Raw genomic sequence first — 56876 nt, 5'->3', positions numbered from 1 at the left:
CGGACGTGGCACTGCCGATCACCGTGAGAGCAGGACCGCTGGTGATGGCGGTCGCATTCAGCGGACCGCAGGTGAACTCGAGCGAGATGTACGAGGAGTCGATCACGAGGGTGCGCGTGATCTTGAAGCTCTTCGAGATCGTCAACGTGACCTCTTGGCGAGCGGCGACGAAATAGTCGATCGCGGCGCGGAGCTTGTCCTCGTCAGTGGTCCCGGCGAATTCGAGGTAGTTGTGGATTCCGTTGACGCGGGTCGCAGGTATAGTCTCGTCCGCGGCTTCCGCGGCGGGTGCGGCGACGACGGCGGCCGCGGCCGCGGCCCCTCCGTAGCGGAGGAACGTGCGGCGGGATCCGGATCCTGTTTCGAGAGTCGTCGTCATCCCCTCATGCTCGGATCATCCCGCCATCGGCTGTCGACGGCCGCACCCCCCGACCGCGGAGGGAAGCAGAAGAGACTCTGTCGTTTTCCGGGAACGACGACGCGGATCCATGGTTCCGCCCCTAGAAGGGGGGCCCAAGGGGCGGATCCTTCTTCACGAGCGGCCGCTCTCACAGGATTGCAGGATCAGCAGCTTGCCGAACGCCAGCACCTGATAGACCACCGCCAGAGTCCACTCGCTCACCCGCCGCGGCTCGTCGACCGAGCCGACCGAGAACGGTGTGCGCAGGCAGCGAGACGCGATCGTGCGGACCCGGGTCACATGCGGAGTGGAGGTCATCAGTGCCACCGAGGTCCAGTCGTACTCCGAGGAGAGCGTGTTCAGCTCGGAGATCTCACCGCCCGTAGTGAACGGGGAGGGAGTGAAGCAGACGACTCTGACCTCCTCGCCGGCATCGCATTCGGCTCGGGCGAACGAACCGTTCTCCAGGCGCGGAGTCGAGAGCACGAGGGTGACATCCCGGTGCTCCTCGAGCAGAGCGAGCGCACGGCCGACCCTGCGATCAGTAGCAGGACCCAGCACCACGAGCGCATCGGCTCCCCCCACGGGATCGAGAACGGGGCGGACGAAGAGGGGCACCGCCACCGCGGCGAGCAGTGCGACGGCGAGGAGGACGGCGAGCCACGTGCGCCAGAGGATCCGCAGTGAGCGTGCGGCGGATCGATTCGGGACGACTCGTCGGAGGATCGTGCCGACCAGCGCCCCGACCGCCGTGCCCGCGAGAACCGAGAGGAGGCCGTACAGCACGCCACCGACCGACGGCGGAGTGACGATCATCTCGACGGTCGACGCCCCCTCGAGCAGCGCGAGCACTCCGAGTGCGGGGACGAAGGGTCGACGGCTGCTCGCCGCCACCAGCGCGGCTGCCGCCGCTGCAGCCGGTGAGGCGAGAGCGCAGACTGCGATCCCTTCTCCACCCAGGGCGTGGACGAGACCAGTCGGATCATGGGAGCGGGCGATCCGGACGAACTGCCGCGAGGAGTCCGATCCGAAGGGATCGGCGCAGACGAGCAGGAGCAGAAAGGCGAGGACCGCCGTGGTCCCGGCGACCCGCAGGCGCCACCGGCTCACCGGAGCCTCCCCGGCCGACCGTGTCACGCCCAGCAGCCCGCCTCCGCGGACGCGAGGCGATCGCGCTCGCGTGCGCGCCTGAGGACGGGAAGGACGGGGAGGTCCGAGAAGAGCGTCACAGGAGCGAACACTACCCAGGGGAAGGGACGAGGAGGACCTGAGCGGTCGGGCTTCCGCCGGATCCTCGCCGGCGGGTGGCACGCCGACAGGAGACGATGCGCAGGACTGCGGGTGGACGGGATCGCGACTCCGCCTCAAGCCCTCCGGGCCGGCCTCCGAGCCCGACGCCCCCGGGACCGCGTCCCCGGCGCCGCCTAGTCGTTGCCGAGGATGACGATGGCGGCAGTGGGGGGAAGCGCGTCCTCGTGATAGCGCTCGATCTCGTCGATGGCGGCGGGATCGGCCTGCTGAAGGAAATGGGTGAGTCGCGCGACCTCCTCCGTCTCGCCGATCGAGTCGGCGGCGCGGCGGAGGGCGTAGAGGGCGAGGAGGAAACCGCGGTTGGGTCCGTGGCGCCACGGGATGGGACCCTGGCCGCGCCAGCCGGCGGATCGCAGGAGGTCCAGACCGCGGTGGTAGCCGACGCGGGCGTAGGCGTAGGAGGGGAGGGCCGCGTCGATGCCCCAGACGCTGTCGGCGAGCAGTGCCCAGGCCAGCGGGGAGCGCGGGTGGGCGGCGGCGAGGGCGGCGAATTCGACGGCTCCCGGGTTCGCGTGCTTCGCGAGGGCCGCGGTGACCGCGGGCTCGTCGGGGAGGAGGGTCGGTTCGGGGCCCAGCAGGTTCTCGCCACTCATGCCTCCCAGGCTATCCCGCTCGCGGCTGTGCGGGTCCGGGGTCCGGCCGTCCGGCGCACGACGGTCGTCCCTCCACAGGGGCGTCAGCGGAGGGAGCCGGGCGGTTCGCCGGTCGTCGCCGTCGTGCGCGGGGGTGCCGCCGATAGCATCGACCCATGGCGACGAACCGCAGTGAAGTCGAGGCCTGGCTCACGGACATGGACGGCGTGCTGGTGCACGAGAACAAGGCGCTCCCCGGCGCGCCCGAGCTGATCCAGGAGTGGACCGATTCGGGCACGCCGTTCCTGGTGCTGACGAACAACTCGATCTTCACGCCGCGGGATCTGGCGGCGCGGCTGCGCGGGTCGGGGCTGCACGTGCCGGAGGAGCGGATCTGGACGAGCGCTCTGGCGACGGCGGACTTCTGCGCGTCGCAGAAGCCGGGCGGGAGCGCGTTCGTGATCGGCGAGGCGGGGATCACCACCGCGCTGCACGAGGCGGGCTTCATCATGACGGAGACGGCGCCGGACTACGTGGTCGTGGGCGAGACCCGCAATTACAGCTTCGAGGCGATCACGAAGGCGATCCGCCTGATCGTCGCGGGTGCGCGCTTCATCGTCACCAATCCCGATGCGACGGGGCCGAGCGCCGAGGGCGTGCTCCCGGCGACGGGAGCTATCGCGGCGCTCATCACGAAGGCGACGGGCAAGGATCCGTACGTCGTCGGCAAGCCGAACCCGATGATGTTCCGCTCGGCGATGAACAAGATCGGCGCGCACAGCGAGAACACCGGGATGATCGGCGACCGGATGGACACCGACATCGTCGCGGGCATCGAGGCGGGCCTGCACACCGTGCTGGTGCTGACGGGGATCAGCGACGAGGCCGAGATCGAGCGCTATCCGTTCCGCCCGGACGAGGTGCTGAGCGGGGTGCACGAGCTCCTGTCGTCGGAGCCGCTGGAGTCGGAGTTCCCGCCGGATTCGGCGGTCTGAGTCCCGGCGGCCCGGCAGCGGGTCGGGCGCCGGTTCCTGACACGGCACCGCGGCTCGCGGGGGTCAGAAGCGGACGTGCTGCAGCACCCAGGCGTGCATCGCGACGGCTGCCGCCGCCGAGGCGTTGATCGACCGGGTCGAGCCGAACTGCGTGATCTCGAGCACGGCCTCCGAGGCGGCGATCGCCTCCTCCGAGAGGCCGGGTCCCTCCTGCCCGAACAGCAGGAGGCAGCGCTCGGGGAGCCGGTAGGTCTCGAGCGGAACGCAGCCGGGGACGTTGTCGACGGCGAGGAGGGGCACGTCCGCCTCCGCGGCCCACTGCACGAGGTCGGCCACCGTCTCGTGGTGCTGGACGTGCTGATAGCGGTCGGTGACCATCGCGCCGCGCTTGTTCCAGCGCCGCCGGCCGACGATGTGGACGCCCTCCGCGCCGAACGCGTTGGCGCTGCGGACGATCGAGCCGATGTTCATGTCGTGCTGCCAGTTCTCGATCGCGACGTGGAACGGGTGCCGCGTGCGGTCGAGCTCCGCGACGATCGCGTCCATCCGCCAGTAGCGGAAGCGGTCGACCACGTTGCGCGCGTCGCCGCGCTCCAGCAGCTCCGGGTCGAGGCGGTCGTCCTCGGGCCGCTCCCCCTGCCAGGGGCCGACGCCGTTCGTGGTGAGCTCCACGGAGGCGGTGGGTCCGGTCGCGGGGGTCGCCTCGTTCTCCTGCACGACGAGCGATCCTACTGGGCGCTCCGCGGCTCGGCCGGGTGCACCGGGCCGGAGCCCAACGGCGTCCTCCGAGGCCCGAGCGACGGCGCGCGTCAGGCCGCGGGAGTGCCGGCGAGGGAGCCGGTCAGCTCGCCGCCGCCCGCCCGGTCGACGAAGCAGTAGTAGCTGCGCTCGCCCGCGTCCCACTGCTCCTGGGTGACGGGGAACGCACCGGCGACCTGCACGTCGCCGTAGGTCTCGGCCGCGGCGACGTCCACGACGCCCTGCGCCTGGCAGAGCGAGGAGACGGTGACGGCCAGGGCGTCCTGGCCGGGGAACACCGCGTCGGTCAGCTCCGCGGTGGAGACGAGCTGGGCGGAGTGGGCCCCCGCGCAGTCCACGACGGTGAACTCCTCCGCCCAGACGGAGTCGAAGGGCTCGACGCACTCGCCGCCGAGGAGCGCGCTCCAGGCCCAGGTGCCGACGGGCAGCGGTCCGACGGTCGGGAGGGTCGCGGTCGGCGTGGGCGAGGGGGTCGGCTCCGCCGTGGGCGTCTCGCTGACGACCGGGACGGCCTGCGGCTCTGCTCGGCCGCCGGCGCTCCCGACGGCGATGCCGATCGCGAAGAGCCCGGCGAGGAGGATCACCGCACCCGCCGCGATCAGGCCGATCAGGAGCCGGCGTCGGCTGAGCGTGCGCCACGCGGGCGCTGCGGCGGGCGCCGAGTCGCGTTCGCGGCTCTCGGGTCGGGACCGGGCGGAGCGGCGCTTCCGCGGCGGAGCGGCGTTGACGTGGGCGGCCGCGGGAGCGGTGCGGAAGGGCGCGGGCTCGGCGCGGTCGGCGGGCTCGGCGGCCGGCTCGAGGTTCCACGAGTAGGCGCCGGCGGTCTCGCGCCACAGCTCCTCGTCGCCGCCGTCCTCGTCGGGCTCGTCCTGCGGAGCGACGACCTGCTCCCACACGGGCGGCTGGTCCCAGTCCCCGCGCGGGTCGGGCCACTCGTAGACGGCGGGCGGAGTCGGCCCGCGCGGAGTCGGCGGGGTCGCGCCGACCGGGCGTCCGTCAGCGGGGTAGAGGGCGCCGGAGCGGTCCGCCGGGTCGACGTCGATCGAAGACCCGGCATCGGGCTCGTCGTCCGGCCGGTGGGCGCTGCGCAGTCCGGCGGGGGCGGTCGGCAGGTCGGCGGGAGGGTCGGTGTGCGGCAGGACCGGGCGCACGGAGTCCGCCCCGCGGCGGTGCACCTCGGTGCGGCCAGCATCGGTGGAGGCGTCGGAGCCGGAGCCGTCGGCGTCGTCGTCGCGGAGGGGGGCGAAGAACGCGTCGAAGGCGTCCTCGTCGGACACGTCCGCGTCGGAGGCACTCGTGTCGCGGGCAGTCGTCCCACCGGCACCCGCCTCGCGGACACCTGTCTCGCGGGCACCCGTCTCGCGGGCACTCGCCTCGCGGGCACCCGCCTCGTGCACTCCCATGGCGCGGGCTCCCGTGTCGGAGACTCCCGTGTCGGGGGCCCCCATGTCGCCGCCCCGAGAGCTCCGTGCCTCGGCGGAGACGCCGTCGCGGTCGGAGGAGCGCTCCGGCTCCCCGACCGTTCCGCGGTCGGCGTCCTGCTCCTCCACCCGAGCGGAGTCGTCCGCGGGTTTCGGGAGGTCGCCGCCGGCCTCCTCGGCGGCGGGCGTCGCGCTCAGCACGGGCTCCCCCGGCCACAGGCCGACCGGAGCGGCAGGGGCACGGCGCGGCGCCGCGTCGGAGTTGCTGTCGCTGTCGCTGTCGCTGTTGCTGTCGCGGTCGCGGTCGCTCGACGACGGTCCGGCCGCATCGGCGGAGGAGGCCGACTCGCTCGCAACCCTCCGCTCCTCCGCTGACGCGTGGGCCTCGTCGGCTGCGGGCTCAGCAGGACCGGACGTCCGCTCCGCGCGCGACTCCTCCACGGGAGGGACGGGGCGGGGCGAGTCGAAGATGCTCTTCAGGCGGCCGCCGCTGAGCTGCTGGAGCAGCCACTCGCTGCTGCCGACGGGTCGCTCCGGCTCGGGTCGCTCCGGCTCGGCACGCTCCGGCTCGGAGGTCTCCGATCCGGCAAGCTCGGGCTCGCGGCCCTCCGGCTCGCGGCCCTCGGACCCGCGGCCCTCCGGCTCCGGGTGGTCGCCGCCTCCCGGGCCCCCGCCGCGTCCCCCCTCGTCGACCATCAGCTCAGGCCGAGGTCGGCCAGACCGATCGCGGCGAAGTACGGGTAGCCGGCGTCCTCGATGATCTCGCGGGCCCCGGTCGCACGGTCGACGACGACGGCGACTCCTGCGATCTCGGCGCCGACCTTCAGCAGGGCCTCGATCGCCTCCAGCGGCGAGCCGCCGGTGGTGGACGTGTCCTCGACGACGACGACGCGCTTGCCCTCGAGGTCGGGGCCCTCGACCTGCCGGCCGCGGCCGTGGTCCTTGGGCTCCTTGCGCACGACGAACGCGTCGTAGGCGAGACCGCGGGCGGCGCCCTGGTGGAGGATCGCGGCGGCGATCGGGTCGGCTCCCATGGTGAGGCCGCCGACGGCGTCGACGCGCTCGATGGGCGCGATGAGGTCGAGCATGACCTGCCCGATCAGCGGCGCGACGCGGTGGTCGAGGCTCACGCGGCGCAGGTCGACGTAGTACGACGCCTTCTTGCCGCTCGTGAGGGTGAAGTCCCCGTGGAAGACGGCGTCGGAGCCGATGTACTCGATGAGCTGCTGGCGTGCGTCGGTCACGCGCCTACTCTACGGGGCGACCCCTCCCCCGCTCGGGAGCGCGCCCGCTGCGGCGTGCTCGCCCGCCTCGTCGCCTCCTCCGCGGAACTGCGTCATGTAGAGCTCGTAGTAGGCACCGCGCTGCTTCAGGAGCGCCTCGTGCGCGCCCTGCTCGACGATCCGGCCCGACTCCATCACCAGGATGGTGTCGGCGTCGCGGATCGTGGAGAGCCGGTGCGCGATGACGAACGAGGTCCGGTCGGTGCGCAGCGCGTTCATCGCGTGCTGCACGAGCAGCTCCGTGCGGGTGTCGACCGAGGAGGTGGCCTCGTCGAGGATCAGCAGCGACGGGTTCGCGAGGAACGCGCGCGCGATCGTGATCAGCTGCCGCTCGCCCGCCGAGACGCTGCCGCCGTCGGCGTCCAGCACCGTGTCGTAGCCGTCGGGCAGCTGGCGCACGAAGCGGTCGACCATGGTGGCCTTCGCCGCGTCGACGATCTCCTCGTCGGTCGCGTCCAGGCGCCCGTAGCGGATGTTCTCGCGGATGGTGCCCTGGAAGAGCCACGCGTCCTGCAGCACCATGCCCACGCGCGAGCGCAGATCGCCGCGCGCGAGGCTCGTGATGTCGACGCCGTCGAGCAGGATGCGCCCTCCGGTGAGCTCGTAGAAGCGCATGACCAGGTTGACCAGCGTGGTCTTGCCCGCCCCGGTCGGACCGACGATGGCGACCGTCTGCCCGGGCTGCGCCGAGAAGGTCAGGTCCTCGATCAGCGGCTGCTCCGGGTCGTACGAGAACGAGACGCCCTCGAACTCCACGTGGCCGTCGGTGCGCTGCGGGAGCGACGCGGTCGCCGTCTCCGGCTCCTGCTCCTCGGCGTCGAGCAGCTCGAACGTGCGCTCGGCCGAGGCGACGCCGGACTGCAGCATGTTCGCCATGCTCGCCAGCTGGGTCACCGGCTGGGTGAACTCGCGCGAGTACTGGATGAACGCGGTCGCGTCGCCGAGCGTCAGCTGACCTGAGGCGACCCGCAGGCCGCCGACCACGGCGATGAGCACGTAGGAGAGGTAGGAGACGAAGGTCATCGCGGGCATGATCATGCCCGAGACGAACTGGGCGCCGAACGAGGCGGTGTAGAGGCTGTCGTTGCGGCGGTCGAACTCCTCGAGCATCTCGCGGTCGCGGCCGAAGGCGCGGACGATCTCGAGCCCGGAGAAGGTCTCCTCGATGTGGCCGTTGAGCGCGCCCGTGTTCTTCCACTGGGCGGCGAAGAGCTTCTGGGAGCGGGCGCCGATCACGCCCGCGATCACGCCCGAGAGCGGGATCGAGATCAGCGCGATCAGCGCGAGCTGCCACGAGACGATGAACATCATCGCGGCGATGCCGATGATGGTGAGCACCGACTGCACCAGCTGCGAGAAGGCCTGCTGCAGCGCCGTCTGGATGTTGTCGACGTCGTTCGTGACGCGCGACATCACGTCGCCGCGCTGCCGGGTGTCGAAGAAGCGCAGCGGGAGGCGGTTGAGCTTCGCCTCGATGTCCTGACGGAGGCCGAAGACCACCCGCATCACGAGGCCGTTGAGGATGTAGCCCTGCGCCCACATGAGCACCGACGCGACGACGTACATCAGCAGCACGATGATGATCAGGCGGCCGAGGACCACGAAGTCGATGCCCGCGCCGGGCACGATGTCGGTCTTGGCCAGCATGTCGGCGAAGGTGCCGTTGCCCGAGGCGCGCTGCTGCTCGATGATCTGCTCGAGCGGGACGCCGGCGGGGAGCTGGGAGCCGATCACGCCGTTGAAGATCGTGTCCATCGCCTGCCCGAGGATCTTGGGCGCGATGACGGTGAGGACGACCGACAGCGAGACCAGGGCGACCACGAGGACCATCCGGGCGCGCTCGGGGCCGAGCAGCGAGAAGAGGCGCTTGGCCGAGGGCCAGAAGTTCTGCGCCTTGCGGGCGGGCGGCCCGTCCCCGAACATGCCGCCGTCACCCTCGCCGGGCTCGAACTCGGGCTCGGGGGACGTCGTCTCCTCGGGGACGGTGGTGTCGCGTGTGCGCGCCATCTCAGGACACTCCTTCGACGCTCAGCTGGGATTCGACGATCTCGCGGTAGGTCGCGTTCGTCTCGAGGAGCTCGTCGTGCGTGCCGCGGCCGACGACGCGGCCCGCGTCGAGCACGACGATCTGGTCGGCGTGGCGGATGGTCGACACCCGCTGGGCCACGATGATCACTGTCGCGTCGGTGGTGGCGTCGGCCAGCGACTCCCGCAGCCGCGCATCGGTCGCGACGTCGAGCGCCGAGAACGAGTCGTCGAACAGGTAGACCCGCGGCTTCGCGACGAGGGCCCGCGCGATGCAGAGCCGCTGGCGCTGCCCGCCGGAGACGTTGGTGCCGCCCTGCGAGACCGGCTCGTCGAGCCCGTGCTCCTTGCTCCGCACGAAGTCCTCGCCCTGGGCGATGCGCAGCGCCTCCCACAGCTCGGCGTCCGTCGCGTCGGGGCGGCCGAAGCGCAGGTTCGAGGCGATCGTCCCCGAGAAGAGGTAGGGGCGCTGGGGCACGAGCCCGATCACCTCGGCGAGCTGCGCCCGGTCGAGGGAGGAGACGGGCACGCCGTCGATCGTGACGGTGCCCTCCTGCGGGTCGAACAGGCGCGGCACGAGGCCGAGCAGGGTCGTCTTGCCGGCGCCGGTGGAGCCGACGACGGCCGTGGTGCGGCCCGGCTCCGCGACGATGTCGATGCCCGAGAGCACGGGGCGCTCGGCGCCCGGGTAGCCGAAGACGACCCCGGAGAACTCGACGCGGCCGCGCGCGGGCGTCGGGACTCCGCCCTCAGGTGTGGTGAGGCTGGTGCGGGCGTCGAGCACCTGCTGGATCCGCTCGGCGCAGACGACCGCGCGGGGGATCATCATCACCATGAAGACGCCCATCATCACGGCGGTGAGGATCTGGAGGAGGTACTGCAGGAACGCGGTGAGCGAGCCCACCTGCATCTGACCTGCGTCGACCCGCTGCCCGCCGAACCACAGCACGGCCGCGGTGGCCAGGTGCAGGATCATCATGATCGCGGGGAACATCAGCACGAAGATGTTGCCGACCTTGATCGACACCTCGGTGATCGCCGCGTTGGCCTTGCGGTACCGCTCGGACTCGAACGGCTCGCGCACGAAGGCGCGCACCACGCGGATGCCCGTGATCTGCTCGCGGAGCACGCTGTTGATCCCGTCGATCCGGTCCTGCATGAGGCGGAACAGCGGCAGCAGCAGGAACACCAGGAAGCCGACCACGACGAACAGCAGCGGCACCGACACCCAGACCAGCCAGGAGAGGCCGGCGTCCTCGCGCAGGGCGAAGACGATGCCGCCGACGCACATGATCGGCGCGGAGACCATGAAGTTGAGGGTCATCAGCACGAGCATCTGCACCTGCTGCACGTCGTTCGTGCCGCGGGTGATCAGGGTGGCCGTGCCGAAGCCGCCGACCTCGAGCCCGCTGAGCGAGTCGACGCGGCGGTAGACGTCGCGGCGCAGGTCGCGGCCGACGGACATGGCGGTGCGGGCGCCGAAGTAGACGGCTCCGATCGCCGCGGCGACCTGCACGACGCAGACGCCGAGCATGGTCATGCCGGTTCCCCAGATGAAGTCGGTGTCGCCGCGGCCGATGCCCTGGTCGATGATCTCGGCGTTGAGGCTCGGGAGGTAGAGCGCGGCGAGCGTCGCGACGAGCTGCAGCACGACGACGGCGGCCACCCAGCGCGCGTAGGGCTTCGCGTAGGCGGAGGCGAGGCGGAGCAGGATCATGGGTCCTCCGGAGGGGCGGAGCAGGAGCGGGAGGGGAGGGGACCGGGCTGGGGAGCGCGGAGCGCCGGGGAGCCCGTCGGGCCCGCACGGCGCGGGCGGCGGCGGCGTCCGGACGGCACGACGAACGGCCGGTCGGGACGGCGCTAGACAACCATCGACCACCGACACCGGTTCCGCAATCCGCCGAGGGGATGACTCCCCCGGCCCGCGGCCGCCGGGACGCGCGGAGGACGCGCAGGAGACGTGTCGGCGGCGGCTCCTACACTTCCAGGATGCGCATCGCCACCTGGAACGTGAACTCCATCCGGGCCCGCACCGGCCGCGTCGTCGACTGGCTCGTGCGCGAGGACGTGGACGTCCTCGCCATGCAGGAGCTCAAGTGCAAGCCCGAGCAGTTCCCGCACGAGGCCTTCGCCGACGCCGGCTACCACGTCGAGATGGTCGGGCTCAGCCAGTGGAACGGCGTCGGCATCGCCTCGCGCCTGCCGATGGACGACGTGCAGATCGGCTTCCCGGGCATGCCCGGCTTCGCGAAGGAGGCGGCGGCCGACGGCTCCTTCCCGCTCGAGGCCCGCGCGATCGGCGCCACGGTCGACGGCGTGCGCGTCTGGAGCCTCTACGTCCCGAACGGCCGCGCGGTCGACGACCCGCACTACCTCTACAAGCTCGAGTGGCTCGCGGCCCTCGAGGCGAGCACCCGCGAGTGGCTGGCCGCCGAGCCCGACCTGCCGCTCGCCCTGGTCGGCGACTGGAACGTCGCGCCGCTCGACAGCGACGTGGGCGACCCGAGCCTCGGCCCCGGATCCACGCACGTCTCGATCCCCGAGCGCGCCGCCTTCGCCGCCTTCGAGGACGCGGGCCTGCGCGACGTCGTCCGCCCGCTCGTGCCCGAGGGCTACACCTACTGGGACTACAAGCAGCTCCGCTTCCCGCGCAACGAGGGGCTGCGGATCGACTTCGTGCTCGGCTCCCCCGCGTTCGGCGAGCTCGTCACCGGCGCCTCGATCCACCGCGACGAGCGCAAGGGCGACGCCCCGAGCGACCACGTCCCGGTGGTGGTCGACCTCGACCTGGAGACGACCCTCGACGACGACCGCCCGATGATCTTCTGAGCATGGCCTCGTCGAAGAAGAAGCGCGCGCGGGCCCAGGCCACCTCGGCCGGCGCCTCCCGCCCCGCCGCCCGACCCGCGACGGCACGCCCTGCGACGGCGCGCCCTGCGACCGCCCGTCCCGGAGCCGCGCACGACGAGTTCCGATCCGACGCCTACCGCTCGGTGGGCGAGATCATCGCCGCCGGGAAGCCGCGCCGGCGCCGCTGGGACCTCGTGCTCTCGATCCTCGGCTGCCTCGCCCTCGGCCTGCTCACGATCGTGCTCGGCTACCTCGCCGCGATCCTCTCGGTCTTCCCCGCGCAGTGCGAGGGCCAGAACTTCGCCTGCGACTTCGACCGGATCGACTGGGGCGTCTCGATCGCGCTGATCGGGCCGCCCGCGCTGACGCTGATCGCCGTGGCCGTGACGGTCGTGCGCTACCTCGTGGGCCGTCGCGCGTTCCTCGTGCCGGTCATCGGGTTCGTGCTCTGCATCGCCACCGCGTTCCTCGCCTCCTCGCTCGTGACGAGCTCGATCCCCGGGTCGGCGCTGGTCTAGCACCGACCCGGGGGCGCGTCAGCGGTCGGGCGGGCGGCGCTGGTCCAGCACCGACCCGGGGGCGCGTCAGCGGTCGGCGCGGTCAGCGCTGGTCCAGCACCGACCCGGGGCGCCGACCGCCGGCGAGGTCAGCCGCAGGCGGGCTCGTCGTTCAGCGTCACCGCGGTGGGGTTGATCATCGGGGTCACCCGCACGGCCTGGTCTCCGAAGCCGGAGGCGTCGCCGGCGCTGAACTGCACGTCGAACGTCTCGGACTGGCCGGGCGAGAGCTGCACCGCGACCTTCGAGACGGGACGGCCGAGGTCGTCGAAGCTCTCGGGTCCGTACCCCGTGCCGTCGGCCCAGGCCGCGCTCGACACCGTGGTCCCGGGAGGGCCGTAGACGTAGATGTTGGTGACGAAGTCGCCCAGGGGGTACGCACCGCGCCCGCCGGCCGCGGCGACGTAGCCGGGCAGCGTCCGAGCGACCGCCTTCGAGATCGTGTTGGTCACGGTGACGGAGGTGGTGAAGACCGCGCCCGAGGCGGCGCACCGGCCCGCGCTCGACTGCGTGACCGCCGTGCTCAGGTAGTAGTCCATCTTCGAGCCGCCCGAGGCGTCCTGGAAGAACACTCCGGTGGTCGTGCCGTCGGTCGTCGTCTGCGGCAGGACCCCCGCGATCGGCGTGGGCGCGAGGAGCGCCTGCTCGTCGGCGTCGGAGCTGTAGGCGAGGATGCGGCTCTCGTCGACCGCCTTCACGATCGCCGGGAGCATCTTCGTCGGCTCCATCTCCCCGCCGAGGATCTTGCCCAGGACCGTCGCGCTCGCCTCCGAGAAGAACTCGTCGGTGCGCTCGGCCACGACCGACTCCGGGTAGCGGAAGTAGACCTCGTTGAGCAGGGTCGAGACGGTGTTCTCGCTCGTGAGGACCGTGCCGTCGGTGAGGGTCACGGGCCCGGTCGAGCCGAGGAGGTAGGAGAGGGCGACGGGGTCGATCGCGAGGACGCCGTCGATCCTCTGCTCGGGGAACTTCTGCGCCCAGAACTGCGAGGCGATCGAGGCGGCCGTCGGGAAGTCGGGGCGGCTGGTCGAGACGTTGAAGGTCGTCGCCATGTTCTCGCCGATGGTGTCGAGCGCGCTCTGGTCGACGGTGACGGGCGCCAGACCGCGGAAGTCGCCGCTGCCCAGCTGACGGCCGATCGAGATCGCGCCGCCGTCGACGTCGAGCTGCATCACCGACGACGCGCCGCCGCCCAGAGCCTGCGACTCCGCCAGGTTCTGGAACATCACCAGGTAGTGGCGCGGACCGGACGCTCCGAGGGAGTCGGGGAGGATCGCGGTGAGCGGCTCGACCTGCTCCATCGCCGCGGTCGCGGTGGCCAGCTGCGGAGTGAAGGAGTCGAGGGCCGAGGCGACCTGCGGCACCAGCGGGCCGCGGTCGATGCCCTCGACGCGGGTCTGCGCCGCGTCGACGACCTCCTTGGCGACGGTGATCTTCTGCGACAGCTCGGTGATCGCCGCGAGGTCTACCCTGCCGTCGACGGGCTTGAGGATGTCGAGCGAGGTCGTGGAGAGCGGCGTGACGATCCGGCCGGAGACGTCGTCGGCGATCTCGGTCGCGGCGCGGACCGCGGACAGGTTCGGCCCGAGGACGGGCACCACCTCCATCACCCGCCACACCGGGTCCTCGGTCTCGTCGCGCGCCTCGCCGGTGAGGGTCGCGATCCGGCCCGCGGTCTCCTCCGCACCGGAGGTGTCGAACGTCGTCAGCCTGTCCGTCACCTGCGACACCAGCGGGATCGCCTCGGTCAGCTTGTCGCGGACGGTCATCGCCTTGTCGTAGGTGCGCACGCCGAGGAGCACCGCGACGACGGCGCCGATCAGCAGGACCAGGAGGACGATCAGCGTGATCCAGAGGCCGCGACGGCGGCGCGGCCTGCCGCGGGCGGAGCGGTCGGCGGACGTGGTGGTGCTCATTCGAGAGAGCCTAAGCGACGGTCGGCGGAGTGCGACCGGGCCCGCGCCACCGGCCCGTCCCAGGACGAGGGACACGCGACGCGGATGCGCGGGCCGTCCGGCGCCTCCGCCGGGACCGAGCGGGAGGCGGGGATGCTGCTCCGCTCAGCCCAGCAGGAGGGACACCCCGATGAGCACGGGCACCGCGGCGACCGTGGTCACGAGGGCCGTGTCGCGGGCGACGGCGATGCCCCGGTCGTAGCGCGAGGCGAAGGTGAAGATGTTCTGCGCGGTCGGCAGCGCGGCGGTCACCGTCACCACGAAGAGGTGCTCGGAGTCGAGGTGGAACGCGAAGCGCCCCAGCAGCAGCGCGACCGCCGGCATCACCAGCGACTTGAGCACGGAGGCGACGACCACCTCGACCCGCGCCGGCCCCGCCTCCAGCGGCCGCTGCCCGCGCAGCGACATCCCGAAGGCGATCAGCACCAGCGGGATCGACGCGTTGCCGATGATCGAGAACGGCTGCAGCACCGGCGCGGGAAGCTCCACGCCGGTGAGGGCGACGACGAGGCCGAGGGCGGAGGCGATGATCATCGGGTTCCGCAGCGGCTGCGTGAGGATCGCGCCGACCGAGGTCCGCCCGCTCGTCGAGACGTCGAGCAGCGTCAGGATCGTCGGCGCGAGGACGATCAGCTGCAGGAGGAGCGTCGGGGCCACCCACTGCGGATCGCCCAGCACGTAGATGGCGACCGGCAGTCCGATGTTGTTGGCGTTGACGTAGGAGGAGGCCGCGGTCCCGATCACCGTCTCCGGCAGCGGGCGGGGGAAGAGCAGCCGCGAGGCCAGCACGTAGAGCAGGGCGACGGTCAGCACCGTCAGGAGCGAGACGAGCAGGAACGAGGAGAAGAGGACGGAGACGTCGGCCCGCGACAGCACGGTGAACAGCAGCGCCGGCGTCGTGACGAAGAAGGCGATCCGCGACAGGATCAGCCGGCTCTCGGGCGGGACGATCTGGAACCGCGCGATCAGGTAGCCGACCGCGATGACGACCCCGATGATCGAGAAGCCGGTGAGCACGCCCTCCACGCCGCCGCCTCCCCGCCGCGGCCGGTCCGCTGTCGCGCCTCCACCCTAGGCAGTGGCCGGGGCGTTGCAGCGCCGGCGCGACGCGCCTACGGTGTGCGGCATGCCGCATCTCGAGGTCCCCGGCGCGAGCCTCCACTGGGAGGCGGACGGCCGCGCCTCCGCGCCCGCCCTGCTGCTCGTGCACGCGGGCATCGCCGACCTGCGGATGTGGGACCCGCTCGTCCCCGACCTCTCTCGCGACCGGCTGGTGGTCCGCTACGACGTCCGCGGCGCGGGCGGAACGAGCACGGAGGACGTGGAGTACGACCCGCGCCGGGACGCCCTGGACGTGCTCGACCACCTCGGCGTCGAGCGCGCGGTGGTCGTCGGCTGCTCGCGGGGCGGAACGCTCACGCTCGACCTGGCGCTCGAGCATCCGGAGCGGGTGACCGGCCTGGTCGTGATCGCCCCGGGCCTGGCGGGCTTCGACTATCCCGCGCTGACGGCGGAGGAGAAGCGCCGCTTCGGGGAGATCGAGGCGCTGGAGCTCGCGGGCGAGCGGGAGGCCGCGGCGATCGTCGAGGCGGAGCTCTGGGCCGTGGGTCCCGACCGCTCCGCGGACGACGTGGCTCCGGAGTTCCTCGCGCGGGTCCGGGAGCTCGCGCTCACGGGCGTCGGCCATGAGGCGGAGGCCCCCCGCCCGGTCGATCCCTCCGGGCCGGCGGGCGAGCGGCTCGGGGAGATCGCCGTGCCGACCCTCGTCGTGGCGGGCGCGCACGACCTCTCGGAGTCGCTGCCGGTCTGCGAGCACCTCGCCGCCGAGGTGAGCGGTGCCGAGCTGCACGTGCTCGAGGACGCGGCGCACCTGCCCGGCCTCGAGCACCCGGAGGAGTTCCTCGCGGTGCTGCGGCCGTGGCTGGAGCGCCACGGGATCTGATCAGGCCACGGCGGCCAGGTCGAACGCCCAGTCCACGTAGAGCTCCGGCGGCTCGCCCTGCTCGACGAGGTCGATCCGGTCGAAGCCGGCCTCGACGCAGGTCGCGCCGGCGTCCAGGTCGCTCTCCGCCACGAAGGCGTGCACGAAGCGTGGCACGGGGAACGCCGCCGCCTCCTCGAGCAGCATCCGCACGGAGTCCGCGGTGATGCCGCGGGCGTGCGGAGCGATGCTCCACGCCGCCTCGTAGGCGACGACGCCGCGCGAGCAGCCGTACCAATAGCCGATGGAGCCGACGGAGAGTCCGTCCAGCTCGACCACGTAGAAGAACGCGTCGCCGTCCGCCCAACCGCGCAGGTAGCGGTCGTGGCGCACGAGGATCTCGCTCTCGCTCTCGAGTCCGCCGCCCGCGTGCGCGAGGGCGTCGCGCAGGACGGACGCGTCCGCCTGCGTCCAGGGGAGCAGGCGGAGGTTCTCGGGGCGGTGGTCGATGCTGGCTGTTCTCTGGTCGCTTCCGGGTTCGGGTCCCGTCACGCGCTCCGATCCTCTCTCTCAGGATGGCTCGCCGATCGAGCGCGCCGCCAGGGTGTTCGGCGCGCCTGTCCGATCGGATGTCTCCGCACTCGGGATGCGGACATGGTGTCCCCCCATCTTCGACCCGATCAGGGGAGGGAAACGGAAGAGGTGAGGAATCTAGCCCCGGACGGGGGGTGGCACCTGCACAACACCTGGGCAACCGCTGACCGCGGGGCCTCCGAGGGGCGGCGGAGACGTGCGCCCGCCCCCGCGAGATCGCCGCTTCAGTCCGCCGAGACGCAAGAAAAGCGCGCGCACGAGCCCATACGCTCGGAGTCGGAGCGCGTTCCGCTCCTGCAGCCCCGTATCACCAGCGTGAGGAGGATCACCATGTCGCAAGCCGTGCAGAGCACCGTCGTCGGAGAACCCGAGGTCGTCGAGGACCGCGTGGAGGACTCCGCCGCCTGGCTCGACCTGAAGGCGGCCGCCGCCGCGCTGCAGCCGCTCCAGTCCCAGGACGGCTCGCTCGCCGAGCCCGAGCGGCTCGAGGAGGCGCGCACCCTCGTCGAGCGGATCGTCGCCGGCGTCCGCACCCTCGCCCCCGCGTTCCCGCACGACGCCGCGTATCTCGACGCGCTGGTCGTCGACCTCGAGCTCTGGAGCGCCGGCGGACTCGGCCTGCCCGACTTCCTCGACTCGCTCACCGCGTTCCAGCCGCAGCTCGAGCGCGTCGACGGCCGCCGCCACCTCGTCGTCTTCCCCATGTACACCCAGAACGGCAGCCGCGACCGCCACGTCGAGGCCGTCCTCGTCGAGGTCGTCTGGCCGCGGTTCGTCGCCGAGCTGGAGGCGGGGGACTACTCCAACGCCCTCTTCGTGCCCGTGCGCTTCGTCGACTTCACCGCCGGCTACGACACCGACAGCGCCGTGCTGTTCCCCGAGACGGTCGCGATGCGCTCCGTCCCGTCCTTCACCTGGGGCGCGATCTTCGCCGACCGCGAGGCGGCCCGGTTCCGCCGCGTCGTCACGGAGGCGGCCCGGATCACCCGTCTCGAGCTCCCGGAGGACGCGCAGCGCCTGCTGGCCGACCAGCGCCTGGCGGAGGAGTCCTTCGTGATGTGGGACCTCATCCACGACCGCACCCACATGCGCGGCGACCTGCCGTTCGACCCGTTCATGATCAAGCAGCGGATGCCCTTCTTCCTCTACTCGCTGGAGGAGCTGCGGTGCGACCTCACCGCCTTCCGCGAGGCCGTCGCCATCGAGCGCCGCCTCGGCGCGCTCGACCGCCGCGACGACGAGGAGGAGGCGCTGGCCGAGCGCTCGCGCTTCGTGCAGTACGCGATCCTGTTCGACCGGCTCTTCCGCTTCCCGCTCACCGGGTCGCGGGTGCGCAACTACGACGGCCTCGGCGGCCAGCTGCTCTTCGCCTGGCTGCACCAGCACGGCGTCCTGCACTGGACCGACACCCGGCTGGCGTTCGAGTGGGACGGCGTCGCCGACGTGGTCGTCGCCCTCTCGGACGCGATCGACGAGCTCTACTGGCGCTCGATCGACCGGCCGAAGACGGCGCACTGGCTGGCCGCGCACGAGCTGATCGCGGCCACTCTCACTCCGCACCCCGCCTCCGCCTGGGCACGCGGGCTCCCGGACGAGGTGCTGCTCGGCGCCCCGCGCGGCCTCACCGACGCGGTGCTGGACGACGAGTTCCCGCTGTCGATGTTCTACGAGGCCCTCGGGAGGAAGATGGGCGACGTCATCGCCTCGACCCGGGGCATCACCGGCCGGGACTGACGTCGCGCCCGGGAGGCGGCGCGGTGCGCTCCTCCGCCTCCCGGGGCCCCGTCCGACCGGCGTCGGTTAGCGTGGGGCGCATGCCCTCAGGTGACGGAGCCGCGGACCCGCTCGACGCGGGCTGGATCCGGCGAGCGCCGAGCCGGGCCGGATACGTGCGCGACGCGGTCACCGCGGGGATCCTGCTGGTGGCGACGATCGTCTCCGTCGCGCTGTACTCCTCGGCGGGCTTCCCGGACGCGGCGCACCCCGTCGTCAGCGCCCACTGGGCCGTCCTGATGACCCTGCCCCTCGCGCTGCGCCGCCGGTTCCCCGCGAGCGTGGCGGCCGGGCTCTCCGTCGTCTACGCGCTCGGGATCGTGCTCCAGGTGCCGGAGTCGCTCTTCGGCCAGATCTGCCTGTTCCTCGCGCTCTACACGGTCGGCGCGTGGGGCCGGAACCGGCGCACGGCGCTCGTCGTCCGAGTGGCGATCGCGGTCGGGATGCTGGGCTGGCTGCTCACCACCCTCGCCACGGGCGAGTACTTCGGCAGCTCCGTGCCGGTCGACGACTCCCCGGGCCTGCTCTCGCCCTACGCGGCGGAGTCGGCCCTCGCGGTCGTGTCGAACCTGCTCTACTTCGGCAGCGCCTACGTCTTCGGCGAGGCGTCGTGGCAGTCGGCCCGCCGGCTGGAGGCGCTCGAGACGCGCACGGCAGAGCTCGACGACGAGCGGGAGCGCTCCTCCCGGCAGGCCGTGTCCTCCGAGCGGCTGCGGATCGCGCGCGAGCTGCACGACGTGGTCGCGCACCACGTCAGCGTGATGGGCGTGCAGGCGGGAGCGGCGCGGCGGGTGCTGGCGCGGGATCCGGAGCGGGCGGCGGCATCGCTCAGCGCCATCGAGGGCGACGCGCGCTCGGCGATCGAGGAGCTGCACCGCATCCTGGTCGCGCTGCGCGCCGAGGACGCGGTCCCGAATCCGCTCACCGACGCCGCGTCCACCCGCGGGGTGGCCCAGCTCGAGGAGCTGGTCGCGGCGTCCAGCGGGTCGGGCCTGCCCACCGTCTTCCTCACCCTCGGCACGCCCCGCGAGATCCCCGCGACGGTGGGGCTCAGCCTCTACCGCATCGCGCAGGAGTCGCTCACGAACGTCCGCAAGCACGCGGGGCGCGGCGCGCACGCCGAGGTGCGCCTCCGCTACGCCCCCGACGCGGTCGAGCTCGAGATCGCCGACGACGGCGGGTCCGGCCCGCACCCGAGCGCTCCCGCCTCCTGCGGACTGGGGCACACCGGCATGAGCGAGCGCGCGGCCGCGGTCGGCGGCTGGATCGAGATGGGGCCGAGGGGCGGAGGCTACCTCGTGCACGCCCGGGTGCCGCTGTCTCCCGTCCGGGCGAGCGTGCCGGACGCCGGCGACCCGGTACCGTCGTCGGAGACGCCGCGGGGGCGTCAGGAGCGAGCGAGCGGGGGCCGCCCATGACCGAGCACGTGCGCGTGCTGCTCGTCGACGACCAGGAGCTCGTCCGCGTGGGCTTCCGCATCATCCTCGAGTCGGAGCCGGGGATCGAGGTGGTCGGCGAGGCCCGCACCGGGCTCGAGGCCCTGCAGCGCGCCTCCGAGCTGCGCCCCGACGTGATCTGCATGGACGTGCAGATGCCCGGGCTCGACGGCCTGGCCGCGACCCGCGAGATCGTGGCCGACCCGCGCCTGTGCTCGCGGGTGCTCATCCTCACCACCTTCGACCGCGACGACTACCTCTTCGAGGCGCTCTCGGCCGGCGCCAGCGGGTTCCTGCTCAAGAACGCGTCGCCGGAGGAGCTGGTCGAGGCCGTGCAGGTGGTCGCCCGCGGCGACGCGATGCTCGCCCCCGACGTCACCCGGCGCGTGATCGAGCGGTTCGCGTCCGTGCCCGAGCACACGCCGGCCGCGGCCGAGCACTCCGGAGTGGCCGACCTGACGGAACGCGAGCGGGAGGTGCTCGTGCACCTGGCGCGGGGCTGGTCGAACGCCGAGATCGCGGCCGAGCTGTTCGTGGGCGAGGCGACCGTGAAGACGCACGTCTCGAAGATCCTGATGAAGCTCGGCGTGCGCGACCGGATCCAGGCGGTCGTGTTCGCCTACGAGCACGGGATCGCGGTGCCGGGGCGCCCCTGAGCGGTCGGCACCGTGGTGGACGGCTCGGAGGTGCTCGACGCCGGGGCGGTCAGCGCCGGGACTGGCTCGAGGCCGGGCGCGGCGGGGTGCGGCGGACGAACTCCATCCGGATCTCCGGCACGATCTTCCGGTCGAGCACGACCGTCATGTAGCGGCCGTCGACGCGGGCGCCGATCGCGACCACGTCCGGATCGGTGTCCACGCGGTAGCCGCGCAGCGCCTCCCCGTCCACGATCACCGGGACGCCCCGCACGACGTCCTCGTCGCGGAGGGCGGCGGCGACCACCGGCATCCCGCCGCGGCGGCTGCGCACGCGGCCCGGGAAGGTGTTGCGGAGCACGTCGCCCATGTGGGCCGCGAGGCGGGACTCCAGGGGCCGGCTGCGCTCGGCGGGGATCGGCACGGAGGTGCGGACCGCCTCCCAGAGCACCGGGTACCGCATCCGCGTCACCTGGTCGACCATCCACGGCGGCAGGTGGTCGTTCTCGGCGCGCTCGATCGCGCGCTTCTGCTCGGGGGTCAGCGGGACGTGGTTGACGGGGTCGGCGCGGTTGCGCGGGTTCTTGTAGAACGAGTACGAGAGCGAGATCTCGACGAAGCGGCCGAGCGCCATCGTCTGCGCCGCGGCGAACTCCTCCAGCCTCGGCTGGGGCGCGAACGCGAGGACGGGATCGCCGAAGCGAGCCGCGATCTCGTCCACCCCGGGAGGGGCGGGCATGTCGCGGACAGCTCCCGTCGTGTCCATGCGCATACGTCAAGAGTGGCCTGCCTCCCAGCCGATACCAACTTCTTGACGGAGATCGGCTTTCGGGTCGTCGTCCTTTCACCTGCCCGAAACATGCGGGAGGCAGGAGGGGTGTCTCGGCGGGCGCCTCCGGGGCTCCTCCGGGCGGCGGGCTGCGAAGATGGAGGGATGAGCGCTCTGCACGATCCCGACGTCCGCGGCTTCGCCTCCGACAACTACTCCGGAGTGCACGACGAGGTCCTCGCCGCGATCGCCGCGGCCAACGGAGCGCACCAGATCGCCTACGGCGAGGACGTCTACACCGAGCGCCTGCAGGAGGCGTTCCGCCGCGAGTTCGGCGAGCAGGCCCAGGCCTTCCCCGTCTTCAACGGCACGGGCGCCAACGTCACCGGCCTGCAGTCGATGCTGCCGCGGTGGGGCGCCGTCGTCTCGGCGGGCACCGCGCACATCACCTCCGACGAGGGCGGAGCGCCGGAAAAGGTCGGCGGGATCAAGATCCTCACGGTCCCCACGCCCGACGGCAAGCTGACCCCGGCGCTGGTCGACCAGGAGGCGTGGGGCTTCGGCGACGAGCACCGCGCCCAGCCGCTCGTGGTCTCGATCACCCAGTCCTCCGAGCTCGGCACCGTCTACACCCCGGAGGAGGTGCGCGCGCTCTCCGACCACGCGCACGGCCTCGGCATGCGGCTGCACATGGACGGGGCGCGCATCGCGAACGCCGCGGCCGCCCTCGGCCTGCCCCTGCGCTCCTTCACGACCGACGCAGGCGTCGACGTGCTCTCGTTCGGCGGCACCAAGAACGGCATCCTGCTCGGCGAGGCGATCGTCGTGCTCGACCCGGCGGCCTCGACCGGGCTGACCTTCCTCCGCAAGACCAACATGCAGCTGTCCTCCAAGATGCGCTTCATCTCGGCGCAGCTGCTCGCCCTGCTCGGCGACGGCGGCGAGGAGGAGCCCCTGTGGCTCCGCTCGGCCCGGCACGCGAACGCCATGGCGGCGCGCCTGCGCTCGGGGCTCGAGGAGGCGATCGCCGCCGGCCGGATCACCGGGCTCGAGTTCACGCAGCAGACCCAGGCCAACGCGGTGTTCGCGACGCTGCCGCCCGGAGTCGCGGACCGGCTCCGCGCCGCCTACCGCTTCTACGACTGGAACCCGGCGACCGGCGAGGTCCGCTGGGTCTGCTCCTTCGACACGACGGAGGACGACATCGACGCGTTCACGGCCGCGATCGAGCGCGAGCTGGCCGCGTGAGGGCCCGCCTCCCGCGCCTGGCGACGGTCGGCGCCGCGCTCGCCGTTCTCGTCGCGCTGACGGGCTGCACGTCGGCCGAACGCTCGGACGTCGCGGCCACCCCGTCGGCGTCCGAGACCGCCGCTCCGACTCCCTCCGCGACTCCGACGCCCTCGCCCACGCCCACGGCCTCGACCCGCCTGGGCTGCGACTCCCTCCTCCCCGCCACGCGGGCGGCCTCGGCGCTGGGGGTCTCCCGCAGCGCTCTCGAGGGCAGCCGCGAGGTGACGACGCGCTCCTCGGGCGAGCTGATCCGCGAGGCCGCGGAGGAGAACGGCGGAGTGCTCCGCTGCGCCTGGTACGACGAGGACGCCTCGATCACCGCGGCCGCGGTCGACGACGCCGCCGAGGCGTTCGCCGGCCGTCCGAGCCCGCGCCTCGAGACCGCCGTCGAGGCCTACGGCTCCTGCACCGACGGCAGCTGCGACCTGGACCTGCTCGCCGGCGCCACCTGGGTGACGCTGCAGCTGCGCGGCGCCCCCGCGGCCGTCGACCTCGCCGCGCTGGCGACCGGCACCGCCTCCGCCGCGCTCGGCACCCTCGACGAGCCGGTCACCGCGACGGCGCCCGTCTGCACCGAGGTCCTGACGGCCGAGCAGCTGTCCGGTGCCGCCGGTCTCGCGCAGGCGACCGCGGGGACGGGGACCGGGACGCCGACCACCGCGTCGGCCGCTGCCGCCGCCCGGGCCGGGTACGCCTCCTGCAGCTGGAGCGACGCCTCCAGCGCCGCCTACTCGGGCGTGACGGTCGACGCGCTCCCGAACGGCGACGACGGCTGGCGGAACCTCTCGCTGACCTCGGGCCTGGCGATCCCGCTCGAGCCGCTCGACGGCTTCGGCGAGAAGGCCCTCACCGGCTGCGCGGCGGGCGTCTGCGAGATCGACGCGCTCGCCGACGACGTGTGGTGGCGCGTGACCGTCACCGGCGACGCGGCGAAGGCCGAGGCCGTCGCCCGCGCCGTGCTCGCGAACGCCTGACCCGGGCACCCCGCTCCTCCTCCGCGAGCGGGTCAGCGCCAGTACTCGTACCAGGACGACTCGCGGCAGCCGAGGGACGCGTAGAGGCGGCGCGCGCCGACGTTCTCGGCGAGCACCTGGAGCCAGAAGCGCGCGACGCCCCGGCCGGACGCGTCCTCGAAGAGGGCGCGGATCACGGCGGAGGCGAGCCCGCGGCGCCGGGCGTCCGGCCGGGTCACCAGCGCGAAGAGGCCGCCCCAGAGCTCGCCGTCCGGCGCCGTGACGAGCGCGAGGCGGCCGGTCGCGGCCGGGCCGTCCCCGTCGACGGCGAGCGCGTAGGAGGAGGGGCAGCCCGCGAGGATGCGCTCGGCGACCGCACGCTCCTCCGCTCCACCGCGACCGTCCACCGACCACCAGAGGGCGAGCCAGTCCTCGTCGGGAGCCGGGGCGAGCCGGACGCGAGGCCGCGGCGCGGATACCGGCGGCGCGGGCCTCGACGTCGTGGACAGGGCGGCGAGCGCCTCCTGCACCGAACCCGTCAGCACGAGCGTCCGGTCGATCGGCGCGGCGCCCCGCTCGGCGAGCAGCCCGGTCAGACCGGCGGGGCTCGGCGGTCCGATCTGCACGAGGGGTGCGATCCCGTGCTCGCGGGCGAACGCCTCCGCCGTGTCGAGGGCCGCCTCCTGGTCGACGACGTCGCCGGACGCGAGCACCGAGTTCGCGCGCTTGGTGACCCCCGAGGAGGCGCGCAGCTCCCATGGGCCGAGGGGGCGCCGCACGAGCGCGGGCCAGGCGTCGGCGGCGAGGCGGTCGAGCAGGCGCGGATCCATCGGGCCACGGTAGCGGGAGCGGCGCCGGAGCCCTGTGGACGCCCCCGGAGACGACTCCGGCCCGCCGGATCCGCCGCGGACGAGCCGAGCGGGATCCTGCGGGCCGGAGGCCGTGGAGGGACGAGCCCTACATGTTGATCATGTGCCCCTTGAGGCCGTGGAAGCCCTCCTGCAGCGCCTCCGACAGCGTCGGGTGGGTGTGCACGTTGCGGGCCAGCTCGGTCGCGGTGAGGTCCCACTTCTGGGCGAGCGTGAGCTCGGGGAGCAGCTCCGAGACGTCCGGGCCGATCATGTGGGCGCCGAGGAGCTCGCCGTACTTCTTGCTCGCGATGAGCTTCACGAAGCCGGTGGGCTCGCCGAGGCCGTGGGCCTTGCCGTTCGCCATGAAGGGGAAGGTCGAGACGGTGATCTCGTGTCCCTCGTCCGTCGCCTGCTTCTCGGTGAGGCCGAAGGAGGCGATCTGCGGCTGGCAGAACGTCGCCCGCGGCATCATCCGGTAGTCGCCCAGGGTCTGGGTCTCGGCACCGGCGAGGGTCTCGGCGGCGACGACGCCCTGCGCCTCCGCGACGTGCGCGAGCTGCAGCTTCGCGGTGACGTCGCCGATGGCGTAGATGTGCGGCACGTTGGTGCGCATGTGGTCGTCGATCGCGATCGCGCCGCGCTCGGTGAGCTCGACACCCGTCTTCTCGAGGCCGAAGCCCTCGGTGCGGGGGACCCAGCCGATCGACATGAGCACCTTGTCGACCTCGAGGGTCGACTGCGTGCCGTCCTTCGCGGTGTAGGTGACCGTGACGTAGCCGTCCTTGTCGACGACCGACTCGACCTTGGTCGAGGTCAGGATCTCGACGCCGAGCTTCTTGTACTGCTTCTGGATCTCCTTGGAGACGTCCGGGTCCTCGTTGGGGAGGGCGCGGTCCATGAACTCGATGATCGTCACGTCGACGCCGTAGTTCTTGAGGACGTAGGCGAACTCCATGCCGATCGCGCCCGCGCCCACGATGGCCATCGTGTCGGGGAGCTCGCGGGTCATGATCTGGGTCTCGTAGGTGACGACGTTCTCGGAGAGCTCGACGCCGGGGAGGAGGCGGACGCTCGCGCCGGTCGCGATGATCGCGTCGTCGAAGGTCAGCGACTCCGTGCCGCCCTTGCCCAGCTGCACGTCGAGGCCCTGCGGGCCGGTGAAGGAGCCGACGCCGTCGAACTCGGCGATCTTGTTCTTCTTCATCAGGAAGTGGACGCCCTTGGTGCGGCCGTCCGCGACCGAGCGGCTGCGGTCGAACGCCGCGCCGAAGTCGAACGAGACGTCGCCCGAGATGCCGAACTGCTTCGCCTGGGTGTGGAAGAGGTGGGCGAGCTCCGCGTTGCGCAGCAGCGCCTTGGACGGGATGCAGCCGACGTTGAGGCAGACACCGCCCCAGTACTGCTTCTCGACGACGGCGACGGACTTGCCGAGCTGGGCGGCGCGGATCGCGGCCACGTATCCGCCGGGGCCTGCCCCCAGGACGACGACGTCGAAGTGCTGGGCCATGGATGATCCTCCAGAGTCGTGGATGGTGGTGCGCGGGGTGACCACGCCGTCTCCCACCGTACCGTTCCGGGGCTCGGAGGCGCCCCGCTCCTCCGTGGGCGAACGCGCGCGCGGGCGCCTGCCGTGCGCGCGCGGGAATGCCCGCGGGGCGGGGACGGTTGGGCTCCACGGGCGACGGAGCCCCTCCCCCCAGTCCCCCGCACGGAAGAAGCCCCGCGATGTCCGCCACCGCCTCCCGCACCGCCAGCACCAGCGCCCCGATCCTCGACGTCCTCGCGGAGCGCTGGAGCCCCCGCTCCTACGACGCGACCGCGACCGTCTCCGACGAGACCCTCGCGTCCCTCCTCGAGGCCGCGCGCTGGTCCCCGTCCGCCAGCAACTCGCAGCCGTGGCGCTTCATCGTCGCCCGCCGCGGAACCGACGAGTTCGACCGCATCGTCGCGACGCTCGCCGGCTTCAACGGCGCCTGGGCCGGCTCCGCCGCCGTCCTGGTCGTCGCGCTCGCCGAGACCGTCGACTCCGAGGGGAAGCCGCGCCCCTGGGCCGTCTACGACCTCGGCCAGTCGATCGCCCACCTCAGCGTCCAGGCGCACCACGAGGGCCTGCACGTGCACCAGATGGCCGGCTTCGACAAGGACGCCGTCCGCGCCGCGTTCGGCGTCGACGAGCGCTTCGACCCGGTGACGATCGCCGCGGTGGGAGTCGCGGCCGACGCCGACGCGCTGGCGAACGAGGCCCTCCGCGAGCGCGAGACCGCGCCGCGCACCCGCCTGCCCCTCGAGGAGCTCGTGCTCGTCCAGGCGTAGCCCTCCCGCGGAAGGCCTCCTCCGTCCGCGGACCGGGGAGGCCTTCCGCGTCCCACCCCTGTGTTACTCCCCGTGTCGGTCCCCGCTGTGCCGCCGGGAGCCTCTCCGTACGATCGGACGATCCGCCCGTCCGTCCCGCTGCCCGGAGAGACATGCCCGCCACCCCCGCCGCCCGCACGAGCCTGGCCTTCGACGCCGAGCTCGGCCAGTCGGCGTTCCCCGTGCGCTTCGAGGGGGTCGGCCGCACCTTCGCGCCCGGGGCCCCCGTGCTGACGGATGTGACGCTCGAGGCCGCCGCGGGCGAGGTCATCGCGATCCTCGGCCCGAGCGGCTGCGGCAAGTCCACGCTGCTGCGCATCGCGGCGGGCCTGGACACCGCCTCCGAGGGGTCCGTCCTCATCGACGGCGCCCCCGTCTCCGGCATCGACCCGCGCTGCGCGGTGGCGTTCCAGGAGCCGCGGCTGCTGCCCTGGCGGAGCATCGCCGACAACGTCGCGCTCGGCCTGCCGCGCGGCACCCCGCGCCCGGCGGCCCGCGCCGCCGTCGACGAGCTGCTCTCGCTGGTCGGCCTCACCGCGCACGCCCGCTCGCGGCCCCGCGAGGTGTCCGGAGGGATGGCCCAGCGCGCCTCCCTCGCCCGCGCCCTCGCCCGGAACCCCGGCGTGCTCCTCCTGGACGAGCCCTTCGGGGCGCTCGACGCGCTGACCCGCCTGCGGATGCAGGACCTGCTGCTCGACGTGCACGCGGCGGCTCCAACGACGATCCTGCTCGTCACCCACGACGTCGACGAGGCCCTCCAGCTGGCCGACCGCATCGTGCTCCTCGGGCGCGACGAGCCCGGAGGCGTCTCGCGCATCCAGCGGATCGTCACCGTCCCCGGAGCGCGGCCGCGCGACCGCGGCTCGGCGGAGCTCGCCGAGCACCGGGCCGAGCTCCTCGCGGGGCTGGGCATCGAGCGGCACTGACCCCGGGCGGATCGACCCGCATCCCTCCACCCGGGCGGCACGGTCCGGGCGGCACGACCTCCCTCCCCAGCCACCTCCTCCTCCCGCTCTCCACCGCACGAGCACCTCCCCGCACCGCCCCTCCCCTGCAGCGTCCACACTCGCTGTCACCGCATCCCCGAAGCCGAGGCCCCCATGTCGTTCACCAGCTCCCCGCTCACCCGCCGCACCGCTCTCGCCGGTCTGCTCACCGCCGCCGCCGTCCCGCTCCTCGCGGGCTGCGTGCAGGGCGAGGGCGGAGGAGGAGCGGCGGCCGCGACCGCCGACGCCGCCTCCGGAGGAACTCAGGGCGGCACGCTCACGCTCGACTTCGCGACGTACAACCCGCTGAGCCTGGTCATCAAGGAGAAGGGCTGGCTCGAGGCCGCCCTCGCCGAGCAGCAGGTCACCGTCGCCTGGGTGCAGTCGGCCGGCTCCAACAAGGCCAACGAGGCCCTGCGCGCCGGAGCGATCGACGTCGGCTCCACCGCCGGCTCGGCCGCACTGCTCGCCCGCTCGAACGGCTCGCCGATCAGGACGATCGACATCTTCTCGCAGCCGGAGTGGTCGGCCCTCGTCGTCCCCGCCGGCTCGGCGATCACGTCGGTCGAGCAGCTCAAGGGCAAGCAGATCGCGGCCACCAAGGGCACCGACCCGTACTTCTTCCTGGTGCAGGCGCTCGAGGCCGCCGGCCTGGGTATCGGCGACGTGACGGTGCAGAACCTGCAGCACGCCGACGGCTGGGCGGCGCTGCAGAACGGCTCCGTCGACGCCTGGGCGGGCCTGGACCCGATCATGGCCGGCGCCGAGGCGGCCGGGGCGACCCTGCTCTACCGCAACGTCGACTTCAACTCCTACGGCCTGCTCAACGCGACCGAGAGCTTCCTCGCCGAGAAGCCGGACCTCGCGCAGACCGTCGTGAACGCGTACGAGCACGCCCGCGCCTGGGCGCTCGAGAACCAGGACGAGACGGCGAGCATCCTCGCCTCCGTCGCCGGCCTCGACGTGGCGGTGGCGACGACGGTCATCACCGAGCGCAGCAACCTCGACGTCGACAACGTCCCCGGCTCCGCGCAGACCGACGTGCTCGCCGTGATCGGCCCGATCTTCGTCGAGAACGGCGACGTCGCCTCGCAGCAGCAGGTCGACGACGCGCTCGACTCGCTGCTCGACGACACCTACGCCTCGGCGGCCGACCCGAGCGCCATCGGCGCCTGAGGGTCCGGCCCTCCGCCCCCGACCCCGTGATCCGAGGAGACCGACGATGACGATCCGCGACGACGACACCGCGACCGACGCCGATGTGCTGCGGCGGAGCGCGCTGTCCGCGCCGATGCCGGGTGAGCCCGGACTCGTGACGGCGGGCCCGTCGGTCGCGGCCTCCCAGCGCCGCCTCCGCGAGGACCGCTCCCATCCGCTCACCACGCGACGGTGGTTCGTGGTCGCGGGAGGCGCGATCCTGCCCGTGCTGCTGCTCGCCGCCTGGCAGATCGCGACGACGACCGGGATGGTCTCGGTGGCGGTCTTCCCCTCGCCCGCGATGGTCTGGGCGGCCGGCGTCGACCTCGCCCAGCGCGGCGACCTCGGCCGGGACGTCGCCATCTCGACGCAGCGCGTGCTCATCGGGTTCGCGCTCGGCTCGGCGCTCGGGCTCGTGGTCGGCGCGCTCTTCGGGCTCTCCCGCGTCTGGGAGGTCGTCCTCGGCCCGACCCTCGGCGCGATCCGGGCGGTCCCGTCGCTGGCCTGGGTCCCGCTGCTGCTGCTCTGGATGGGCATCGGCGAGGAGTCGAAGATCACCCTGATCACGATCGGCGCGTTCTTCCCCGTCTTCACCACGGTGGCCACGGCGCTCGGCCATGTCGACCGGCACCTCGTCGAGGCCGGCCGCGCCTTCGGGCTCTCGGGCGTCCGGCTCTTCACGACGGTGCAGCTGCCCGCGGTGATCCCCTCCGTGATCTCCGGGCTGCGCCTCGCGCTCGCCCAGTCGTGGCTGTTCCTGGTCGCCTCCGAGCTCATCGCGTCCTCGATGGGCCTGGGCTTCCGCCTCATCGACAGCCAGAACAACGGCCGGATCGACCGGGTGTTCCTGGCGATCGTCCTGCTGGCCGTGCTGGGCAAGCTCACCGATGCCGTCGTCGGCGTGTTCCAGCGCTACGCCGTGAGGAAGTGGGCGTGAGCGCCGGGGAGGGAGCTCCGAGCGTGAGCGGGACGATCGCCAACCTGCTCGACGAGCACCGCCGGTTCCCCCCGCCCGCGGCCTTCGCCGCCCAGGCGAACGCGGGCGCGGAGGAGTACTCGCGAGCCGCCGCCGATCCGATCGCGTTCTGGGAGGAGGCGGCCCGCCGCCTGGAGTGGGCGGAGCCGTGGCACACCGCCCACAGCTGGGAGCCTGCCGCTCCGCTGCCCGACGGCTCGCTTTCGGTGCCGCGCACGACCTGGTTCGAGGGCGGACGGCTGAACGTGGCCGTCAACTGCGTCGACCGCCACGTGGACGCGGGACGCGGCGGGAAGACCGCCCTCCACTTCGAGGGCGAGCGCGGCGACCGGCGGTCGATCACCTACGCCGAGCTCCAGCGCGAGGTCTCCCGCGCCGCGAACGCGCTGACCGCGCTCGGGATCGGGAAGGGCGACCGCGTCGTCGTCTATCTCCCGGTGATCCCCGAGACCATCGTCATCACGCTCGCGATCGCGCGGATCGGAGCGATCCACTCGCTCGTCTTCGGCGGCTTCTCCGCCGAGGCGGTGCGGTTCCGCGTGGAGGACACCGGCGCGAAGCTCCTGGTCACCACGGACGGGCAGTTCCGGCGCGGAGCGGCGGTGCCGGTCAAGGCGAGCGCCGACCGGGCGGTCGAGGGCGTCGCGTCGATCGAGCACGTCCTCGTCGTCCGCCGCACCGATGAGACCGACGTCCCGTGGACCCCGGGCCGCGACGTCTGGTGGCACGAGCTGGTCGATGCGCAGAGCGACGTCCACGAGGCCGAGGCCTTCGACTCCGAGACGCCGCTGTTCATCATCTACACCTCCGGCACGACCGGGAAGCCCAAGGGGCTGGTGCACACCAGCGGCGGCTACCTCACGCAGGCCTCCTGGACGCACTGGGCCGTGTTCGACGCGAAGCCGGACGACGTGCACTGGTGCACCGCCGACCTCGCCTGGGTCACCGCGCACACCTACGAGATCTACGGACCGCTCTCGAACGGGCTCACCCAGGTGATCTACGAGGGCACCCCGAGCACCCCGCACACCGCCCGGCACTTCGAGATCATCGAGCGGTACGGGGTGACCGTCTACTACACGGCGCCGACGCTGATCCGAACGCTGATGACCTGGTTCCCCGAGGGCGTGCCCGCCCGGTACGACCTGTCGAGCCTGCGCCTGCTCGGCACCGTCGGCGAGTCCATCAACCCCGAGGCCTGGGTCTGGTTCCACGAGGCGATCGGCGGCGGACGCTGCCCGATCGTCGACACCTGGTGGCAGTCCGAGACCGGCGCCGCGGTGATGTGCCCGCTGCCGGGCGTCTCGACCCTCAAGCCGGGCTCGTCGCTCGGAGCCCTGCCCGGGCTCGGCGTCCTCGTGGTGGACGAGCACGGCGAGCGGGTGCCGAACGGCTCCGGCGGCTACCTCGTGGTCGACCGGACCGGGCCGGCGCTCGCCCGCACCGTGTGGGGCGACCCGGAGCGGTACCGCGACTCCTACTGGGCCCGCTACGCGTCCCAGGGGTGGTTCTTCTCCGGGGACGGCGCGAAGTACGACGCCGACGGCGACGTCTGGGTGCTGGGCCGCGTCGACGACGTCATCAACGTCTCCGGGCACCGCCTGTCCACGATCGAGATCGAGTCGGCACTCGTCGCCCATCCGGCCGTCGGCGAGGCCGGAGTCGTCGGAGTCGCCGACGCGACGACCGGCCAGGCCATCGCGGCGTTCGTCATCCCCTCCGACGAGGCCGTCGACCGCGCCGAGGAGGACCCGGCCTACTGGGCCGCGCTCGGCTCGACGCTCTCGGCGCTCCTGCGCGACCACGTGGCGGTCGCGATCGGTCCGATCGCCAAGCCGCGCGACGTGGTGGTGGTGCCGGATCTGCCCAAGACCCGCTCCGGCAAGATCATGCGGCGGCTGCTCGGCGACATCCGCGACGGCCGCCCGCTCGGAGACGTGACGAGCCTCCAGGACGACACCGTCCCGGCTCGCATCGCCCGCATCGTCGCCGAGCGCGGGTAGGCGCCGCGCCAGTCGGACGAGACGGGCGGACCCTGTTTCGGGGAGGCGTCGGGAGCCTGCGCGTCCGCGGCGAGGAGGGGCCGCCGGGGAGCATCCGGAGTAGCGTGAAGCCGTGCGCGACGTCCAACAGCAGATCATCTCCGAGCTCCACGTCTCCCCCGCCGTCGATCCGGCCGTCGAGGTCGAACGGCGCAGCGGATTCCTCGCCGACTACCTCCGCAGCACCGGCGCGAAGGGCCTCGTCCTCGGCATCAGCGGCGGCCAGGACTCGAGCCTCGCCGGGCGCCTCTGCCAGCTCGCGGTCGAGCAGGTCCGCGCGAGCGGCGGCGACGCCTCCTTCATCGCGGTCCGCCTGCCGTACAAGGTGCAGGCCGACGAGGAGGACGCCCAGCTCGCCCTCACGTTCATCCGCCCGGACCGCCAGGTCGTCTTCGACATCCACCAGGGCGTCGCCGGCGTGGCCGCAGCATTCGGCGACGCGGTCGACGAGCCGATCAGCGACTTCGTGAAGGGCAACGTGAAGGCGCGGATGCGGATGATCGCGCAGTACGCGATCGCCGGCCAGGCCGGGATGCTCGTCGTCGGGACCGACCACGCGGCCGAGGCGGTCACCGGCTTCTTCACGAAGTACGGCGACGGCGGCGCCGACGTCCTCCCGCTCACCGGCCTCACCAAGCGGCAGGGGCGCTCGCTCCTCGAGCACCTGGACGCACCGGCCCGGCTCTACGAGAAGGCGCCGACGGCGGATCTGCTCGACGACAACCCCGGCCAGACCGACGAGACGAACCTCGGGCTCACCTACGCCGACCTCGACACGTACCTCGAGGGCGGCGAGGTCGACCGGGCCGTCGCCGAGGCCATCGAGGCGCGGTACGCCGCGACCGAGCACAAGCGCCAGGTGCCGCTGTCGATGTTCGACGACTGGTGGCGCTGAGCCGCCGCTGACCGCTGCCAGCGGCCGGCAGCTCAGGACCGCACGGGGCCCCGCTGAGGCGGGGCTCCCGTGCGTCCGGCGCGGAACCGATGCGAGGACCGGACCCGCCGCGGTATCAGGAGTCGGCGCGGGCGTTGTAGACGAGCACCTCGCCGGAGTCGACGGAGGCGCGGTAGGCGCGGAACACGTCGAGGGCCTCGTCGCGGAGCACGCCGTCGACGACCTCGATGCCGCGGGCCTCGAACTGCGCGGCCCAGTCCTCGCGCATCGGCCCCTCGTCGAAGGTGCTGATCTCCTCGAGCTCGGGGCCGGAGCCCGCGACGACCAGGCGGCGCACCCCCGACCACATCGTCGCTCCGTAGCACTGCACGCACGGGCGCCAGTTGACGACCAGGTCGTGCGCGGGGAGGCCCTCGCCGCCGAGGTCCCAGGTGCCGAGCGCGGTCTGCGCGAGACCGAGCGCCGTCACCTCGGCGTGGCCGGACGAGACCCCGCTGCCGAGGACGACGTTCACTCCGACCGAGACGAGACGACCGGAGTCGCGCTCGACGACGATCGCCGCGAACGGGCCGCCGTTCCCCTCGCGGAAGTTACGGTCGGCGAGCGCGTGCACGAGGGCCATCCGGTCCTCGAGGCTCGGGAGGACCTCGGGGACGTCGCGGAGGGCGTCGCCGATCCAGGCGGGCAGGGCGATCTCGTAGCGGGTGGCGAGGCGGTCGATGTCCATGGGTCCTCCGGGAGACGGGGCGGGGCGGGGCGGCGGGCGGAGAGGGATGCGCGGCAGGCACGGCACAAATGACGCGCGGGCGGCGGCGGCCGTCGCCCCTCAGCCTCGCAGTGCCGAGCGCCGGAGACGGAATCGGCCCGGCGCGTCGACGCGGAGGTCAGGCGAGGAGGGCCTCGCCGAGCGCCGCGGCCTGCGCCGCCCAAAAGCGCTTCGCCACGCCGGTCCGGCGGAACAGGGCGTCGAAGCCGTGGAAGGCGCCCTCCACGATCTCGAGCCCGCACGGCACTCCGGCCGCGCGCAGGCGCTCGGCGTAGCGGACGTCCTCGTCGTGGAAGAGGTCGAGGCCGCCGACGCCGATCCAGGCCGGCGGCAGGCCCGTGAGGTCGTCGCGGCGGGCGGGGGCGGCGTAGGCCGTGACGCCGGGGCCGCCGGGCTCGCCGGCGAGGTAGGCGGTCCAGCCGAAGCGGTTGCTGCCCGGGGTCCAGACGCGGACTCCGCGCGGAGGAGGACCGGGCCGGGTGACGGTGCGGTCGTCGAGCATCGGGTAGACGAGCAGCTGGAACGCGGGCTGCGCTCCTCCGCGGTCGTGGGCGAGGAGGGTCGCACCCGCGGCGATGCCGCCGCCCGCGCTCGCGCCTCCGACGGCGATGCGCGCCGGGTCGACGCCGCGCTCCTGCGCGTGCTCGACGAGCCAGTCGAACGCGGCCAGCACGTCCTCGACGGCAGCCGGGGCCGGATGCGCGGGCGCGAGGCGGTAGTCGACGGAGACGACCGTGATGCCCAGGGTGCGGGCGAAGTCGATGCAGGACGCCTCGTCCTGGAGGTGGCTGCCGAGCACCATGCCGCCGCCGTGCACCCAGAGGAGCGCGGGAGCGGTACCGCGGAGGATGCGCGGCCGATAGCTGCGGGCCCGGACGGGAGCGGCTCCGGCGACGGGGATCTCGACGTCGTCGACCACGATGTCAGGCGGAGCCTCGCCTCCCTCGGCGGCGCGTCGCGTGGCGAGGCGCAGCAGTCGCGGGCCGAGGACGATCGGCGGGAGGAAGCGGCCGAGCGCGAGGTCGGGGTGGAAGAGGGGCGCCGTCGCGGCGGTGCGGGCTGACGCGGTCATGCGCGGGAGGCTACTCCTCGCGACCGTGCCGGCGCCCCTCGGCGGGACTACGGACGCACGAGGGTCTTGATCGCGCGGCGCTCGTCCATGGCGGCGTACGCCTCGGCGATCTCCTCGAGGGGCAGCTCGAGGTCGAAGACCAGACCGGGCTCGATCGCGCCGCTGAGCACGTCGGGCAGCAGCTCGGCCATGTAGCCGCGGACCGGCGCGACTCCGCCGTTGACGCCCACGTTCGAGCCGAACATCTGGCGGACGGGCAGCTCGGGGCCTCCGTTGGGGACGCCGACGTAGCCGACCATGCCGCCGGGGCGGGCGGAGTCGAGGGCCTGCTGCATCGACTCCTTGGTGCCGACGCACTCGAGCACGCAGTCGGCGCCGATCCCGCCGGTCAGCTCGCGGACGCGCGCGACGCCCTCGTCGCCGCGGGTCTCGACGATGTGGGTCGCCCCGAAGCGGCGGGCGAGGTTCTGCCGCGACTCGTGCCGCGACATCGCGATGATCGTGGTCGCGCCGAGGCGCTTGGCCGCCAGGACGGCGCAGAGGCCGACCGCGCCGTCGCCGACGACCGCGACGGTCGAGCCCGCGGTGACGCCGGCCGAGACCGCGGCGTGGTGGCCGGTCCCCATCACGTCGGCGAGGGTGAGCAGGCTGGGGATGAGCGCCGGGTCCGGGTCGATGCCCACGCGGAAGAGCGTGCCGTCGGCGAGGGGCACGCGCACCTTCTCTCCCTGGGCGCCGTCCGCGAAGCCCTCCCCGCGGACCTCGGCGCCCCACCAGCCGCCGGTGAGGCACGAGGTGGAGACGCCGTTCGCGCAGTTCGCGCAGGTGCCGTCGCAGACGTAGAACGGGGCGATCACGAAGTCGCCGACCGCGACGTCGTGCACGTCGTCGCCGATCTCCTCGACGACGCCGACGAACTCGTGGCCGATGCGGTGCGCCTCCTTGGTGGGCGTGACGCCGCGGTAGGGCCAGAGGTCCGAGCCGCAGACGCAGGCCGCGGTGACGCGGACGATCGCGTCGCGCCCCGTCGAGAGCTGCGGGTCGGGGACCTCCTCGAGTCGGATGTCGCGCTCGCCGTGGATGAGTGTTGCTCGCATGGGTGCTCCTGGTCGGGAGGGGGATGGGGTCGGCGTCCACGGTACGCCCGCGACCGGCCGCGGGCGCCGGAGAGGCGGGGGCTTGCACGAACGCGCGCCGACGCGGCCCAGGTGGAGAGCCGAGGCGCGGCCGGGGGCGGTCCGGCGCCGGGCGGGAGGCGTCCTGCCGGAACGGAGGGGCCCCGCAGCAGCCCTGCGCCGCGTCACGGCTGCGCCTCCGCCCAGCCGTCGCGCCCGATCACGACGTGCGCGAGGAACCGCAGGCCGCACGCCTCTGCCCCGTCGGCGATCGCCCGCGTCGCCGCACGGTCGGAGGGGAGCACCACGGCCTCGCCCGCGTGGCTGTGCGCCAGGCCGATGCCCGCCGCGCCGCGCGCCAGCACCTCGGCGAGCACGGCGGCGACGGGGATCTCGGCGTGCGCCGGGGCTCCGTCGGCCAGCGTCAGGACGTCGCGGACGGCTCCGGATTCGGCGAGCGCCACCGCCAGCACGGTCTCGACCGGCCGGGCGGCCAGCAGCGGAGCGACGAGCCCGGCCAGGCCGGCGGCGTCTGAGACGCGGGCGGCGCGCGAGGCGCGGTTCATCCTCCGCCGCAGCTCGAAGGAGGCGACCAGGCGGCAGGCGGCGACCTCGCCGACTCCGCGGTGCCGCATCAGATCACCCACCCCGGCCCGGGCGACGGCGTCGATGCCGCCGAAGCGCGCGAGGAGGCGCTGCGCGACGACGGTCGCGTTGGCGCCGCGGACGCCGGCCCCGATGAGCACGGCGAGGGTCTCGGCGTCGGTGAGCGCCTCCGGTCCGTAGGCGCGGAGGCGCTCCCTCGGCCGCTCCTCGGGAGGGAGGTCGGCCATGCGGGGGCCGGGCGTTTCGAAGGACATGCCGCCGACGATACGGAGCCCGCCGGACGCGCCGCCCGCGGATCCCGCCACTGTGGACGAGTACCGCCCGCGAGCGCCCTGTGGAGGGACCTCCCGTCACCGCCGGCGCGCTCCTTCCCGTCCCCCTAGACGTCGGCGTCGACCGCGACCACCGCGACCTCTGCGGACTCGCGACAGGGGTCGAGCACCCCGGTCAGTCCGACGCGGGCATCCCGGCCGTCACCGACAGGCTCTCGCCGTCCGGCGCCACGTCCACCAGCACCACGTCCCCGTCGCGCACCGTGCCGCCGAGCAGCGCCGTGGCCAGCTGGTCGTCGATCGCCCGCTGCATCAGCCGGCGCAGCGGCCGCGCGCCGTACTGCGGGTCGTAACCGCGCTCGGCCAGCCACCCGCGGGCCGCGGGCGTCACCGCCAGGTCGAGCCGTCGCTCCGAGAGCCTCCTCGACAGCCGGTCGACGTACAGCGACACGATCTCGCCGAGCTCGGTGCGGTCGAGCGCGTCGAAGATCACGATGTCGTCGAGCCGGTTCACGAACTCGGGCTTGAAGGCCTGGCGCACCATCTGCTGGACCGCCTCCTCCTTCTGCGGCCGTGACAGCGCCGGGTCCACGAGGAACTGCGACCCCAGGTTGGAGGTGAGGATGAGGATCGTGTTGCGGAAGTCGACCGTCCGCCCCTGGCCGTCGGTGAGCCGGCCGTCGTCGAGCACCTGGAGCAGGACGTCGAACACCTCGGGGTGCGCCTTCTCGATCTCGTCGAGGAGCACCACCGAGTACGGGCGGCGGCGGACCGCCTCCGTGAGCTGGCCGCCCTGCTCGTAGCCGATGTAGCCGGGAGGGGCGCCGACCAGCCGCGAGACGGCGAACTTCTCGCCGTACTCCGACATATCGATGCGGACCATCGCCTTCTCGTCGTCGAAGAGGTGGTCGGCGAGCGCCTTCGCCAGCTCGGTCTTGCCGACGCCGGTCGGCCCGAGGAAGAGGAAGGAGCCGGTCGGCCGGTCGGGGTCGGAGATGCCCGCGCGGGTGCGGCGCACCGCGTCCGCGACGGCCGACACCGCCTCGTCCTGGCCGATCAGTCGGCGGTGCAGCTCGGTCTCGAGGTGCAGCAGCTTCTCGGTCTCGCCCTGCAGGAGGCGCCCGACGGGGATCCCCGTCCAGGCGGCGATCACCGCGGCGATGTCGTCGGCCGTCACCTGCTCGTTCACCATGCGGCCCTCGGCCGGCTCCTCCTCCGCCTCGGCGGCCGCGAGCTCGCGCTCGATCACCGGGATGTCACCGTAGAGCAGCTTCGACGCGCGCTCGAGCTTCCCCTCGCGCTGCGCGCGCTCGGCGGCGATCCGCAGGGCGTCGAGCCGGTTCTTGAGCTCGCCGACGCGGTTGAGGGAGGCGCGCTCGCGCTCCCAGCGCTCCTGCAGCTCCTCGAGCTGGGCGCCGCGGCGGGCCAGGTCCTCGCGCAGCTTCTCCAGCCGTGCCTTCGAGGCCTCGTCCTTCTCCTTCTTCAGCGCCAGCTCCTCGAGCCTCAGCCGGTCCACGGAGCGGCGCAGCTCGTCGATCTCGACGGGAGCGGAGTCGATCTCCATGCGCAGCCGCGACGCGGCCTCGTCGATCAGGTCGATCGCCTTGTCCGGCAGCTGGCGGGAGGTGATGTAGCGGTTCGAGAGCGACGCGGCGGCGACCAGGGCGGAGTCGGCGATCGCCACCTTGTGGTGCGCCTCGTAGCGCTCCTTCAGCCCGCGGAGGATCGCCACGGTGTCCTCGACGGTCGGCTCGCCGACGAAGACCTGCTGGAAGCGGCGCTCGAGAGCGGCGTCCTTCTCGATGTACTGGCGGTACTCATCGAGCGTCGTCGCGCCGATCATCCGCAGCTCGCCGCGCGCCAGCATGGGCTTGAGCATGTTCGCGGCCGCCACCGATCCCTCGCCGCCGCCCGCGCCCATCAGCGTGTGCAGCTCGTCGATGAAGGTGATGATCCGGCCGTCGGACTCCTCGATCTCCTGGAGCACGGCCTTCAGCCGCTCCTCGAACTCGCCGCGGTACTTCGCTCCGGCGATCAGGGCCGAGAGGTCGAGGCTGACGAGCTGCTTGCCCTTGAGGCTCTCGGCGACGTCGCCCGCGACGATCCGCTGGGCGAGCCCCTCGACGACGGCGGTCTTGCCGACGCCGGGCTCGCCGATGAGGACGGGGTTGTTCTTGGTGCGGCGCGTGAGCACCTGGCTGACGCGCCGGATCTCGGCGTCCCTCCCGATGACCGGGTCGAGCTTGCCGCTCGCCGCGATGGCGGTCAGGTTGACGCCGTACTGCTCGAGTGCGGACTTCTCGTCCTGCTGGGGCATCCGACCGGCCTGCATGATGGTGGTCTCCTCCGTGGCTCGAAAGTTGAGTTCGACGGACTCAACTTTACTCCCGCGACGGCTCCGGCGGTCAGGCCGTCAGAAGATCGCTGTCGCGGCCCTGGAGCGTCTCGAGCGCGTTCCGGAGGATCGAGCGCAGCCGGAACTCGTCGATCCCGGTCAGCGCCGAGATCTCGGCCTGCGAGAAGCCGCCGGCCGCAGCCAGCAGCAGGAGCTCGCGGTCCGGGCAGTCGAGGGCGAGAAGGCCGCTGCCGAGCGGACGCCGGGCGAGCTCGTGCGCGGACCCGAGGGTCTCGCAGAGGACCTCGAGCACCCAGAGCACGGGCTCCGGCGAGCGGGCGCCCTCGCGGGAGCGGCGCCACACGGCGGTGAAGACGTCGGTGCAGAGCCGGTCGCGGCCGGCCGGGTCGGCCTGGACCGTGCCGACGCACGCCGAGACGAGGCCGCCGAAGCGGTCGACGAGCTCTCCCAGAGCGGAGGCGTCCCCCGTGGCGGAGCGGGCCAGCAGACGGGCGGCGTCCTGCGTCAGCGGCGGACGCACCCGTCCTCCGGTCACGTCCTCGCCTCCAGCACTCACAGGCCTCAGCGTGTCACCGACTCCGGGACGGCGGGACCAGTTGCGCGGAAGGGGGGTGACAGGTATGGAGCGGATCCGCCACCCGGCATCACAGGCGCGGCCAGCGCGCGCGGGCGAAGCAGAAGAGCCCGTAGGCGATGAGCCCGACGGCGACGAAGCCGAGGAGGAACACGCCCGCCGGCAGCTCCACGAGCGACTTCAGCGCCTCGTCGAGCCCGCCCGCCTGCTCCGGATCATGGGTGACGGCGGCGACGATCAGCAGCACGCCGAGAGCGCCGAGGACCACGCCCTTGGCGACGTAGCCGGCGACGCCGAGCACGGTGACGACGGTGCCCGCCGTACCGCCCGGCTCCGCGACGTTCTCGAGGAACTTCCTGCTCGCTCCGCGGTACACGAAGACGCCGCCGACCGCGAGGACGGCCAGTCCCGCGATCACGAGCAGCACGACTCCGCCCGGCGCCGAGAGCACCTGCGCGCTCGCGCTCTCGGACGACTCGGACGAGCTCGACCCGCCGCCCGTCGCGAACTTCAGCGCCGTCACGCCGAGGGCGCCGTAGACGACGGCCTTGCCCGCCTCCTTCAGCCGGCTGCCCCAGGTCTTCAGGGCGCTCTCGCGCGGGCGGACGAGGAACGCCTCGAGCAGCCCCCAGAGCGCCAGGCCGAAGAGGCCGACCGTGCAGATCCAGAGGATCACCAGACCGCCGGGCTGCGCCGCGAGGGCGCCGAGAGCACCGCTCTGGTCGGCCTCGCCTCCGCCGCCGCGGGCCACGCCGAGGGCGATCACTCCGATCAGGAGGTGGACGAGGCCGTTCGCCGCGAAGCCGCCGCGGGCGAGGGTCCGCACCGCCCGCGAGTCCTGGATGTCATCGGCGGTGCGCTGGGCGTCGGCGGTGCTCGGAGTGTTCACAGGGTGGACGCTACGCGTTTCCACACCCCCGCGCCCGGCGCTCCGCCGTTCGGAGGTGCTCCCGGAGCCGGTTCTCCACACCTTTCCACAGGGTTGTCCACAGCTGTGGAATCGCTGGAGGGACGAGTGGATCACACGTCGACGGCGCGGACGAGTCCGTCCTGCACGCCGCCCAGCCAGTCGTAGACGCTGCGGATCGCGGCCGCGCTCCCCTCCTCCGGGACGACGTCGTCGGTGTCGTCGATGCCGAGCCGCACGGCCAGAGCGAGCCGCATGTCGGTCAGTGCGCGGAGCCAGGCGATCGCCTGCGGCTCCTCGAGACGGACCGCGACCTCGCCCAGCCCCTCGAAGATCCGGCCGTGACTCGTGCCGTCGCCGGCGTCGAGGGCCGCCGTGACGGCGCGGGCGTCGTCCATCTTGCGGGCGGCGAGGTCCGGAGCGGTGAAGCGGCGGAACTCGTCGGCCGCCTCGGCGTCGTCGCGGTAGGCGTCGGGCAGGAGGCGCGCGAGCGCCGGATCCGAGCGGGCCTCCTCCGAGGACGCCCCGCGATCGAGCAGCTCGAGCATCTCGCCGGCCAGATGGCGGAGGATCCCGGCCTCCTCGCGGTCGAAACGGGCGACGGCCGCTCCGGAGGAGTCGCGGCGGAACGCGCGCATCAGCCGAGTCCTCGGATGCCGCGAGCGGGGTGCTCTCCGGTCTCCGCGGCGGTAGGGCGCAGCGGGGCGCTCACGCGTCGGCCTTCTGCAGCGTCGCCCACAGGCCGTAGCCGTGCATCGCCTCCACGTGCCGCTCCATCTCCTCGCGGTTGCCGGTCGCGACGACCGCGCGCCCCTCGGTGTGCACCTGCAGCATCAGCCGCTCCGCCTCGGCCCGGCCGAAGCCGAAGTAGCTGCGGAAGACGTACGAGACGTACGACATCAGGTTGACCGGATCGTCCCAGACCAGCACGATCCACGGGACCTCGGCCGCCGAGCGGGTCGCCAGGCGCTCGTCCGCGCGCTCGATCGTGTCCGCCATCCCTCCAGCGTAGGCCGCGGCGCGGGCGGACGCCCGGGCGTGCGGCCCGGAGCGCGCCGCCCGCAGCCCGCGAGTGCCCAGGAGTCGTCGCACTCGGCGCGGGGGCACGAGGACGGGGACCGCGAGAAGCCAGGAGTCGTCGCTGATTCGGCTGCAGCAGCGGCGCCCGCTACGCCGACAGGCGCGGCAGGACCTCCCGGGCGAAGAAGTCGAGGTGGTCGAGGTCCTGCAGGTCCATGAACTGCAGGTAGACGCGCTCGCAGCCGGCCTCGCGGAGGGACTCGAGGCGGTCGACCGCCTCGTCGACGCCGCCGGCCACTCCGTGCTCGCGCAGCTCGGCGGGCTCGCGGCCGATCGCCGCGGCACGGCGCGTGAACTCCGCCTCGTCGCCTCCGCCGACCGCGATCAGCGCGACCGAGTGCACGAGCGACGAGGGCTCGCGCCCGATCGCCCGGCACGCCTCGTCGACGCGCTCGAAGGCCCCCGGGATCGCGTCGAACTCGGGGAAGGGCAGGTTGAACTCGCTCGCGAACCGCGCCGCGAGCGCCGGGGTCCGCTTGGGGCCGCCGCCACCGACGATCACCGGCAGCGGCAGGCGGGCGGGCTTGGGCAGGGCCGGGGAGTCGGTCAGCGTGTAGTGCTCGCCGGCGAAGGAGTAGCGCTCGCCGACCGGCGTCGACCACAGGCCGGTCACGATCTCGAGCTGCTCCTCGAGGAGGTCGAAGCGGCGCGGAGGGAAGGGGATGCCGTACGCGGCGTGCTCCTGCTCGAACCAGCCGGTGCCGAGGCCGAGCTCGGCACGGCCCCCGGACATCGCGTCGACCTGGGCGACCTGGATCGCGAGGATCCCCGGCGGCCGGTAGGTGACGGAGGAGACGAGGGTGCCGAGCGCGATCCGCTCGGTCTCGCGGGCGAGGCCGGCGAGCGTCGTCCACGCGTCGGACGGGCCAACACCGGGGTCGCCGTCTCCCATCCGGAGGTAGTGGTCGGAGCGGAAGAAGCCGTCGTAGCCGAGGCTCTCGGCGGCCTGCGCGACGGCGAGGAGGTCCTCGTAGCTCGCGCCCTGCTGGGGTTCGGTGAAGACTCTGAACTGCACGGGTCCAGCCTCCCGCACCGGGGCCGGATCATGCCAGCCCGGCTCCCCCGGCCGGGGCCGCCGACGGGCCCCCGTGTACCGTGGACGGTTGCCGCCGACGAGAGGACCCCATGTCCGAGCACCCGTCCTCCCCGGACACCGCCCCCGCCACCGCGGGCACGACCGCCCCTCCGCACAGCCTCGCGCGGTGGGTCTTCTGGCCCGCCGCCGTCCTGACGCTGTCGATCGCGGCCTTCGCGATCCTCGCGCCCGACGCCGCGACCTCCGTGTTCTCGACGCTGCAGACCACCGTCGTCAACACGTTCAGCTGGTACTACGTGCTGATCGCCGCGGTCTTCGTGGCCTTCGCCATCTGGATGGGCGTGAGCCGCTTCGGCGACATCAAGCTCGGCGCCGACGACGACGAGCCCGAGTTCTCGATGCTCGCCTGGATCTCGCTCCTCTTCGCCGCCGGCATGGGCATCGGCCTCGTCTTCTACGGCGTCGCGGAGCCGCTCACCCACTTCGCCACTCCGCGCCCGGGCGTCACCGGCACCGAGACGCAGCTCGCGCAGAGCGCGATCTCGCAGACCTACCTGCACTGGGGCGTCCACGCCTGGTCCATCTACGTGGTGGTCGGCCTCGCCCTCGCGTACGCGATCCACCGCCGCAAGCGGCCGGTGTCGATCCGCTGGGCGCTGGAGCCGCTGCTGGGCCGCCGGGTCCGCGGCGGCTGGGGCAACGCGATCGACGTGGTCGCCCTGGTCGGCACCATGTTCGGAGTCGCGACCTCGCTCGGCCTGGGCGTCACCCAGATCTCAGCGGGACTGGAGGCGAGCGGCATCGTGGAGTCGTCGCTCACCGTGCAGATCGTGGTCATCGCCGTGGTCACGGGCCTGACCGTCTTCTCGCTGATCTCGGGCGTGGGCAAGGGCATGAAGTGGCTCTCGACCGGCAACCTGCTGCTCGCCGCCGCGCTCCTCGTCTTCGCGCTCGTCGCCGGCCCGACCCAGTTCCTCCTCCGCGAGTTCGTGCAGTCGCTCGGCAACTACCTGCAGAACTTCATCGGCCTGACCTTCACGGTCAGCGCCTACGCCGGGCGCGAGGGCGAGCAGTGGCAGGCCTCGTGGACCACGTTCTACTGGGGCTGGTGGATGTCGTGGGCGCCGTTCGTCGGCATCTTCATCGCCCGCGTCTCGAAGGGCCGGACGGTCCGCGAGTTCGTCGGCGGCGTGCTGCTCGTGCCGACGATCATGACCTTCCTCTGGTTCAGCGTCCTCGGCGGCACGGCCATCTACCGGGAGCTCTACGGCGACGGCGGCCTCGTCGGCGCCGACGGCTCGGTCGACACCAACCTGGCGCTCTTCTCGATGCTGCAGGGACTGCCCGCGGGCTCGGTGCTGACGATCGGCGCGATCCTCCTGATCGGCGTCTTCTTCGTGACCTCCGCCGACTCCGGAGCGCTCGTGATGTCGATGATCGCGACCGGCGGCGAGCCGGAGCCGCGCAACCGCATCCGCGTGTTCTTCGCCGTCGCGACCGCGCTGCTCGCCCTGTCGCTCCTGATCGCCGGCGGCCTCGACGCCCTGCAGACCGCGGCGATCCTCTCGGCCCTGCCGTTCAGCGCCGTGATGATCCTGATGTGCGTCGCGACGGTGATCGCCTTCCGACGCGAGATCCGCGCGTACGACAAGGCCCGCCGCAAGGCGTTCGTCGGCGACATCGGCACGTTCTACGGCCTCGAGGTCGAGGATCCGGCGGAGCGCGAGCCCGCCCACCCGATCAAGCGCCTCGCGAGCCGCCTGAAGCCGGGGTCGAAGGAGTAATCGGCTCGGAGGAGAAGCCAGATCGGAGGAGGCCGGGCGCCGCTGGGGCGCCCGGCCGGTCGATCAGCTGGGCGACGGGATGAAGGGGTGCTCCGGCGGGTCCTGGTCGTCGCCGAGGCGGGCGTCGGCGCCCTGGTCGAGCGCCTCGTCGATCGACTCGGGGTCGTCGATCTCGGCCGGGTCCTCCGGCGAGACCGGCAGGGAGTCGCCGTCGGGGCGGGTGGTGTCGGTGACGTCCTCGGGGGCGTCGAAGCCGAAGCTGCTCATGGTTCCCTCTCCGCGGTGCGCCCGGGAGGCGGCGCCGCTGCGGGCAGCCTAGGTCGCGCCCCCGGAGGCGGTCACGGACTTGACGGGGCACCCGAGGGGCCCCGCGGGATCGGCCTGCTCCGGAGGAGTATCCGCCCCGGCAGCCGTCAGTGCACGTACTCGAGCAGGTCGGCTCCGAGGGTGCGCATGCCCTCCAGCACCGCGAGGCGGTAGTGCAGGGTCGTGTCGTCGAACTGCGTGGCGACCGCGTAGGCGACTCCGGCACGCGGGCCGCGGAGGACTCCCGCCTCGGCGCGGACGCCGACGTCGGTGCCGGTCGCGTTGACGAGCAGGACCCCGTGGTCGGGGTGGCGGTGCGCGAGCGGGTCGAGCCCGAACGAGGCGGCGACCATCGAGAGGTCGGTGCCGAGCGAGAGCCAGCCGATCACCCGCGAGCTCACGGCGGCGTCGACGATCTCGCCGTTCGCGAGGGTGGCGAGCAGCCAGGTCAGCTCGCGGGCGGAGCCGATCGAGAGCTGCGGCGCGTCGTCCGGGCCGCGCTCGTCGCGCACGACGTCGAGCAGGGCGGTGCGGGAGAGGCCGAGCGCCTCCGCCCGCTCGCGCACGGCGTCGAGGCCGACGCGGCGCAGCAGGACGTTGGTCGCGAGGTTGTCGCTCGAGGCACCGACGAGGGCGGCGAGGTCGGCGATCGGCATCGACGGCACCTGGAGGTGCTGCCAGAGCCCGGAACCCGAGACCGCGTCCGCCGCGGTCCGGTCGACCAGGCGCAGGTTCTCCTGCGGCTCGTTCGCCAGCCGGGCGGCGACCTCGATCAGCAGCACGACGGTGCCGAGGGAGGCGGTGGGCATCGAGACGGAGTCGTCGACCGCGAACAGGGTGCGGCCGGTCGCCAGGTCGACGGCGCGCGCCGAGACGACGACCCCGTCGATCGCGAGACGGCCGAGGGCGTCGAAGCCGCGCTGGAAGTTCTCGCGGTCGCCGCCGCCCTTGTGGCGCCCCCGGCGGTTGCGTCGGCTCTCACGGCGGGTCTCGCTGGTGGGGATCACCACGGGTACGGCCCCTCTACGGGTCGGGAGTGCGGTCGTGCGGAGGGGGGACCTGAGTCCTCACGCGCCGGCAGGACGCGCGATCGGCGGACGACCCCGCGGCATCGGTCGGCTCTCGATGCCCGGGGCTCCTCGTCCGTGGTGCGGAGGTGGTCGGCGGCGACTACCAGATGGTGACGCGCTCGCTCGGGGAGAGCCAGAGGGCGTCGCCTTCGGAGACGTCAAAAGTAGCGTAGAACTCGTCGATGTTCCGGACGATCTGGTTGCAGCGGAACTCGGCCGGAGCGTGCGGATCGATGGCGAGGAGGCGGATCGTCTCCTCGTCGCGGGACTTCTGCTGCCAGGCCTGCGCCCAGGAGAGGAAGAAGCGCTCGGCGCCTGTCAGGTCGTCCACGACGGGCGGCTCCTCGCCGTCCAGCGAGAGCAGGTACGCCTTCCAGGCGATGCCGAGACCGCCGAGGTCGCCGATGTTCTCGCCGATGGTCAGGGCGCCGTTCACGTGGTGCCCGGGCGTGGTCGCGGGAGCGAGCGCGTCGTACTGCGCGATGAGCGCCTTCGTCCGCTCCTCGAACGCGGCCCGGTCCTCCTCGGTCCACCAGTCGGTGAGGCGGCCGTCGCCGTCGAAGCGCGAGCCCTGGTCGTCGAAGCCGTGGCCGATCTCGTGGCCGATGACGGCGCCGATCGCTCCGTAGTTCGCGGCGGGGTCGCGGGCCTCGTCGAAGAAGGGGAACTGCAGGATCGCGGCCGGGAAGACGATCTCGTTGAAGCCCGGGTTGTAGTACGCGTTGATCGTCTGCGGGGTCATGAACCACTCGTCGCGGTCGAGCGGGCGGCCGATCTTGCCGAGCTCGCGGGCGAACTCGAACTCGGCCACGCGGCGGGCGTTGCCGAGCAGGTCGGCCGGGTCGATCGAGAGGGCGGAGTAGTCGCGCCAGCGCACCGGGTAGCCGATCTTGGGCGTGAACTTCGCGAGCTTCTCGAGCGCGCGCTCGCGGGTGGCGGGACTCATCCACTCCAGGTCGACGATGGAGCGGCGGTACGCCTCGATGAGGTTCGCGACCAGCACGTCCATCGCGGCCTTCGCCGTCTCGGGGAAGTGGCGGGCGACGTAGGTGCGGCCGACCGCCTCGCCGAGCGACCCCTCGACGAGCGAGACGGCGCGCTTCCAGCGCTCCCGCTTCTGCGGGGTGCCGGTGAGGGTGCGGCCGTAGAAGTCGAAGTTGGCGTCGACGAAGCCGCTGGACAGGTAGGCCGCGGCTCCGCGGATCACCTGCCAGGACAGCCAGTCGCGCCAGGCCGGGAGCCGGTCCTCGGTGAGCAGGCCCGCGAGACCCTGGAGGAAGCTCGGCTGGCGGACGACCACCTCGGCGAGCGCCCCCTCCGGAGCGCCCATCGCGGTGAGCCAGACGCCGAGGTCGACGCCCGCGGCGAGCTCCTCGACCTCGGACCAGGAGCGGAGGTTGTAGGTCGCCTGGCTGTCGCGGCTGCGGACCTTGTCCCAGTGCGCGGCGGCCAGGTCGGTCTCGAGGGCGACGATGCGCTCGGCGCGGGCCTCGGCGGCGTCGATGCCGGCCAGCGCCAGCATCCGCGCGACGAACGGCGTGTAGGCCTCGCGGACGGAGGCGAACTCCTCCTCGCGGTAGTAGCTCTCGTCCGGCAGGCCGAGGCCGCCCTGGTTGACGAAGACGAGGTAGCGCTCGGGGCTGCCCGGGTCGTTGTCGACGAAGAGGCCGAAGAGCCCGGGGACGCCGGTGCGCTCGAAGGCGCCGACCGCGCGGAGCAGGCCGGGGATCGAGTCGACCCGCTGCACGGCGGCGAGGTCGTCGGCGATCGGGGCGGCGCCGAGCTCCTCGGCCCGCTCCTCGTCCATGAAGGAGGCGTAGAGGTCGCCGAACAGTCGCTCCTCGGTGCCGTGCTGCGCGGTCTGCGCCTCGACGATGATGTCGCGCACGGCCTTCTCCGCCTCCTCCTGGAGGACGTGGAAGGAGCCGTAGCGCGCCTTGTCGGCGGGGATCTCGGTGCGGTCGATCCAGAGCCCGTTGACGTGCCGGTAGAGGTCGTCCTGCGGGCGCGTCGCGGGGTCGAGTTCGGAGCGGTCGATACCGGAGCGAGGCGTCGTCGAGGTCATGGCGGACAGCCTACGTCGGGGCGCCGACACGGTGGCGCGAGGTGCGGCGGGTCGAGCGCGGAGCCGCGGAGGGCGGGCGCGGAGCCGCGGACGGGAGTGCCCGGCGCGGAGCCGCGGACGGGAGTGCCCGGCGCGGAGCCGCGGGAGGGCCGGGCGCGCCACCGTCCGGCTCGCGGGGGCGGACTGCTCCTGCGAGCCGGACGGTGGCCGACGGGGACGCCGGAGCGTCAGCGCCCGAGCTGCTCCTCGACGTACGCGCGGATCGGCGTGGTCGGCCGCCCGATCAGGCGGGCGAGCGAGCCGTCGGTCCCGCCGAGGAGGCCGTCGGCGATGTTCGCGTCGAGGCCGACGACGAAGCCGACTCCGCCCTCGGGGACGCCGGCGCCGGTGAGGACGCGGGCGTGCTCGTCGGAGGAGACGTGGCTGATCGCGGCGTCGCGTCCGGCGACCTCGGCGACGATCGCGGCCAGCTCGTCGAAGCTCCAGGCGGTGTCGCCGGAGAGCTCGTGCACGGTGCCGACCAGGGACGGGTCGGTCAGGGCGACCGCTGCGGCCTCGGCGTAGTCGGTGCGCGCGGCGCTGGCGACGCGGCCCTCGCCGGCGCTCGAGAGGGTGCTGCCGGTGGAGGCGAGCTCGGCGACGGTCTGCTGGTAGTTCTCGTTGTACCAGCCGTTGCGGAGGATGACAGCGGGGACGCCGCTGGCGGCGATCGCCTCCTCCGTGGCCTTGTGCTCGGGGGCGAGGATGAGCGCGCTCGTGGTCGCCTTCGGGGCGCTCGTGTAGACCAGGCGCGCGCCGGCGCGGACGGCGGCGTCGATCGCGGCGGTGTGCTGTGCGACGCGCCTGCCGACCTCGGAGCCCGAGACGAGGAGGACGGCCTCGGCGCCGGAGAAGGCGGCGTCGAGCGAGGCGGGGTCGTCGAAGTCCGCGACGGCGGTGCGGACGCCGAGGTCGGCGGCGAGCGCCTCGAGCTTCGCGGCGTCGCGGCCGGTGGCGACGATGTCGGAGGCGGCGGTGCCGCGGGCGAGCAGGTGCTCGACGGCGAGACGGCCGAGGTGGCCGGTGGCTCCGGTGACGACGAGGGTCATGAGGGGTCCTTCCTGACGGGTGGGGCGGGCGGGGTCCGCCGCCAGGAGGGTGCAACCGGCGCATCCTCCTCCTGCTTCCCGGAATGCAGTACCCACTATTTCGTTAGTACTGTCATCACCCCTGTCCCGAGGAGCACCCATGACGATCGCCGACTCCCCCCTGCTCGCCGGGGACGTCTACTCCGCCGACTGCCCGAGCCGCGAGGTCTTCGGCCACGTCACCAGCAAGTGGGGCGTCCTGGTGCTCGCGGCGCTCGCTCCGGGCACGCTGCGCTGGGGCGCTCTGCGGCGCCGGATCGGCGGGATCAGCGAGAAGATGCTCGCCCAGACGTTGCGGATCCTGGAGGAGGACGGCTTCGTGCACCGCGAGGCGCGGCCGGTCGTCCCGCCGCACGTCGAGTACCGGCTGACGCCGCTGGGAGCGGAGCTGGCGGATCGGCTGCTGCCGGTCGTCGAGTGGATCGCGGGGAACGTCGGGGCGGTCCTGGAGGCGCGCTCGGAGGGCCGCAGGGAGGGAAGGTGAGCCTCACCTTCTTGTGAGAACGTTCACGTCCCGTTCAGGGAGGAGCCTCCACCCGGCGGCATCGGCGCCCCCTCCCCCTGCTTGCCTCGATCGCGTCTCCTGCTCGTGATCGAAGGACCTCCATGTCAGACACCGCCCGCCGCCCGCTCCTCCTCCCGATGGCCGGCCACGTGCGCGGCAAGCGAAGCCCCGTCACCTGCGCGCTGAAGTGCGCCAACGCCTGCTCCACCGCGACCTGCAACACGTCGCACAACAGCTACTTCCGCGACATCGTCTCGTCGCAGCTCTCCCGCCGCAGCGCCCTCGGCCTCGGCCTGGCCGGCGCGGTCACCGTCGCCGTCGCCTCCGCCGGAGGAGCGCCCACCGCCGAGGCGGCCGTGGCGACCGCGGCCGACGGCTCGCCGCTCGCCTTCACTCCGATCGCTCCGGTGCCGTACACGGTCGACCGGTTCACCGTCCCCGAGGGCTTCGCCTGGCAGCCGATCATCCGCTGGGGCGACCCGCTCTTCGCCGACAGCCCCGCCTTCGACATCGCCGACCAGACGGAGGCCGCCCAGGCCGCGCAGTTCGGCTACAACAACGACTACACCGACATCGTCGAGATCCCGGGCTCGAAGCGCCTCCGCGCCCTGCTCGTCGTGAACCACGAGTACACGAACGAGAGCATCATGTTCCCGGCCGCGCAGCTCGAGGCGGAGCCGGAGCGCGTGCGCGCCGTCGGCCGCGCCGCCCACGGCCTCAGCGTCGTCGAGCTGGTCCGCACCGCGGTCGACCGCCCGTGGGCCTACGTCCGCGGGGGCGAGCGCAACCGCCGCTACCTGATCGACACCCCCTACGAGGTGACCGGCGCCGCCGCCGGCACCGACCTGCTGAAGACGGTCGCCGACCCCGAGGGCCGCACCGTGCTCGGCACGCTCGGCAACTGCTCCGGGGGCACGACGCCGTGGGGCACGATCCTCTCGGGCGAGGAGAACTTCAACGGCTACTTCCGCGCCGTCGGCACGAGCGACGCCGAGAAGCGCTACGGCCTCGCCGACTCCGAGACCTCGCGCCTCTGGGAGCTCGACGACCCCCGCTTCGACGCCCGCACCCCGGGCTACGAGAACGAGCCGAACCGCTTCGGCTGGATCGTGGAGTTCGACCCCTTCGACCCCGACTCCACGCCGAAGAAGCACACGGCGCTCGGCCGGCTCAAGCACGAGGGCGCGAACGTCATCATCGCCCCGGACGGCCGCGTGGTCGCGTACCAGGGGGACGACGAGCGCTTCGACTACCTCTACAAGTTCGTCTCGACGAAGCGCTACATCGAGGGCGACCGCGCCCACAACAAGACCCTGCTGGAGGAGGGCGACCTCTACGTCGCCCGCTTCACCGGCGACTCCCCCGTCGCCGAGATCACCGGCACCGGGGCGGTCCCCTCGGACGGCGGCTTCGACGGCATCGGCGAGTGGCTGCCCCTGGTGCTGAACGGCGCCTCGACGATCGCCGGGATGAGCGTCGCCGAGGTGCTCGTGCACACCCGCCAGGCGGCGGACGCCGCGGGCGCGACCAAGATGGACCGCTGCGAGGACGTGCAGCCCAGCCTGGTCAGCGGCCGGATCTACGTGGCCTGCACCAACAACTCCGCCCGCGGCACCGAGGGCGCCAAGGAGGGCGCGACCGAGGTCAACCCGCGCACCGAGAACCGCGACGGCCACATCGTCGAGATCATCGAGGACGGCGGCGACCAGACCGGCCGCACCTTCACCTGGAACCTGCTGATGCTCTGCGGCGACCAGGCGCAGGGCGACGTCGTCTACTTCTCCGGCTTCCCGGCGGACCAGGTCTCACCGATCTCGTGCCCGGACAACCTGGCCTTCGACTCGGTCGGGAACCTCTGGATCTCGACCGACGGCGCCCCGAGCGGCATCGGCTACAACGACGGGCTCTTCAAGGTCGCGCTCGAGGGCGCGACGCGCGGCGGAGTGGAGCAGTTCCTCTCGGTGCCCCGCGACGCCGAGACCTGCGGACCGATCGTCCACGACCTCGACCAACACGTGTTCGTGGCGGTGCAGCACCCGGGCGAGGAGGGCACCTTCGAGGCGCCGACCTCGTTCTTCCCGGACTACGGATCCACGGCGGCGGGGGCGGCGGCGGCACCGCGTCCGACCATCGTGCAGATCCTGCCGGCCTCGCAGGTGGTGGCGCCGACTCCGACGCCGACCGCCGGGCCGACCACGGCACCGACGACCCCGCCGACCACCGCGCCCACGGCGACTCCCACCACGGCGCCGACCGCCGGGCCGACCGCGGCGCCCACCGCGGCTCCGTCCCCGGTGCCCACGACCGCGCCGACCGGCACGCCCACCCCGCTGCCCGTCGGCGGCTCGGGCGGCGGGCTGGCCTCGACCGGAGTCGAGAGCGTCGGCCTGATCGCGGGCGCCACCGCACTCCTGGCCGCTGGCGCCACCGCGCTCGGCCTCGGAGCGCGCCGCCGCGCGGCCGCCGAGGGCGAGGACGACCCGCAGGCGTGAGGCCGGACAGGGCCCGGGACCGATCAGAGGATCGGGGCCCGGGCCCTGTCGCGCTCGGGGACCCGCCGCTCAGGCCCCCGGGACCGATCGCAGGATCGGGGCGCGGGCCCTGTCGCGCTCGGGGACCCGCCGCTCAGGCCCCCGGGACCGGCGGGCCGGTGCGCCAGCGGAGGATCGCCGCGGCGTCGGCGTCGTGCGGCAGCGTCACCACGTCGGCCCCCTCCGGAGCGGTGCGGGAGTCGGTGACGAGCACGCGCGCGTCCGTGAGCACGGCGGCGCGGGCCAGCGCGAGGGCGGCGTCGACGGAGTCGATCACCTCGGCGCCCAGCGCCTCCTCCGGGGCCGACGCGACCCACGGCTCCGCGGCGAGCGCCAGCAGAGCGCGCTCGCGCAGCCGGCCGGGGTCGAGCACCAGCGTCTCGACCTGCGCCGAGGCCAGCGCCGTGACGATCGCGCCGAGCGAGTACTCGACGATGCGGCGCGGCTCCCCGGTGCGCAGGGCGTCGAGCACGTCCTCCTTCTCGCGCAGCAGGATCCGGTCGAGCTGCTCGTCGACGAACCGCTCCAGCGCCCCCTCCTCGCTGCCGGCGGCCCGCGTGTTCACGGGCTCGACGGCCAGGATCGCGGCGCTGCTCGGCGAGAGCTGCTGCGCGAGCAGCTGCCGGGCGTGGATGTCCCTTGCGACGACCAGCAGGCGCGGCCGGTGCACGCGCACGAGCTCGTCCACCGCGGCGGCGAGCTCGGCCTGCGTGTGCCGCCAGATCTCCTCCGCGTGGTGGTGGAACCGGTCGTGCCGCCAGCCGCCGGCCTGCGCCTTGTGGAGGGTGTCGGTGCGGCCCTGCACGGCCTGCTCGGCCTCGGGTCGCTGCGCGCCCAGGCGGTGCAGGCGGATCTCGCCGCCGTCCCGCGAGGTCTCGACGACGAGGACGCGCAGGTCGGGCCGGTGCTGCAGCAGCGGCACGATGTCGGGGAGCGGGCTGTAGGAGACGCCCTCGGGCGCGACCGGCCGACCCGGCAGCACCTCGTTCAGCACGACCCTCCCGTCCACGGCGACCGCGAAGAGGCAGCAGCCGCCCTGGGGGCGCCCGGCCCCCTCGAGCAGAGCGGTGAGGGCCTCGATGTCTGCCTGGGGGGCGCCCTGGCGGGCGAGCTCGTCTCCGAGGGACGTGGCGCGCTCGAGCGAGATGTCCGGCGGATCCCCGGAGTCGACCGCGAGGTCGACGTAGAGCTGCGACACGGGCCGGGAGTCGCGGAGGAGCTCGGCCAGGGTCGGGAGAGCGGGGGGTGGTGGTCACCATCGGGTCGTCCTTTCCTGTCGTGTCCCGACAGTGTCGGACGGCAGGAGCGGGAGGAGGGACGGGGTTGACTGCTCGCGCGCGCCTCAGAGCAGGCGGCGGGCGGAGGCCCAGGCGGTGAGCTCGTAGCGGGAGGAGAGCTGCAGCTTGCGGAGGACGGCGGAGACGTGGGACTCGACCGTCTTGACCGAGATGAAGAGCTCGGCGGCCGCCTCCTTGTAGGCGTAGCCGCGGGCGATCAGGCGCATCACCTCGCGCTCGCGGGCCGAGAGCCGGTCGAGCTCGTCCCCCGACTCCGCCTGCTCGCCCGCCAGCGCCCCGAAGGCGTCGAGCACGAAGCCGGCCAGGCGCGGCGAGAACACGGCGTCCCCGCCCGCCACCGCGAGCACGGCCCGGCTCACCTCGGCTCCGGAGCTGGCCTTGGTGATGTAGCCGCGGGCGCCGGCGCGGATCACGCCGACCACGTCCTCCGCGGCGTCCGAGACGCTCAGCGCCAGGAAGCGCGATGACGACCCGGCGCTGCGCCGCAGCACCTCGGCCCCGCCTCCGCCCGCACCGCCCGGCAGGTGCACGTCGAGCAGCACCACCTCGGGCGCGAGCGAGGCGACCAGGCCGACGGCGGAGTCGACGTCGGCCGCCTCCCCGACGACCTCGAGCTCGGGGGCGAGGTCGGCCCGAAGGCCGGAGCGGAAGATGGAGTGGTCGTCGACCAGCAGCACGCGGGTCACCGCTCGACCTCCGCGGGGAGCCGCAGATGCACCTCGGTGCCGGTGCCGCCGACCCCGGGACGCACGGTCGCGCTGCCGCCCGCGCGCGCCATCCGGCCGATGATCGACTCGCGGATGCCGAGGCGGTCGCCGGGCACCTCGTCGAGGACGACGCCGGGGCCGCGGTCGCGCACGAACACGTCGACGCCCTGCACGGAGGACTCGAGGTACACCGAGACGTCGCCGCCCGCGTGCCGGGCCGCGTTCAGCACGGCCTCGCGGGTCGCGGCGAGGAGCGCGGCGGCGCCGGGGACGGACGCTCCGACGGCCACCACCTCGAGGTGCACGGGGTAGTCGAGCTCGACGGCGGCGGCGATCGCCCGGACCTCGGCGGCCAGGTCGTTGGCGACCGGGACGTCGCGCTCGAACAGCCAGTCGCGCAGCTCCCGCTCCTGGGCGCGGGCGATGCGGGCGACCTCGCTCGAGGCTCCGGCGCGGTTCTGGATGAGCGCGAGGGTCTGCAGCACGGAGTCGTGCAGGTGCGCGGCGATCTCGGCCCGCTGCTCCTCGCGCACGCGGGCGGCGCGCTCGCCCATCAGCTCGGACCAGAGGGTCACCACCCGGGGCGCGGCCAGCACGCCGGCGGCGATCAGCAGCACGCCCACGGCGAGCACCGCGTTGAGGGCGCTCGGGCGGCCGGTGAGCACGGCCGCTCCGGCGAGCACCAGCAGCGCGCAGGAGGCGAGGCGCACCGCGGAGCCGTACCGGGCGGGGCGGACGGCGTCGCCGCGGTCGAGCCCGAGGCTCCAGCCGACGGCTCCTCCCGCGAGCAGGCCGACGGCGACGAGCGCGCGCGTGATGTCGGCGTCGTCGCCGCTGTCGACGGTGATCAGCACGGCGAGCGCCGCGACGGCGGCGGCGAGGGTCAGCAGGCCGGCCACGGGAGCGGAGCGGCGGACGGCCGGATCCGCGTCGCGCGAGTCGAGCGGCGCGAGGGGCACCAGCGCCCAGAGCCAGAGGTAGAGGAGCGCGCCGCCCCCGCCGAGCGCGGTCGCGAGAACGGCGAGGAGGCGGGTCCTCCGCACGCTCCAGCCGAGGTGGTCGGCGACCGCGGTGCACACTCCACCGAGCAGCATCGTCCGCGGCCGCTGCAGCGGGGGGCGGACGGCGGTGCCGGGGACTGTGCTCACCCCTGCATCCAAACAGGTCGGCCGCACGATCGGGGGTGCTCTCGGGGTCGGATCAGGGGTTCCCCCGATGGTTCGGGCCGTGGAGCGCACGGGAGACTCGCAGCATGACAGGACAGAGCACGACCCCGCCGGGCTCCGCGGAGCCGGACAGCACGGAGGCGGCAGGCACAGCGACGACGCCGATCGGGACGGATCCCGGAGCGGCCGGCCCGGACAGCACCGGCCCCGAGAGCCCCGGCCCGGGAGCCCCCGGCCCCGCCGATCCGCCCCCCGCGCCCGAGAACCGCTTCGTGCTCTGGCTGCGCGGCCTCGACCTGCCCCGCCGTCCCGGCTGGATCGGCGGCGTCTGCGCGGGGATCGCCGACCGGCTCGGCATCGACCCGCTGATCGTGCGCGGGATCGTGCTCGTCGTCGCGGTGCTGGGCGGGCCCGCGCTCCTCCTCTACGCCGCGGCCTGGCTGCTGCTGCCCGACCAGGACGGCGCCCTGCCGGTGGAGCGGCTGCTCCGCGGCTCGCTCGACCGGGTGCACGCCGGGATCGGCGTCCTCGTGCTCGCCTCGATGCTGCCGGTGGCGCAGGGCTTCTGGTCGCTCGGCGGCGCGTACACCGGGGCGATGCCCTGGGCGCCCGCGACCGGGCGGACGCTGTGGTCGCTCGTGGTGCTCGGGCTGATCGTGGCCTTCGTGGTCTGGATCGTGCGGCGGAGCCGGCGATCGGACGACGCGGCCGCTCACCCGGCCCAGGGCTCCCCGTCCGCACACCCCTCCGCGACGCTCCCCTACCCCGCGCCCTCCGCTCCTGCCTACCCCGCACCCGACCCCGGGCTGCAGGACGAGCGCCCCTCGTCCCCCGAGGCCGTCGCCGAGTGGCGCGAGCGCCAGGAGGCCTGGCGGGCCGAGCGGGAGGCCTTCCGCGCCCGGCAGAGCGCGTCGGCCCGCGAGACGGCCCGCGCCCGGGCGGAGGAGGCGCGAGTCGCCGCCGCCGCCGTCACCGCCGCGCGCCTGGAGCGCCAGCGCCTCCGACGCGCCGCGAACCCCCGGCTGCGGGCGAGCCTCACGCTGCTCGCCCTGGGCGCCGCCGCACTGACCGGCGCACTGGTCTCGCTCACCGCCTCCGGGCCGACGGCCCTCGTCGTCGGAGCCGCCTCGGCCGCGCTCGTGCTCGCCGTGGTGATCGTGCTCGCCGGCCTGTTCCGGAGGCGCGCGATCGCGCTGGTCGCCCTCGCGACGGTCGCGCTGGTCACGGCCGCCTGCGCCGCCGTGCTGCCGACCGACCGCGAGCTGCTCCCCGTGCTGGGCACCTACGGCTTCTCGAGCGCCGCTCCCGGCCGCTACGCGACGCTCGCGGCGAGCGACCTGCGCGTCACGGTCGCACCCGGCTACGAGACCTCCGGCGAGCCGCTGGACCTGTGGATCGGCTACGGGCACGTGTCCGTCGCCACGATGGCGGGAACGGCGGTCCGCCTCGAGGCGACCACGGAGGACACCGAGCTCCTCGTGCTGGACGCCGACGGAGGCGCGATCGACGCGCCCCGCGAGGTCCGCACCGCCGACGGCCGTCAGCTGTGGACGCAGACCTTCGGCGATCCCGAGGCCGAGCCGTTCGTGGTCCGCATCGCCCAGGAGGGCGGGTCGATCCGCGTCCAGGACTCCACACCGGGCGCCGACTCCGGCACCACTGCGCCGGACGCCGACGCCGTCGCCGCGACCTCGGTCGGCCGGCGGCTCGGCCTCCCGCCGCGGCTGCTCACCCT

At 73.4% G+C, this 56876-nt stretch carries 49 protein-coding genes and 1 pseudogene (1 of these 50 running past the window's edge); 19 read left to right on the top strand and 31 right to left on the bottom strand.

Going from position 1 to position 56876, the window contains the following annotated elements; all coding sequences use genetic code 11:
• From C5B95_RS09075 to C5B95_RS09065, 3 genes are all read right to left on the bottom strand, one after another.
• Nucleotides 1-379, bottom strand: partial view of a twin-arginine translocation signal domain-containing protein gene (locus C5B95_RS09075; protein WP_104348991.1) — the beginning only. The gene continues 1244 nt to the left of window position 1, outside the view; 379 of the gene's 1623 nt are visible here — the first part of the coding sequence; its start codon is at nucleotides 377-379; the stop codon falls past the left edge of the window.
• A 153-nt stretch (nucleotides 380-532) separates the two neighbouring features.
• Nucleotides 533-1510 carry an ElyC/SanA/YdcF family protein gene (locus C5B95_RS09070; RefSeq protein WP_104222799.1) on the bottom strand — a complete coding sequence of 326 codons (978 nt, stop codon included), beginning with the start codon at nucleotides 1508-1510 and terminating at the stop codon, nucleotides 533-535.
• A gap of 314 nt (nucleotides 1511-1824) precedes the next feature.
• Nucleotides 1825-2304: a DUF3151 domain-containing protein gene (locus tag C5B95_RS09065; protein WP_104222800.1), complete on the bottom strand. Its 480-nt coding sequence runs from the start codon at nucleotides 2302-2304 to the stop codon at nucleotides 1825-1827.
• 155 nt (nucleotides 2305-2459) lie between these two features.
• Between C5B95_RS09065 and C5B95_RS09060 the strand changes: the two genes are divergently transcribed.
• The gene (locus tag C5B95_RS09060; protein WP_104225721.1) at nucleotides 2460-3278 is read left to right on the top strand and encodes an HAD-IIA family hydrolase; all 819 of its coding nucleotides are present in this window, start codon (nucleotides 2460-2462) and stop codon (nucleotides 3276-3278) included.
• A 63-nt stretch (nucleotides 3279-3341) separates the two neighbouring features.
• On the opposite strand, the gene C5B95_RS09055 is transcribed toward C5B95_RS09060, so the two are convergent.
• The 5 genes from C5B95_RS09055 to C5B95_RS09035 form a co-directional block, all read right to left on the bottom strand.
• A complete protein-coding gene (locus C5B95_RS09055) occupies nucleotides 3342-3995 on the bottom strand; it encodes a TrmH family RNA methyltransferase (RefSeq protein WP_104225722.1) in 654 nt (217 codons plus the stop codon).
• A 92-nt stretch (nucleotides 3996-4087) separates the two neighbouring features.
• Nucleotides 4088-6154, bottom strand: a complete 2067-nt coding sequence (locus tag C5B95_RS09050) for a hypothetical protein (protein ID WP_104348990.1) — start codon at nucleotides 6152-6154, stop codon at nucleotides 4088-4090.
• Nucleotides 6154-6702, bottom strand: coding sequence for an orotate phosphoribosyltransferase (gene pyrE, locus C5B95_RS09045; protein ID WP_104348989.1), 549 nt, complete (start codon nucleotides 6700-6702; stop codon nucleotides 6154-6156). The genes C5B95_RS09050 and pyrE overlap by 1 nt, the downstream gene beginning before the upstream one ends.
• Before the next feature lie 9 nt (nucleotides 6703-6711).
• On the bottom strand, nucleotides 6712-8748 hold the full coding sequence (locus C5B95_RS09040; protein ID WP_104222805.1) for an ABC transporter ATP-binding protein: 2037 nt from the start codon (nucleotides 8746-8748) through the stop codon (nucleotides 6712-6714).
• Between the two features lies 1 nt (nucleotide 8749).
• Nucleotides 8750-10483, bottom strand: coding sequence for an ABC transporter ATP-binding protein (locus C5B95_RS09035; protein WP_104239193.1), 1734 nt, complete (start codon nucleotides 10481-10483; stop codon nucleotides 8750-8752).
• A gap of 272 nt (nucleotides 10484-10755) precedes the next feature.
• Between C5B95_RS09035 and C5B95_RS09030 the strand changes: the two genes are divergently transcribed.
• Both C5B95_RS09030 and C5B95_RS09025 read left to right on the top strand, forming a co-directional pair.
• The gene (locus C5B95_RS09030) at nucleotides 10756-11595 is read left to right on the top strand and encodes an exodeoxyribonuclease III (protein WP_104225726.1); all 840 of its coding nucleotides are present in this window, start codon (nucleotides 10756-10758) and stop codon (nucleotides 11593-11595) included.
• 2 nt (nucleotides 11596-11597) lie between these two features.
• Nucleotides 11598-12134 (top strand): hypothetical protein, encoded by a 537-nt coding sequence (locus C5B95_RS09025; RefSeq protein WP_104273545.1) that lies wholly within the window; start codon nucleotides 11598-11600, stop codon nucleotides 12132-12134.
• A gap of 128 nt (nucleotides 12135-12262) precedes the next feature.
• Here the strand turns inward: C5B95_RS09025 and C5B95_RS09020 are convergent, their stop codons facing one another.
• Entirely contained in the window at nucleotides 12263-14089 is a 1827-nt protein-coding gene (locus tag C5B95_RS09020; RefSeq protein WP_104348988.1) for a DUF4012 domain-containing protein, read from the bottom strand.
• A gap of 144 nt (nucleotides 14090-14233) precedes the next feature.
• On the bottom strand, nucleotides 14234-15154 hold the full coding sequence (locus tag C5B95_RS09015) for an AEC family transporter (protein WP_104348987.1): 921 nt from the start codon (nucleotides 15152-15154) through the stop codon (nucleotides 14234-14236).
• A 100-nt stretch (nucleotides 15155-15254) separates the two neighbouring features.
• Between C5B95_RS09015 and C5B95_RS09010 the strand changes: the two genes are divergently transcribed.
• A complete protein-coding gene (locus C5B95_RS09010) occupies nucleotides 15255-16070 on the top strand; it encodes an alpha/beta fold hydrolase (protein WP_104348986.1) in 816 nt (271 codons plus the stop codon).
• Here C5B95_RS09010 and C5B95_RS09005 read toward each other — a convergent pair whose 3' ends face one another.
• A complete protein-coding gene (locus C5B95_RS09005) occupies nucleotides 16071-16601 on the bottom strand; it encodes a GNAT family N-acetyltransferase (RefSeq protein ID WP_104348985.1) in 531 nt (176 codons plus the stop codon).
• Between the two features lie 372 nt (nucleotides 16602-16973).
• Between C5B95_RS09005 and C5B95_RS09000 the strand changes: the two genes are divergently transcribed.
• The 3 genes from C5B95_RS09000 (at nucleotide 16974) to C5B95_RS08990 (ending at nucleotide 20508) form a co-directional block, all read left to right on the top strand.
• The gene (locus tag C5B95_RS09000) at nucleotides 16974-18377 is read left to right on the top strand and encodes a DUF6421 family protein (RefSeq protein WP_104348984.1); all 1404 of its coding nucleotides are present in this window, start codon (nucleotides 16974-16976) and stop codon (nucleotides 18375-18377) included.
• Between the two features lie 80 nt (nucleotides 18378-18457).
• Complete coding sequence (locus C5B95_RS08995; RefSeq protein WP_104348983.1) at nucleotides 18458-19834, top strand: sensor histidine kinase; 1377 nt, start codon at nucleotides 18458-18460, stop codon at nucleotides 19832-19834.
• The gene (locus tag C5B95_RS08990; protein ID WP_104348982.1) at nucleotides 19831-20508 is read left to right on the top strand and encodes a response regulator transcription factor; all 678 of its coding nucleotides are present in this window, start codon (nucleotides 19831-19833) and stop codon (nucleotides 20506-20508) included. Before C5B95_RS08995 ends, C5B95_RS08990 begins: the two co-directional genes overlap by 4 nt.
• 49 nt (nucleotides 20509-20557) lie before the next feature.
• On the opposite strand, the gene C5B95_RS08985 is transcribed toward C5B95_RS08990, so the two are convergent.
• Nucleotides 20558-21253 carry a hypothetical protein gene (locus C5B95_RS08985; protein WP_104225730.1) on the bottom strand — a complete coding sequence of 232 codons (696 nt, stop codon included), beginning with the start codon at nucleotides 21251-21253 and terminating at the stop codon, nucleotides 20558-20560.
• Nucleotides 21254-21421: 168 nt separating this feature from the next.
• Here C5B95_RS08985 and C5B95_RS08980 point away from each other — a divergent pair, with 168 nt between their 5' ends.
• On the top strand, nucleotides 21422-22504 hold the full coding sequence (locus C5B95_RS08980; protein ID WP_104348981.1) for a low specificity L-threonine aldolase: 1083 nt from the start codon (nucleotides 21422-21424) through the stop codon (nucleotides 22502-22504).
• The gene (locus C5B95_RS17465) at nucleotides 22501-23520 is read left to right on the top strand and encodes a hypothetical protein (protein ID WP_181068037.1); all 1020 of its coding nucleotides are present in this window, start codon (nucleotides 22501-22503) and stop codon (nucleotides 23518-23520) included. Before C5B95_RS08980 ends, C5B95_RS17465 begins: the two co-directional genes overlap by 4 nt.
• 32 nt (nucleotides 23521-23552) lie before the next feature.
• Here the strand turns inward: C5B95_RS17465 and C5B95_RS08970 are convergent, their stop codons facing one another.
• A complete protein-coding gene (locus C5B95_RS08970; protein ID WP_104348980.1) occupies nucleotides 23553-24329 on the bottom strand; it encodes a GNAT family N-acetyltransferase in 777 nt (258 codons plus the stop codon).
• 127 nt (nucleotides 24330-24456) lie between these two features.
• Nucleotides 24457-25857, bottom strand: coding sequence for a dihydrolipoyl dehydrogenase (lpdA, locus tag C5B95_RS08965; RefSeq protein ID WP_104348979.1), 1401 nt, complete (start codon nucleotides 25855-25857; stop codon nucleotides 24457-24459).
• A gap of 218 nt (nucleotides 25858-26075) precedes the next feature.
• Between lpdA and C5B95_RS08960 the strand changes: the two genes are divergently transcribed.
• The 6 genes from C5B95_RS08960 to nadE all read left to right on the top strand — a co-directional run bounded on the left by C5B95_RS08960 (nucleotide 26076) and on the right by nadE (nucleotide 32798).
• Nucleotides 26076-26663 carry a nitroreductase family protein gene (locus C5B95_RS08960; protein ID WP_104348978.1) on the top strand — a complete coding sequence of 196 codons (588 nt, stop codon included), beginning with the start codon at nucleotides 26076-26078 and terminating at the stop codon, nucleotides 26661-26663.
• A 152-nt stretch (nucleotides 26664-26815) separates the two neighbouring features.
• Nucleotides 26816-27628, top strand: a complete 813-nt coding sequence (locus C5B95_RS08955; protein WP_104348977.1) for an ABC transporter ATP-binding protein — start codon at nucleotides 26816-26818, stop codon at nucleotides 27626-27628.
• Nucleotides 27629-27802: 174 nt separating this feature from the next.
• On the top strand, nucleotides 27803-28864 hold the full coding sequence (locus tag C5B95_RS08950) for an aliphatic sulfonate ABC transporter substrate-binding protein (RefSeq protein WP_104250694.1): 1062 nt from the start codon (nucleotides 27803-27805) through the stop codon (nucleotides 28862-28864).
• Between the two features lie 46 nt (nucleotides 28865-28910).
• A complete protein-coding gene (locus C5B95_RS08945) occupies nucleotides 28911-29822 on the top strand; it encodes an ABC transporter permease (RefSeq protein WP_258059892.1) in 912 nt (303 codons plus the stop codon).
• Nucleotides 29823-29845: 23 nt separating this feature from the next.
• Nucleotides 29846-31864, top strand: coding sequence for an acetate--CoA ligase (gene acs, locus C5B95_RS08940; RefSeq protein ID WP_104349013.1), 2019 nt, complete (start codon nucleotides 29846-29848; stop codon nucleotides 31862-31864).
• A gap of 112 nt (nucleotides 31865-31976) precedes the next feature.
• Nucleotides 31977-32798, top strand: coding sequence for an ammonia-dependent NAD(+) synthetase (gene nadE / locus C5B95_RS08935; RefSeq protein WP_104348976.1), 822 nt, complete (start codon nucleotides 31977-31979; stop codon nucleotides 32796-32798).
• Nucleotides 32799-32913: 115 nt separating this feature from the next.
• On the opposite strand, the gene C5B95_RS08930 is transcribed toward nadE, so the two are convergent.
• The 10 genes from C5B95_RS08930 to C5B95_RS08885 form a co-directional block, all read right to left on the bottom strand.
• The gene (locus tag C5B95_RS08930; RefSeq protein ID WP_181027247.1) at nucleotides 32914-33525 is read right to left on the bottom strand and encodes a nucleoside deaminase; all 612 of its coding nucleotides are present in this window, start codon (nucleotides 33523-33525) and stop codon (nucleotides 32914-32916) included.
• Between the two features lie 157 nt (nucleotides 33526-33682).
• Entirely contained in the window at nucleotides 33683-34636 is a 954-nt protein-coding gene (locus tag C5B95_RS08925; RefSeq protein ID WP_104222822.1) for an alpha/beta hydrolase, read from the bottom strand.
• Between the two features lie 47 nt (nucleotides 34637-34683).
• Nucleotides 34684-35733: a zinc-dependent alcohol dehydrogenase family protein gene (locus tag C5B95_RS08920; RefSeq protein WP_104348975.1), complete on the bottom strand. Its 1050-nt coding sequence runs from the start codon at nucleotides 35731-35733 to the stop codon at nucleotides 34684-34686.
• Between the two features lie 203 nt (nucleotides 35734-35936).
• Nucleotides 35937-36611 (bottom strand): RadC family protein, encoded by a 675-nt coding sequence (locus C5B95_RS08915; protein ID WP_146076551.1) that lies wholly within the window; start codon nucleotides 36609-36611, stop codon nucleotides 35937-35939.
• 193 nt (nucleotides 36612-36804) lie between these two features.
• The gene (locus C5B95_RS08910; protein ID WP_374952925.1) at nucleotides 36805-38946 is read right to left on the bottom strand and encodes an ATP-dependent Clp protease ATP-binding subunit; all 2142 of its coding nucleotides are present in this window, start codon (nucleotides 38944-38946) and stop codon (nucleotides 36805-36807) included.
• 88 nt (nucleotides 38947-39034) lie between these two features.
• Nucleotides 39035-39520, bottom strand: coding sequence for an RNA polymerase sigma factor (locus C5B95_RS08905; RefSeq protein ID WP_146076550.1), 486 nt, complete (start codon nucleotides 39518-39520; stop codon nucleotides 39035-39037).
• 109 nt (nucleotides 39521-39629) lie between these two features.
• Entirely contained in the window at nucleotides 39630-40448 is an 819-nt protein-coding gene (locus tag C5B95_RS08900; RefSeq protein WP_104266595.1) for a DUF1206 domain-containing protein, read from the bottom strand.
• A 131-nt stretch (nucleotides 40449-40579) separates the two neighbouring features.
• On the bottom strand, nucleotides 40580-41104 hold the full coding sequence (locus C5B95_RS08895) for a DUF2017 domain-containing protein (protein WP_104225742.1): 525 nt from the start codon (nucleotides 41102-41104) through the stop codon (nucleotides 40580-40582).
• Nucleotides 41105-41174: 70 nt separating this feature from the next.
• Nucleotides 41175-41465, bottom strand: coding sequence for an ATP-dependent Clp protease adapter ClpS (clpS, locus tag C5B95_RS08890; RefSeq protein WP_104222829.1), 291 nt, complete (start codon nucleotides 41463-41465; stop codon nucleotides 41175-41177).
• A 169-nt stretch (nucleotides 41466-41634) separates the two neighbouring features.
• Entirely contained in the window at nucleotides 41635-42561 is a 927-nt protein-coding gene (locus C5B95_RS08885) for an LLM class F420-dependent oxidoreductase (protein WP_104222830.1), read from the bottom strand.
• 110 nt (nucleotides 42562-42671) lie between these two features.
• Here C5B95_RS08885 and C5B95_RS08880 point away from each other — a divergent pair, with 110 nt between their 5' ends.
• Nucleotides 42672-44366, top strand: a complete 1695-nt coding sequence (locus C5B95_RS08880) for a BCCT family transporter (protein WP_104348972.1) — start codon at nucleotides 42672-42674, stop codon at nucleotides 44364-44366.
• A gap of 63 nt (nucleotides 44367-44429) precedes the next feature.
• On the opposite strand, the gene C5B95_RS08875 is transcribed toward C5B95_RS08880, so the two are convergent.
• The 4 genes from C5B95_RS08875 to C5B95_RS08860 form a co-directional block, all read right to left on the bottom strand.
• Nucleotides 44430-44633, bottom strand: a complete 204-nt coding sequence (locus tag C5B95_RS08875) for a hypothetical protein (RefSeq protein WP_104348971.1) — start codon at nucleotides 44631-44633, stop codon at nucleotides 44430-44432.
• A 146-nt stretch (nucleotides 44634-44779) separates the two neighbouring features.
• Nucleotides 44780-45682 carry a serine hydrolase gene (locus C5B95_RS08870; protein ID WP_104222833.1) on the bottom strand — a complete coding sequence of 301 codons (903 nt, stop codon included), beginning with the start codon at nucleotides 45680-45682 and terminating at the stop codon, nucleotides 44780-44782.
• A gap of 160 nt (nucleotides 45683-45842) precedes the next feature.
• The gene (locus C5B95_RS08865; protein ID WP_104327637.1) at nucleotides 45843-47807 is read right to left on the bottom strand and encodes a M13 family metallopeptidase; all 1965 of its coding nucleotides are present in this window, start codon (nucleotides 47805-47807) and stop codon (nucleotides 45843-45845) included.
• A 227-nt stretch (nucleotides 47808-48034) separates the two neighbouring features.
• Nucleotides 48035-48895 carry an NmrA family NAD(P)-binding protein gene (locus C5B95_RS08860; protein ID WP_104348970.1) on the bottom strand — a complete coding sequence of 287 codons (861 nt, stop codon included), beginning with the start codon at nucleotides 48893-48895 and terminating at the stop codon, nucleotides 48035-48037.
• A 139-nt stretch (nucleotides 48896-49034) separates the two neighbouring features.
• On the opposite strand from C5B95_RS08860, the gene C5B95_RS08855 reads away from it, so the two are divergent.
• Nucleotides 49035-49418, top strand: a complete 384-nt coding sequence (locus C5B95_RS08855) for a helix-turn-helix domain-containing protein (protein WP_160033071.1) — start codon at nucleotides 49035-49037, stop codon at nucleotides 49416-49418.
• Nucleotides 49419-49540: 122 nt separating this feature from the next.
• Nucleotides 49541-51580: pseudogene (locus C5B95_RS08850) on the top strand (PhoX family phosphatase); the annotation flags it as partial.
• 484 nt (nucleotides 51581-52064) lie between these two features.
• On the opposite strand, the gene C5B95_RS08845 reads toward C5B95_RS08850, so the two are convergent.
• The 3 genes from C5B95_RS08845 to C5B95_RS08835 form a co-directional block, all read right to left on the bottom strand.
• A complete protein-coding gene (locus C5B95_RS08845) occupies nucleotides 52065-53168 on the bottom strand; it encodes a Vms1/Ankzf1 family peptidyl-tRNA hydrolase (RefSeq protein ID WP_104348968.1) in 1104 nt (367 codons plus the stop codon).
• Nucleotides 53169-53312: 144 nt separating this feature from the next.
• Nucleotides 53313-53954 (bottom strand): response regulator transcription factor, encoded by a 642-nt coding sequence (locus tag C5B95_RS08840; RefSeq protein WP_104222839.1) that lies wholly within the window; start codon nucleotides 53952-53954, stop codon nucleotides 53313-53315.
• Nucleotides 53951-55123 (bottom strand): sensor histidine kinase, encoded by a 1173-nt coding sequence (locus C5B95_RS08835; protein ID WP_104348967.1) that lies wholly within the window; start codon nucleotides 55121-55123, stop codon nucleotides 53951-53953. Before C5B95_RS08835 ends, C5B95_RS08840 begins: the two co-directional genes overlap by 4 nt.
• Nucleotides 55124-55227: 104 nt before the next feature.
• Between C5B95_RS08835 and C5B95_RS08830 the strand changes: the two genes are divergently transcribed.
• Nucleotides 55228-56876, top strand: a 1649-nt coding sequence (locus tag C5B95_RS08830) for a PspC domain-containing protein (protein WP_104348966.1), incomplete at its 3' end; no start/stop codon positions are given.

Origin of the sequence: Rathayibacter sp. AY1A7 (genome assembly GCF_002930845.1) — a bacterium.
Classification (GTDB): Bacteria; Actinomycetota; Actinomycetes; order Actinomycetales; family Microbacteriaceae; genus Rathayibacter.
This window is presented reverse-complemented; position numbering and strand designations above follow the sequence as displayed.

Excerpts from the sequence above, each read along its gene's own strand:
- C5B95_RS09065 (WP_104222800.1), bottom strand. The coding sequence starts at position 2,304 with ATGAGTGGCGAGAACCTGCTGGGCCCCGAACCGACCCTCCTCCCCGAC.
- C5B95_RS09060 (WP_104225721.1), top strand. The coding sequence starts at position 2,460 with ATGGCGACGAACCGCAGTGAAGTCGAGGCCTGGCTCACGGACATGGAC.
- C5B95_RS09050 (WP_104348990.1), bottom strand. The coding sequence starts at position 6,154 with ATGGTCGACGAGGGGGGACGCGGCGGGGGCCCGGGAGGCGGCGACCAC.
- C5B95_RS09040 (WP_104222805.1), bottom strand. The coding sequence starts at position 8,748 with ATGGCGCGCACACGCGACACCACCGTCCCCGAGGAGACGACGTCCCCC.
- C5B95_RS09035 (WP_104239193.1), bottom strand. The coding sequence starts at position 10,483 with ATGATCCTGCTCCGCCTCGCCTCCGCCTACGCGAAGCCCTACGCGCGC.
- C5B95_RS09030 (WP_104225726.1), top strand. The coding sequence starts at position 10,756 with ATGCGCATCGCCACCTGGAACGTGAACTCCATCCGGGCCCGCACCGGC.
- C5B95_RS09025 (WP_104273545.1), top strand. The coding sequence starts at position 11,598 with ATGGCCTCGTCGAAGAAGAAGCGCGCGCGGGCCCAGGCCACCTCGGCC.
- C5B95_RS09020 (WP_104348988.1), bottom strand. The coding sequence starts at position 14,089 with ATGAGCACCACCACGTCCGCCGACCGCTCCGCCCGCGGCAGGCCGCGC.
- C5B95_RS09010 (WP_104348986.1), top strand. The coding sequence starts at position 15,255 with ATGCCGCATCTCGAGGTCCCCGGCGCGAGCCTCCACTGGGAGGCGGAC.
- C5B95_RS09000 (WP_104348984.1), top strand. The coding sequence starts at position 16,974 with ATGTCGCAAGCCGTGCAGAGCACCGTCGTCGGAGAACCCGAGGTCGTC.
- C5B95_RS08995 (WP_104348983.1), top strand. The coding sequence starts at position 18,458 with ATGCCCTCAGGTGACGGAGCCGCGGACCCGCTCGACGCGGGCTGGATC.
- C5B95_RS08990 (WP_104348982.1), top strand. The coding sequence starts at position 19,831 with ATGACCGAGCACGTGCGCGTGCTGCTCGTCGACGACCAGGAGCTCGTC.
- C5B95_RS08985 (WP_104225730.1), bottom strand. The coding sequence starts at position 21,253 with ATGGACACGACGGGAGCTGTCCGCGACATGCCCGCCCCTCCCGGGGTG.
- C5B95_RS08980 (WP_104348981.1), top strand. The coding sequence starts at position 21,422 with ATGAGCGCTCTGCACGATCCCGACGTCCGCGGCTTCGCCTCCGACAAC.
- C5B95_RS08970 (WP_104348980.1), bottom strand. The coding sequence starts at position 24,329 with ATGGATCCGCGCCTGCTCGACCGCCTCGCCGCCGACGCCTGGCCCGCG.
- lpdA (WP_104348979.1), bottom strand. The coding sequence starts at position 25,857 with ATGGCCCAGCACTTCGACGTCGTCGTCCTGGGGGCAGGCCCCGGCGGA.
- C5B95_RS08960 (WP_104348978.1), top strand. The coding sequence starts at position 26,076 with ATGTCCGCCACCGCCTCCCGCACCGCCAGCACCAGCGCCCCGATCCTC.
- C5B95_RS08955 (WP_104348977.1), top strand. The coding sequence starts at position 26,816 with ATGCCCGCCACCCCCGCCGCCCGCACGAGCCTGGCCTTCGACGCCGAG.
- C5B95_RS08950 (WP_104250694.1), top strand. The coding sequence starts at position 27,803 with ATGTCGTTCACCAGCTCCCCGCTCACCCGCCGCACCGCTCTCGCCGGT.
- C5B95_RS08945 (WP_258059892.1), top strand. The coding sequence starts at position 28,911 with ATGACGATCCGCGACGACGACACCGCGACCGACGCCGATGTGCTGCGG.
- C5B95_RS08930 (WP_181027247.1), bottom strand. The coding sequence starts at position 33,525 with ATGGACATCGACCGCCTCGCCACCCGCTACGAGATCGCCCTGCCCGCC.
- C5B95_RS08925 (WP_104222822.1), bottom strand. The coding sequence starts at position 34,636 with ATGACCGCGTCAGCCCGCACCGCCGCGACGGCGCCCCTCTTCCACCCC.
- C5B95_RS08920 (WP_104348975.1), bottom strand. The coding sequence starts at position 35,733 with ATGCGAGCAACACTCATCCACGGCGAGCGCGACATCCGACTCGAGGAG.
- C5B95_RS08915 (WP_146076551.1), bottom strand. The coding sequence starts at position 36,611 with ATGTCCTTCGAAACGCCCGGCCCCCGCATGGCCGACCTCCCTCCCGAG.
- C5B95_RS08910 (WP_374952925.1), bottom strand. The coding sequence starts at position 38,946 with ATGCCCCAGCAGGACGAGAAGTCCGCACTCGAGCAGTACGGCGTCAAC.
- C5B95_RS08895 (WP_104225742.1), bottom strand. The coding sequence starts at position 41,104 with ATGCGCGCGTTCCGCCGCGACTCCTCCGGAGCGGCCGTCGCCCGTTTC.
- clpS (WP_104222829.1), bottom strand. The coding sequence starts at position 41,465 with ATGGCGGACACGATCGAGCGCGCGGACGAGCGCCTGGCGACCCGCTCG.
- C5B95_RS08880 (WP_104348972.1), top strand. The coding sequence starts at position 42,672 with ATGTCCGAGCACCCGTCCTCCCCGGACACCGCCCCCGCCACCGCGGGC.
- C5B95_RS08875 (WP_104348971.1), bottom strand. The coding sequence starts at position 44,633 with ATGAGCAGCTTCGGCTTCGACGCCCCCGAGGACGTCACCGACACCACC.
- C5B95_RS08865 (WP_104327637.1), bottom strand. The coding sequence starts at position 47,807 with ATGACCTCGACGACGCCTCGCTCCGGTATCGACCGCTCCGAACTCGAC.
- C5B95_RS08860 (WP_104348970.1), bottom strand. The coding sequence starts at position 48,895 with ATGACCCTCGTCGTCACCGGAGCCACCGGCCACCTCGGCCGTCTCGCC.
- C5B95_RS08855 (WP_160033071.1), top strand. The coding sequence starts at position 49,035 with ATGACGATCGCCGACTCCCCCCTGCTCGCCGGGGACGTCTACTCCGCC.